At 44.1% G+C, this 57671-nt stretch carries 42 protein-coding genes (1 of these 42 only partly in view); 32 read left to right on the top strand and 10 right to left on the bottom strand.

Annotated features, from left to right (window positions below; translation table 11 throughout):
* The 12 genes from JC525_RS10095 to JC525_RS10150 form a co-directional block, all read left to right on the top strand.
* Window positions 1–640: the 3' portion of a TonB-dependent receptor gene (locus JC525_RS10095; protein WP_198815720.1), read on the top strand. The gene continues 2228 nt to the left of window position 1, outside the view; 640 of the gene's 2868 nt are visible here — the last part of the coding sequence; the start codon falls outside the window, past its left edge; its stop codon occupies window positions 638–640.
* Window positions 641–826: 186 nt separating this feature from the next.
* On the top strand, window positions 827–2317 hold the full coding sequence (locus JC525_RS10100; protein ID WP_198815721.1) for a tryptophan halogenase family protein: 1491 nt from the start codon (window positions 827–829) through the stop codon (window positions 2315–2317).
* Between the two features lie 9 nt (window positions 2318–2326).
* Window positions 2327–3823, top strand: coding sequence for a tryptophan halogenase family protein (locus JC525_RS10105; protein WP_198815722.1), 1497 nt, complete (start codon window positions 2327–2329; stop codon window positions 3821–3823).
* A 272-nt stretch (window positions 3824–4095) separates the two neighbouring features.
* Window positions 4096–7146 (top strand): TonB-dependent receptor, encoded by a 3051-nt coding sequence (locus JC525_RS10110; RefSeq protein ID WP_198815723.1) that lies wholly within the window; start codon window positions 4096–4098, stop codon window positions 7144–7146.
* Between the two features lie 83 nt (window positions 7147–7229).
* Window positions 7230–11561 (top strand): alpha-1,6-glucosidase domain-containing protein, encoded by a 4332-nt coding sequence (locus JC525_RS10115; RefSeq protein ID WP_198815724.1) that lies wholly within the window; start codon window positions 7230–7232, stop codon window positions 11559–11561.
* A 177-nt stretch (window positions 11562–11738) separates the two neighbouring features.
* Window positions 11739–12599: a patatin-like phospholipase family protein gene (locus JC525_RS10120; RefSeq protein WP_198815725.1), complete on the top strand. Its 861-nt coding sequence runs from the start codon at window positions 11739–11741 to the stop codon at window positions 12597–12599.
* A gap of 688 nt (window positions 12600–13287) precedes the next feature.
* A complete protein-coding gene (locus JC525_RS10125) occupies window positions 13288–13797 on the top strand; it encodes an RNA methyltransferase (RefSeq protein ID WP_198815726.1) in 510 nt (169 codons plus the stop codon).
* 78 nt (window positions 13798–13875) lie between these two features.
* Window positions 13876–14799 carry a PEP-CTERM/exosortase system-associated acyltransferase gene (locus JC525_RS10130; protein ID WP_332874099.1) on the top strand — a complete coding sequence of 308 codons (924 nt, stop codon included), beginning with the start codon at window positions 13876–13878 and terminating at the stop codon, window positions 14797–14799.
* A 132-nt stretch (window positions 14800–14931) separates the two neighbouring features.
* Window positions 14932–16875, top strand: a complete 1944-nt coding sequence (locus JC525_RS10135; protein WP_233095111.1) for an alpha-amylase family protein — start codon at window positions 14932–14934, stop codon at window positions 16873–16875.
* Window positions 16876–17056: 181 nt separating this feature from the next.
* A complete protein-coding gene (locus tag JC525_RS10140; protein ID WP_198815727.1) occupies window positions 17057–19009 on the top strand; it encodes a glycoside hydrolase family 13 protein in 1953 nt (650 codons plus the stop codon).
* A gap of 38 nt (window positions 19010–19047) precedes the next feature.
* Window positions 19048–20529, top strand: coding sequence for an MFS transporter (locus JC525_RS10145; RefSeq protein ID WP_198815728.1), 1482 nt, complete (start codon window positions 19048–19050; stop codon window positions 20527–20529).
* A 2-nt stretch (window positions 20530–20531) separates the two neighbouring features.
* The gene (locus tag JC525_RS10150) at window positions 20532–22232 is read left to right on the top strand and encodes an alpha-amylase family glycosyl hydrolase (RefSeq protein ID WP_198815729.1); all 1701 of its coding nucleotides are present in this window, start codon (window positions 20532–20534) and stop codon (window positions 22230–22232) included.
* A 237-nt stretch (window positions 22233–22469) separates the two neighbouring features.
* Here JC525_RS10150 and JC525_RS10155 read toward each other — a convergent pair whose 3' ends face one another.
* Window positions 22470–23492 (bottom strand): LacI family DNA-binding transcriptional regulator, encoded by a 1023-nt coding sequence (locus JC525_RS10155; protein ID WP_198815730.1) that lies wholly within the window; start codon window positions 23490–23492, stop codon window positions 22470–22472.
* Between the two features lie 298 nt (window positions 23493–23790).
* Here JC525_RS10155 and glnS point away from each other — a divergent pair, with 298 nt between their 5' ends.
* Window positions 23791–25458, top strand: coding sequence for a glutamine--tRNA ligase (gene glnS, locus JC525_RS10160; RefSeq protein WP_198815731.1), 1668 nt, complete (start codon window positions 23791–23793; stop codon window positions 25456–25458).
* A 223-nt stretch (window positions 25459–25681) separates the two neighbouring features.
* Here glnS and JC525_RS10165 read toward each other — a convergent pair whose 3' ends face one another.
* Complete coding sequence (locus JC525_RS10165; protein WP_198815732.1) at window positions 25682–26425, bottom strand: YciK family oxidoreductase; 744 nt, start codon at window positions 26423–26425, stop codon at window positions 25682–25684.
* Between the two features lie 320 nt (window positions 26426–26745).
* On the opposite strand from JC525_RS10165, the gene JC525_RS10170 reads away from it, so the two are divergent.
* The 6 genes from JC525_RS10170 to JC525_RS10195 all read left to right on the top strand — a co-directional run bounded on the left by JC525_RS10170 (window position 26746) and on the right by JC525_RS10195 (window position 35759).
* On the top strand, window positions 26746–29343 hold the full coding sequence (locus JC525_RS10170) for a VolA/Pla-1 family phospholipase (protein WP_198815733.1): 2598 nt from the start codon (window positions 26746–26748) through the stop codon (window positions 29341–29343).
* A 242-nt stretch (window positions 29344–29585) separates the two neighbouring features.
* Complete coding sequence (locus JC525_RS10175) at window positions 29586–32111, top strand: acylase (RefSeq protein ID WP_198815734.1); 2526 nt, start codon at window positions 29586–29588, stop codon at window positions 32109–32111.
* Window positions 32112–32228: 117 nt separating this feature from the next.
* A complete protein-coding gene (gene sohB / locus JC525_RS10180) occupies window positions 32229–33251 on the top strand; it encodes a protease SohB (protein ID WP_198815735.1) in 1023 nt (340 codons plus the stop codon).
* Window positions 33252–33356: 105 nt separating this feature from the next.
* A complete protein-coding gene (locus JC525_RS10185) occupies window positions 33357–33980 on the top strand; it encodes a TetR/AcrR family transcriptional regulator (RefSeq protein ID WP_198815736.1) in 624 nt (207 codons plus the stop codon).
* A gap of 258 nt (window positions 33981–34238) precedes the next feature.
* Window positions 34239–35000 (top strand): Nif3-like dinuclear metal center hexameric protein, encoded by a 762-nt coding sequence (locus JC525_RS10190; protein WP_198815737.1) that lies wholly within the window; start codon window positions 34239–34241, stop codon window positions 34998–35000.
* A gap of 15 nt (window positions 35001–35015) precedes the next feature.
* The gene (locus JC525_RS10195; protein ID WP_198815738.1) at window positions 35016–35759 is read left to right on the top strand and encodes a methyltransferase; all 744 of its coding nucleotides are present in this window, start codon (window positions 35016–35018) and stop codon (window positions 35757–35759) included.
* 108 nt (window positions 35760–35867) lie between these two features.
* On the opposite strand, the gene JC525_RS10200 is transcribed toward JC525_RS10195, so the two are convergent.
* Both JC525_RS10200 and JC525_RS10205 read right to left on the bottom strand, forming a co-directional pair.
* Window positions 35868–36893, bottom strand: a complete 1026-nt coding sequence (locus JC525_RS10200; RefSeq protein ID WP_233095112.1) for a 2-hydroxyacid dehydrogenase — start codon at window positions 36891–36893, stop codon at window positions 35868–35870.
* 44 nt (window positions 36894–36937) lie between these two features.
* Window positions 36938–37423, bottom strand: coding sequence for a glutathione peroxidase (locus JC525_RS10205; RefSeq protein ID WP_198815739.1), 486 nt, complete (start codon window positions 37421–37423; stop codon window positions 36938–36940).
* Between the two features lie 87 nt (window positions 37424–37510).
* On the opposite strand from JC525_RS10205, the gene JC525_RS10210 reads away from it, so the two are divergent.
* A complete protein-coding gene (locus JC525_RS10210) occupies window positions 37511–38386 on the top strand; it encodes an NAD(P)-dependent oxidoreductase (RefSeq protein WP_198815740.1) in 876 nt (291 codons plus the stop codon).
* Window positions 38387–38460: 74 nt separating this feature from the next.
* Here the strand turns inward: JC525_RS10210 and JC525_RS10215 are convergent, their stop codons facing one another.
* On the bottom strand, window positions 38461–40044 hold the full coding sequence (locus tag JC525_RS10215; protein ID WP_332874100.1) for a response regulator: 1584 nt from the start codon (window positions 40042–40044) through the stop codon (window positions 38461–38463).
* Between the two features lie 257 nt (window positions 40045–40301).
* Between JC525_RS10215 and JC525_RS10220 the strand changes: the two genes are divergently transcribed.
* From JC525_RS10220 to gmhB, 4 genes are all read left to right on the top strand, one after another.
* Window positions 40302–41456, top strand: coding sequence for an acyl-CoA dehydrogenase family protein (locus JC525_RS10220; protein WP_198815742.1), 1155 nt, complete (start codon window positions 40302–40304; stop codon window positions 41454–41456).
* A gap of 49 nt (window positions 41457–41505) precedes the next feature.
* A complete protein-coding gene (locus JC525_RS10225) occupies window positions 41506–42636 on the top strand; it encodes an enoyl-CoA hydratase/isomerase family protein (protein WP_198815743.1) in 1131 nt (376 codons plus the stop codon).
* Between the two features lie 197 nt (window positions 42637–42833).
* A complete protein-coding gene (locus JC525_RS10230; RefSeq protein WP_442859540.1) occupies window positions 42834–43655 on the top strand; it encodes a putative RNA methyltransferase in 822 nt (273 codons plus the stop codon).
* Window positions 43652–44215: a D-glycero-beta-D-manno-heptose 1,7-bisphosphate 7-phosphatase gene (gene gmhB / locus JC525_RS10235; protein ID WP_198815745.1), complete on the top strand. Its 564-nt coding sequence runs from the start codon at window positions 43652–43654 to the stop codon at window positions 44213–44215. Before JC525_RS10230 ends, gmhB begins: the two co-directional genes overlap by 4 nt.
* Before the next feature lie 108 nt (window positions 44216–44323).
* Here gmhB and JC525_RS10240 read toward each other — a convergent pair whose 3' ends face one another.
* Together JC525_RS10240 and JC525_RS10245 are read right to left on the bottom strand one after the other, a co-directional pair.
* Complete coding sequence (locus tag JC525_RS10240; RefSeq protein WP_198815746.1) at window positions 44324–45850, bottom strand: DUF3413 domain-containing protein; 1527 nt, start codon at window positions 45848–45850, stop codon at window positions 44324–44326.
* 8 nt (window positions 45851–45858) lie between these two features.
* The gene (locus tag JC525_RS10245) at window positions 45859–46077 is read right to left on the bottom strand and encodes a DUF1414 domain-containing protein (protein WP_198815747.1); all 219 of its coding nucleotides are present in this window, start codon (window positions 46075–46077) and stop codon (window positions 45859–45861) included.
* A 157-nt stretch (window positions 46078–46234) separates the two neighbouring features.
* On the opposite strand from JC525_RS10245, the gene yejK reads away from it, so the two are divergent.
* The 3 genes from yejK (at window position 46235) to JC525_RS10260 (ending at window position 49254) form a co-directional block, all read left to right on the top strand.
* On the top strand, window positions 46235–47341 hold the full coding sequence (yejK, locus tag JC525_RS10250; protein WP_198815748.1) for a nucleoid-associated protein YejK: 1107 nt from the start codon (window positions 46235–46237) through the stop codon (window positions 47339–47341).
* 66 nt (window positions 47342–47407) lie between these two features.
* Window positions 47408–48283 (top strand): 6-carboxytetrahydropterin synthase, encoded by an 876-nt coding sequence (locus JC525_RS10255; RefSeq protein WP_198815749.1) that lies wholly within the window; start codon window positions 47408–47410, stop codon window positions 48281–48283.
* 59 nt (window positions 48284–48342) lie between these two features.
* Window positions 48343–49254, top strand: coding sequence for a M23 family metallopeptidase (locus JC525_RS10260; protein WP_198815750.1), 912 nt, complete (start codon window positions 48343–48345; stop codon window positions 49252–49254).
* Window positions 49255–49334: 80 nt separating this feature from the next.
* Here JC525_RS10260 and JC525_RS10265 read toward each other — a convergent pair whose 3' ends face one another.
* Window positions 49335–51152, bottom strand: coding sequence for a M61 family metallopeptidase (locus JC525_RS10265; protein ID WP_198815751.1), 1818 nt, complete (start codon window positions 51150–51152; stop codon window positions 49335–49337).
* Between the two features lie 185 nt (window positions 51153–51337).
* On the opposite strand from JC525_RS10265, the gene JC525_RS10270 reads away from it, so the two are divergent.
* The 4 genes from JC525_RS10270 to JC525_RS10285 all read left to right on the top strand — a co-directional run bounded on the left by JC525_RS10270 (window position 51338) and on the right by JC525_RS10285 (window position 54617).
* On the top strand, window positions 51338–52021 hold the full coding sequence (locus tag JC525_RS10270) for a PilZ domain-containing protein (RefSeq protein ID WP_198815752.1): 684 nt from the start codon (window positions 51338–51340) through the stop codon (window positions 52019–52021).
* Window positions 52022–52090: 69 nt separating this feature from the next.
* On the top strand, window positions 52091–52552 hold the full coding sequence (locus tag JC525_RS10275; protein WP_198815753.1) for an Mpo1 family 2-hydroxy fatty acid dioxygenase: 462 nt from the start codon (window positions 52091–52093) through the stop codon (window positions 52550–52552).
* Between the two features lie 162 nt (window positions 52553–52714).
* Entirely contained in the window at window positions 52715–53788 is a 1074-nt protein-coding gene (locus JC525_RS10280; RefSeq protein ID WP_198815754.1) for a sensor histidine kinase, read from the top strand.
* Window position 53789: 1 nt separating this feature from the next.
* A complete protein-coding gene (locus tag JC525_RS10285; protein ID WP_198815755.1) occupies window positions 53790–54617 on the top strand; it encodes a LytR/AlgR family response regulator transcription factor in 828 nt (275 codons plus the stop codon).
* A gap of 108 nt (window positions 54618–54725) precedes the next feature.
* On the opposite strand, the gene JC525_RS10290 is transcribed toward JC525_RS10285, so the two are convergent.
* Complete coding sequence (locus tag JC525_RS10290; RefSeq protein WP_198815756.1) at window positions 54726–55751, bottom strand: ATP-dependent 6-phosphofructokinase; 1026 nt, start codon at window positions 55749–55751, stop codon at window positions 54726–54728.
* 215 nt (window positions 55752–55966) lie between these two features.
* Here JC525_RS10290 and JC525_RS10295 point away from each other — a divergent pair, with 215 nt between their 5' ends.
* Window positions 55967–56809, top strand: a complete 843-nt coding sequence (locus tag JC525_RS10295; protein ID WP_198815757.1) for a DUF6279 family lipoprotein — start codon at window positions 55967–55969, stop codon at window positions 56807–56809.
* A gap of 29 nt (window positions 56810–56838) precedes the next feature.
* Here the strand turns inward: JC525_RS10295 and JC525_RS10300 are convergent, their stop codons facing one another.
* On the bottom strand, window positions 56839–57633 hold the full coding sequence (locus JC525_RS10300; protein ID WP_198815758.1) for a TIGR03915 family putative DNA repair protein: 795 nt from the start codon (window positions 57631–57633) through the stop codon (window positions 56839–56841).
* Window positions 57634–57671 lie beyond the last annotated feature (38 nt).

Genomic DNA, 57671 nt, shown 5'->3' on the forward strand with positions numbered 1-57671 from the left:
AGCTGGACAAACTGTTGGCGATTTTAGTGAGTCTTACATTGAAGGTTTCCACGAAACGTCTGGTGAAACTGACATCAATAACGATGGTGTACTTGATGAAAACGATATCGTACCACCAGGTACATTTAACGGAATTGTGAGCTTCCGCGAAGATGGACTTGAAGGGTTTGTACGTGGCTGGGAGCTTCAAGGTAGTCTACCGTTTGACATGTTCCACGATTCACTAGAAGGGTTTGGCGTGTTTGCAAGTGCAACGTTCCTTGATGGTGAGTTAGAAAATGGTGAAGCGGTACCAGGTTTATCTGAAGAGACTTACTCACTAACCGCTTTCTATGAAAGCAATGGTTTTGAAATTCGTGTATCTGGAACTAAACGTGATGCGTTTGCTACAGAAACTCGTGCTATCAGCCTTTCTCTAGCACCTATCGAAGATAACGGTGTTAAACAGATAGATGCACAGATTGGCTATGATTTCAGTGAGTCTGGAATTGAGTATCTTGAAGGGCTTCGTGTTACGCTTCAAGGTCAAAACCTGACTGACGAGCCTACTGTTCGTGTTAACCCAGGTGACAGTCGTCAAATTACTGAGTACCAAAGCTACGGACGTAACTTCCTTCTTGGTTTCAACTACACGTTCTAAATAGCTATCCGCCGCTTGTTGTAAACAAGCGGCACATAAAGAATGTTGTAAATGAGACGCTAGTCAATATTATGAAATTTCAAAGCCCCAAAACGGTAATATGTGTTGGGGCTTTTTGTTGTATAGCAATACAGGTCGTGTTATCAAAGTGTGGTAGGTCAGCGGTGTAGAGTGATGGCAGAAAATATGTACGATAAAGCTGTAAAAAAGGTAGTAGTGGTTGGCGGTGGAACTGCAGGATGGATCTCTGCAGCAGTGATCAAGCGTTTAATTGGTACTGACTTAACGGTTACTTTGGTTGAATCTGAAGACATTGGAACAGTCGGAGTAGGCGAGGCGACAATACCTCCTATTATTACGCTGAATAATGTTCTCGGGATAGATGAAAAAGAATTCTTACGAGAAACCAATGCCACAATGAAGCTTGCCATCAAGTTTGAGAATTGGCGGGTTAAAGGCGAGAACTATTTTCATACCTTCGGCGCACCTGGAAAAAGTTACGCTTTCTGTCATTTTCATCATTATTTTAAACGCGCTCAAGAGTTAGGGTTGTCTGACTCAATTTGGGAATACGATTTAAACTACCTTGCTTGTAAAGCTGGTAAGTTTGCCCATATAAAATCTCCCGACCCAATAATCGAAATGCCTTATGCTTACCATTTCGATGCGTCGCTTTATGCGCGCTTTTTACGCAAAAAGTGTGAAGCAATGGGAGTAACTCGTAAAGAGGGCATTATTCATGACGTCAAGCAAGATAGTGAGAGCGGCTTCATCACAGGGGTAACGTTGAAAGACGGTGAACATATTGAAGGCGATTTATTTATAGACTGTTCAGGCTTTAAAGGCCTTCTTACCCAGCAAACGTTGAACACAGGCTATGAGGATTGGTCTCACTGGTTACCTTGCGATCGCGCTGTTGCTATGCCTTCAGAGCGACTAGAAAAAACCTTACCTTACACTCGCTCCATAGCACATTCTGCCGGCTGGCAATGGCGTATTCCACTTCAACACCGTAACGGCAATGGCCTTGTGTATAGCAGTAACTATTATACTGACGAGCAAGCACTGGATATATTGTCGAATAACCTAGACACCGAGCCTCTGGCCGATCCTAATTTTATTCGTTTTAAGACTGGAAGAAGACGCAAGCAGTGGAATAAGAACGTGATCGCCGTTGGGCTTTCAAGCGGTTTTCTTGAACCCCTTGAGTCAACCAGTATTCACCTTATTCAATCTGCCGTGGTTAGGCTTATCCATTTGTTCCCACACGAAGGGTTCAAGCAACGTCAAATTGACGAGTATAATAAGCAATCAAAGACCGAGTACGAACAAATACGTGACTTCATTATTCTGCATTATCACGTGAATGAGAGAACTGACTCGCACTTCTGGAAAGACTTACGAGAAATGGATGTACCCGATAGCTTAACGCATAAAATCGAGCTATTCAGAGAGTCTGGTAATTTATTCAGAGAACAAAATGACTTGTTCCTTGAAAGTTCTTGGCTACAAGTACTGATGGGGCAAGGTATAGCACAAGGTGATTACCATCCTCTGGCAAACGCATTGTCTGAGCAAAAACTGCAAGAGTTGATGCAAAATATCAAACGTATTAAGAATGAGCCGATTGGAAAAATTGCTACTCATGATGACTTCTTGAAGCAGTTTTGTGGTTAGCCGTTTAACATGAATGAACCAATGAACATTGTTATTGCTGGAGGCGGAACTGCCGGCTGGATGGCGGCTAATTATTTTGCGCATAAATGGCCCTCGGACAAGGTTAAAGTAACTCTTGTTGAGTCTCCCGATATAGGAATTATCGGTGTAGGCGAGGGTTCTACACCGACATTAAAACGCTTCTTTGAAGAGCTAAAAATTAAAGAAAGTGATTGGATGCCTAAGTGTAATGCAACCTACAAAGTAAGCATTCAGTTTAATGACTGGAGCCCTAGTTCCGGTGTTAAACAGTATCGCCATCCCTTTATCTCTCAAACAGATACGTTTACTCAGCGTGCTTTTGAAGTGAACTGCCGTACCCGAAGGTTGGGGCTAGATACTCACGTTACACCTGAAGACTTTTTATTAAATGGCGTGTTGGCAAAGCAGAACAAGGCGCCAATTACACCTGATAACTTTCCATTCAGAATGGAATACGGTTACCATTTTGACAGCGCATTGCTAGGTAACTATCTGCGTGATGTTGCGGTTGAAAAAGGCGTTACTCATATTAGTGCGGTAATCAGTGACGTGGCTCTTCATCTTAGCGGAGACATAAGTCACCTTGTAACAGAAAAGGGTAACATTGAGGGAGATTTCTTCGTCGATTGCACCGGATTTTCTTCCCATCTATTGCAGCAAACCCTAGGCGTTAAGTTCAATTCTTACTCCGATAACTTGTTTAATGACTCTGCGGTAGTATTACCTACACACGCTTACGAAACCATTCCGGTAGAGACGCAATCCACAGCACTTTCCAACGGTTGGTGCTGGACAATACCGTTACAAAACCGCACAGGTAATGGTTACGTTTATAGTGCTGCTTATTTATCGAAGGATAAGGCCGAAGAGGAGTTACGACGACATTTAGGTCTAGAAAACAGTGAAGTAGAAGCCAGGCACCTTAAGATGAAAGTGGGGCAAGTTGAGCAGCATTGGCAGAAAAACTGTTTGGCTTTAGGGCTATCCCAAGGGTTCATAGAACCGCTAGAAGCAACGGCACTTCACCTAGTCCAAATTTGTATTGAGTACTTCACGGACATGTTTGAAAAAGGTAATTTCTCGAACAACGAGAGAGCCACGTATAATGCGTTCGCCAAAGCGCGTTTTGACAGGGTGAGAGACTACATTGTCGCGCATTATAAACTTAATACCCGTGATGATAGTGATTATTGGCGAGCGAACAGAAATAACATGGTGCTGTCAGATTCACTTAAGTCAGTTATCAACACATGGTTTCAACGTGAAGAACTTGCCAATGAGATTAAGCGACAAAATATAGGAATGCACTGGGACTCGGTGTCATGGCATTGTTTATTTGCGGGTTATGGTGCCTTTCCCCCGCTGGCACAAAATCAGCCCGGTCGAGGCGACTTATACATAGAGCAAGACATCGAACGTTTTGTACAAGGTTGCGCCTTGAATTTTAAACAACATAATTTCGTGCTTCAAACGCAACAAAATTAAACGTGACAACCTTGAAAGCCAGGGATAGTTTTCAAGGTTGGTATTATTCCTCATATGTGACCACACTAAGCTTTCCAATCTCCCCATGCAAATTCGATAAAAAACAATAACTTTTATTTATTGTTTGAAAAATGTGTATCAATTGTAAATGAATACGTATGCATAGCATTGCTCCCTTTTTATACAAACCAGTAGTATTTGGTATTCCATAAGAGGCATTTTTGGGTGTGGTAGTCCTAAAAATGTCGATAATAAACAAGGATGGGACACCAATGAAAACATTCAAACCCAGCACTATCATGGCGGCCTTGATAAGTAGTGGGGTCGCCTTTAGCGCAGCTCCTCTTTATGCCCAAGAGTCACCAGACACGTCAATAGACGAAGTTGAACGACCACAAGAAGATACCTTAGAGCGTATTGAAGTACGTGGTTTTAGTACCAGCTTGATCCAATCACTAAACCAGAAACGCTTCTCCGATACGGTTTCTGAACAAATATCTGCAGACGATTTGGGAGGGCTTCCCGACGTTTCTATGGCAGATGCACTGACACGTCTCCCGGGTATCTCTGCTGTAAGAACCGGAGGACAAGCTGCCCAGATTAACATTCGTGGTTTATCAGGTGACTTCGTATTTTCTACGCTAAACGGTAGAGAGCAGGTATCCACCAGCGGAAGTCGCGCCATTGAGTTTGACCAATATCCGTCTGAACTAATTAGTGAGGCAGCGGTTTATAAATCACCCAAGGCGTCGCTTATTGAAGGCGGTATTGCGGGTACAGTAGAACTGAAAACAGCATCACCACTTGCTATTGAAGAGCAGCATAAGTTCAGCGCCAACATGCGCGGTATGTACAACGATAGAGCAACAGAAATAAGCGATGCTACTGAATACGGTCACAGACTGAGCTTTTCCTATCAAGGTAAGTTTTTAGACGATACGTTAGGTGTATCTTTAGGGTATGCCCGTTTATTCCAACCAAGCGTTTCTACGCAATTTATTGGTTTGGCGTATAACGGTCAAGTAGATGTTGATGGTCTAGAAGGGGATACGGATGGGCCAGCAGATTGCCCAAATTGTGAACTCATTTCAGAAGGCTTTGAAATGCAGCACAAAGGCGGTGAAGAAACCCGCGATGGCTATGTTGCTGCGTTTGAATGGGCGCCTATCGATACGTTTACCTTAAAAGCTGATGCCTTCATTTCAAAATTTGATTCTGAAGCATTTGCCCGCGGTTTTCGCGTTAAGCTAGGTGGAATTAATGCGGGTATCACAAATCCTGTAGTGGTGAATAACAATGTCATCGGCGGTACTTTTTCACGCACAGATAACAGCTTTACCCGCGTTGAGCTTGTTAACGACGACAATCAAGATTTCGATAGTGTTACAAACTTAGGTGTTAACGCGGCTTGGGAAATCTCTCCGGACTTATCCGTACAGTTTGACGTATCTCGTTCAAGTGCTGAAAGTGACTTTAGAAACGGCTTGTTATGGTCGCTTGTAGGCGAAGATGCGACAGCAACCAACCCAGTGTTTGATGAAAACGTTCAAATATCTTATTTGCTGAATGGGTTAAATCTGCCTGATATTGGCTTTAACCAAACTGATGCCTTTACTGATTTAGACCGGGTCATGGTGAGTAAGTACGGTATCTATCCGTTTGAAAATAAAGATGAGCTAGATGCATATCGTGTTGATTTTCAATATTATGTGGACGTGCCTATCATTTCTGGCTTTGAATTCGGCTATCGTTATTCAGACCGAGAGTACAACAACGATCGCTCTGTCTTTGAATACGGAAACGACAGTGCATTTTCAGTAAGCGAGCCGCCGCTTCGGCTAACGTCTGACATGGTCGAGCAAGTTGACTGGAGTGGTGACTTTGGCTACTTCCCAAGTTATCTTTCTGTTGATCTAGACAGTGCACTTAATGCATGGTTCCCAAGCGGTAGGCCTCAGCCTGTTCAAACATGGGGTCCGGGCGCAGCTGGCGTTATTAACGGGCCTGGTACAGGGCCCGCTACAGCATGGACGCTGCAAGAAAGCGGAGATGTATTTGAAACGGTAAACTCGGCCTACTTAATGGCTAAGATAAATACCGAAATAGGCAGTATTCCTGTTACGGGAAATGTGGGTGTTCGCTACGTTAAAAGTAAACAGAGCTCAACAACGCTGCAGCGTGCTACCCAGCTAATTCAAGACTTAGAAACAGGCACGTCAGTTGAAGTTAGCGACCCTATCGCAGGTGCGCAAAATATTACAGACGATGTTGGGCTTATCAACAACTTCTATCGACCAGCCTTGATAAGTCATGAGTATTCAGACGTACTGCCTTCTATCAATCTAAATTTTAAGCTGACTGATGACACACAGCTTCGCGTGGCAGCAGCAAAAGTAATGGGTAGAGCGCCAATTAACCGTTTTGCGGCAAACGCATCTACCACCATTGAAACGGTTACTGCTTTCCAAGACAGAGATTCAGGTGAAATTACTTTGTCGAATCCTACCGCAAGAGTTAGTGGTAATGCCCGTAATAGCCCGTACTTAGAACCGTTTTACGCCACGCAATACGACGTGTCTTGGGAGTATTACTTTTCAGATACAGAAGGTGCTTTGGTTATCGCTGGTTTCTACAAAGACATTGAGTCGTTTGTAGAAGACATTGAAATAGAGCCTTATGACTTTGAGGCAAACGGCATTGTTATTCCTGACAACGTTAGCGTTCCGGTCTACCTAACCCCAGAGTTTAACGGCCAAGAGGCTGAGCTTGCTCGCGATGAGAACGGCGATCCTATCTTCGTAACCGTTCCTACGGAAAATGGTAGCTACAGTACGGCAGTTAACAACGCAGAAGGCGGTTACATCAGAGGCCTTGAAGTCGCTTACACCCAAATTTACAGTATGCTGCCAGGTTTGTGGTCAGGGTTAGGGGTTAGCGCTAGCTACTCTTACACCGAAAGCGAAATTCAGCGCACTCTCGGCGACGGCGTTTACGCTGCAAATTTACCAGGGCTTTCTGAAAATGTAGCCACATTAACCGTTTTCTGGGAATACGAAGGCTTTGAAACCCGCTTATCTAGTCGATATCGCGATGCGTTTGTTTCGCAGCAGGTAGCGGTAAACGATCAGGTGGTTAACTTTGACGAAGAATTGGTTATTGATTACCAAGCATCCTACGAAATTAACGACAACTGGAGCCTACTGTTTCAGGTTAATAACCTAACCGACGAGCCAACTAAGAGCTATTTCGCGTCAGAAGAGCAAACCGGCACTATTCAGTACTTTGGCACCCAATATTACCTAGGGATGACATACCAACTATGAATAACAACATCCTAGGCAATTTATTTAGCGACTCGAAGGAACACTCGGTTGCCAACAATAGCGAAAATATTCAGGAGAATTTTATGTTTACTAAAAAGAGAGTAGTGCGCGCAGCGTTACTTTTAGTAGGCGCTTATACACTTGCAGGATGCGGAGGTTCGGGCGTTGAGTCTGGAGCAAACGATTTACTTACCTGTGATGTGCCAAATGTTCCAAACGCAGCAGGTACGGCGTGTGAGCCGCCACCTCCTATTCAATGTGATGCACCGCTCGTTCCTAACGAAGCGAACGATGTCTGTGAAGCTGGTGCCGACCCAAGTCTTCCTGCACCTGTATTTACCCCGTCATCTAATCAAGCTGTGCTTTACTATAATCGCGCTGCAGTGGATGCGGATAACTCAAGCAACGACACTGCCTATGAAGGCTGGAGGCTACATACTTGGAACAACGATGAGTGTGATGCTTATGCCGACGCCGATACGGATTGGGCAAACGGTCGTATTCATAGCGGCATCGACCCAAACTACGGCGCTTATTGGATATTAGACCTCAAAGAAGGCTATGGAAGTTGTCATAACTTTATCATTCACAAAGGCACCGATGATGCGGGTAAAGAAATGGGAGGCGGTGACTTCCAAGCTTCGCTGGTTCAAGAGGACAACACCTTTGTTCGCATGAACTTTACGCTTTCTGGTGAACCAACGATTTTCGAATTTCCAATTATGTCCCTTGGTCCACAGCCAGTCGATATAGAAGGCTTTGGTGCACATTGGTTAGACGCTAACACCATTTTATGGGACGTGCCTGAAACCGTTGCTGAAGTTAAGCTGCACTACTCAGCTCAGGCTGACTTAGAGAGCACGCTAGAAGAGGGTATCAACGGGACTGAAGTACCTCTAATGAGTACAACACTTACCGAAGAACAATCTGCTCGTGTACCGCATTTATCTTCTATGCAGGCATGGGAAGGCGAATGGTCGGTAGAAGACGCGAAAACCGTACTCACAACCCAGGCCGTTGTTGGTGGATATGATGCTGACGGTACACTAGTGGCAGCAACAGGTATCCAATTGGCAAATGCCATTGACGCGCTGTATACGATGGGTGAAGACGATGCCGACGAAGCACAACTTGGCGGCATTTACACAGACGCAGGTATTACCGCTGCACTGTGGGCGCCTACTGCTTCGAGTGTCGACCTCTTGATTTACAACGATAACAAAACGTTAAGTCAGCGTATTGATATGACACGCGATGACATGTCAGGTGTATGGCGTTATGAAGGCGATATGTCGCTAGATCGCCAGCTTTATCGCTACGAGGTTACGGTATATCACCCTATCACAGGTAAAGTAGAAACACTGCTTGTAACAGATCCATACTCTGTGTCACTGAGCACGAACGGCCGTTTCTCTCGCTTTGTAAACCTAGCTGATGAAGATTTAAAACCTGAGGGATGGGATACTCATACTATTCCTACAGTTGAAAATTATGAAGACGCGGTAATTTATGAAGGGCACATACGAGACTTTAGTGTCCGCGATATGTCTACGTCTGAAGAAAATCGAGGTAAATACCTTGCTTTCACCGAAGAAGGTACTGCGCCGGTCGAACACCTTAAAAAGCTAGTTGAGGCAGGGCTTACCTATTTTCATATTCTACCGGCAAACGACATAGCAACCATCGATGAAGACCCAACTAACACTGTGGATTTGTACGATACGGTGGGCAAACTTTGTCGCCTAAATAGCAGTGCTGCAGTATGTGAAGAAGAAAACGCGAATACACTGTTAATCGACGTTTACAACTCTTATGACCCGTTATCGCAAGCGGGTAAAGCCCAGCAACTTACTAATGACTTACGCAATGTCGACACCTTTAACTGGGGTTATGACCCACATCACTTCAATTCCCCGGAAGGTAGCTATGCATCAAATGCAGAAGGCGTTGAGCGGATCGTAGAAATGCGCGCCATGATTCAAGCGCTTCATGAAATGGGCCTTAGGGTAGCTTTAGATGTGGTGTACAACCATACCAATGCGTCGGGCGTTTTTAGTAAGTCTGTTCTAGACAAAGCGGTGCCAGGGTATTACCACCGATACGAGGTAGATACGGGCGCTATTGTTCGTGAAACCTGTTGTGACGATACCGAACCGCGTAACGTCATGATGGAAGAGTTCATGAAAGACTCGCTACTAATGTGGACTGAGCATTATAAGTACGACTCTTTTCGCTTCGACATCATGAGCCAAGCGACAAAGGATACGATGGTACGCCTGCGTGATGCGGTTCAAGCTATCGACGAAGACAACTATTTTTATGGTGAAGGCTGGACCAAAATAGACCGCAATTACGAGCAGGCGAGTCAGTTGAATATGGCCGGTACTGAGATAGGAACCTACAACGACCGAATTCGTGAAGCAATTCGCCAGGGCGCCATTTTCAGACCGGAAGATGACGGGCTGTTAAGTGCACAAGACCGTGTGAAAATGGGCATGATTGGTACGCTTAAAGACTATGTTTTAGAAACGTCTTCAGGCAGTGCTGGCGCAACCAGTAACTTAGGCGGCTATGCAGAAGACCCTGCCGATATCATTAACTATGTGTCTAAACATGATAACGAAACTTTGTGGGACCAATTAAATTACACACTTCCACAGGACATCACGCTTGAGCAGCGAGTACGCGCACAAAACGTGGCTATGGGTATCAACCTAGTGTCGCAAGGTATTCCATTTTTACAAATGGGCGGCGACATGCTTCGTTCTAAATCAATGGACAGAAATACTTACGACTCTGGTGACTGGTTTAACTATGTAGATTTTACCTACGAGACCAATAACTGGAACGTAGGCTTACCATTAGCACAAGACAATGAAGCCCGTTGGGAAGAAATGGGGGAGTTCATTTACAATCCGAATCGCGCGGCCTCAATGGCAGATATTATGTTTGCATCAGATGTATTCGCTGAGCTGCTAAACGTTAGGATGACCAGCCCATTGTTTAGATTGACCACTGCTAAAGACATCATCGACCGTATTGGTTTCCACAACATTGGTGCACGGCAACAGCGTGGTCTTATTGCGATGAGTATCGACGATGGTGTTTCAGACAGCAGTGAAGTACCGCGTCAAGACTTAGATATGATGAATGATGCGGTAATGGTACTGGTTAACTCGGGTTACGAAGAGAAATCTATCACGGTTAACACAGCAACTGGCTTTTCCCTTCACGCTACCCAAATGAACTCAGTTGATGCTGCGGTACGCGGAGCAAGCTTTGTTGAGGGTGAAGACGGTAACGGCACCTTTACCGTACCTGCGCTTACCATTGCTGTATTTTTGAAACCGCAGTCTGGAGCCCAAGGTTATGGTCTATCAGCGTATGCCACGTCTGGCGCACCTGTTGTAGTGCCTTACGGCGACACTGTAGCTTACCTTCGTGGAGACATGAACGGCTGGTCAACGGATGATGCATTTACTTATCAAGGTGACGGTGTATATACGGCTACTACTGCGCTTGAAGGCGGAGTAACTTATGGGTTCAAGTTTGCGTCTGAAGATTGGAGTACCGTGAACTTTGGTGCTGCAGATGGTGAAGCAGGTGCGGTAATTGCGGGTGAAGAAAAGGTTCTTGCGCGCACTAATACCAATCTTTCATTTACGCCAGCAACTAGCGCAACATATTTGTTCACTGTTGACGCGTCTGACAGTGAAGCGCCGATCTTAATGATTGAGAACGAGGAGCCCTATGTTGGTACACCTGTGTATCTTCGTGGTGCAATGAACGGGTGGGGGACAGACGAGGAGTTCAATTACCAAGGTGGTCGTATCTATACCTTTGCTCGAGATATTGAGCCTGGCACGTATGAGTTCAAAGTTGCATCTGAAGACTGGAGTACAGTAAATTTTGGTGCTATGTCTGCCGATGATGCCGATCGTACTTTGGCGCCAGGCCAAACTCTTGGTTTGGCTGCGACTAACGACAACCTTGTTTTAAATATTGAAACGGCCGACCGCTATGTTTTTGTGTTCAATGTAACTGACACGGATGCACCGACAATAGGTGTGTTCAAAGAAGCGTTTTGGGGTGACACTCAAGTCTACATCCGTGGCGGCATGAACGGATGGGGTGCGGTCGATATGTTTGAGTATCAAGGAGAAGGTGTCTACACAGCTAACATTGAGTTGAGCGCAGGTAGCATCGAGTTCAAAGTTGCTTCTGAAGATTGGTCGACGGTAAACTTGGGTAATCCTAATGATGCCGCGAGTAACGTTGTCACCCCTGGCGAGCCAAAAATACTTGGAGGAAGCAATAACAATCTTATGATTGAAATTCCAGAATCAGGCCTTTATGAGTTCATGGTCTCAGGGCCAGATGGTAATGCTCCCACGTTAACGGTTACTAAAAAATAATCGTCTAAAGTAACACAACGTCGGTTTTTACTCACCGATTTAATAAAAACCGCGACCTAGTTCGCGGTTTTTTACAGCGCCTAATTTTTTTGGCATATCTCTTGATGTTTTGAAAATGTATGACATATAAAGGTAGCCGTACCAGATGGTTGGCGTATTTCGTAAGGAGATGAAAACATGAAAAAGGCATTAGTAGTAGAAGGTGGCGCGATGCGGGGAATTTTTGCTGCTGGGGTGCTCGATAAGTTCATGGAGCATGATTATCACCCTTTCGATTTTACACTCGGGGTCTCCGCAGGAGCGACTAATCTTTCTACCTATGTATCGAAAATGCATGGGCTAAGTAAAACAATCATCACTCAATACGCAACAAAACGTGAATTCTTTAGTCCGCTTCGTTTCATCAAAGGTGGCCATATGACAGATGTCCATTGGTTGTGGCACCATTCAAAGCAAGCGATGAATATTCCCGCTCCCGGTGAAAAGAGCAGTATGCCGCTTTATGTGGGAATAACAAATGCTGAGACAGGCGAGTGCGAATATGTTCAAGCTACGAAAGATAACGTAGATGACCTTATGGTGGCCTCTTGTGCACTACCTACCGCATACAGAGATGAAATATCAATAAATGGCGTTCGCTATTTAGATGGTGGCGTGGCTGATGCAATTCCCGCAATTCAAGCATACAAGATGGGGGCGAGGGATATTACTGTGATCCTTTCTCAGCCTCTAGGCTTCACCAAACCTGAAGTGAAGTCCGTTTGGTTAATACAGAAAATGTATGGAAACCAGCCTGCCATACTAGACAAGATGCTTCAGCGAGCCGCTATCTACAATGAAACCCTCGATTTTCTGAATAATCCACCTGAAGATTGTACGATTCGCGTCATTGCACCCGATGAAGCGTTCTGTGTAAAGCGCTTAACAATGGATAAGAAAAAACTACTGCGAGGTTATGGTCAGGGAAGGCGAATGGCTAGACGCTATCTAAAATCGGAAGAGGTCGCTATGAACGCAGGTGCGAAGCAGACTGCGTAACGGCAACGCCTAGAAGTCTAACCTGTCCTCAAGTAAATGTATTAGTGTATGTTTTTCGCAACATTTACGCTTATATTTAAAAATAAAAGTGACAGCTCTAACTGGGATTTAGAAAATACAACGATTACAGCAATTTACTGTGTTACAAATAGGCAACACTTCAATTTCTTAGGCCTCTCTATCTTTTCCCTCGTTTTAGGAATTAATAACTGTAAAAACGTTAAGTGTATTGATGATTTTCAAATTGTGAGAAGTCTCATTTCCATTCTCCGTTCTTAACTAGCTGAAATACAGTTACTTTCACCATTTCCTATGATGTGTGTGTAAACTTTGCAGGTAATGTGCAATATTTTCACGGTTTTGGTGCGTAAATTGCTACTATTTATTTGTCGATAGTTATAAAACACCATACACAAAAAGCTAAAGCTCATATCAGAAACGATAAATAAGATTTCACCTATACCACAAAAGATAAAAGTGAAAACGGCCCTTTTTGGCTAAAAGTCTGCGGCTTTTTGAATGCAAAACGTTGATGATTTGATTAAATAAAAAATAGTCGGCAACGATAAACTTCACATTGAAATGTATATTAATTAATACTTAAGGCTATTTTTTGCCTTCGCATATAGCAGCTAGCTGTCGTTCGTGTCAGTATCCGAAAATAGAAAAAAACAAATAAAAATAAAACGTGAATATAGCAAAACAAAAAATTTCAATCGGGCTTGTAAACCCAAAAAATCCGGTAAATGTTGCTTCGATATTGCGCGCGGCGGGTTGCTATGGGGTCTCCAGCGTTTTTTACACTGGTGAGCGTTATCGTTTTGCGAAAGACTTCAATGCGGACACTAAAGCGTTTCATAAGGTCATTCCTACTGTCGGCGTAGATTGCTTGCGCGATGTTGTACCTGAAGGCGCATCAGTAGTAGCGGTTGAATTAGTCGAAGGCGCAACACCTTTACCTTCGTTCAATCACCCAGAAAATGCATTTTACTTGCTCGGTCCAGAAGACGGAAGTATTGGCGAAGACGAGCTGTCATGGTGTGACCATGTTGTATATGTACCAACTTACTCTTGCATGAACTTGGCAGCAACAGCCAATGTCTTGCTGTATGACCGACTTGCAAAGTCTGACTACGTGAGCGGGGATGCGCTTATCAGACAGAGCAGAGATACGAATAATAAAACGAAAATTAGATAGACGTTAACCAAAGGCTGTCGTTGCGACCAGGAAGTTACCCACAGGCCTAATAATAATATCCAATATCAGGGGAGCTTTGTGTTGAAAACAAGAGCAATGGACACGGTTCGTGCTTTAAATAGCACTGTGTCAAATAAACTGAGACAACTGCCACGCCAGTTTACACGACTATTAACTCGTCCAATTTCACTTGAAGAAAGCATTTCTAATTTCTTTTTCAGTCGTTATGAACTCGTGATTGCAAATGAAGAAAGTGAAAAGCAGGTGAGTTATAAAACTCGTCATAAAGTATATTGTGAAGAAATGAAGTTTGAGAAACAAAATGCGACGGCGCTAGAGAAAGATAAATACGATGATCGTGCTATTAATTGTTATATAAAACATAAGTCTACAGGGGAGTGTGCGGGCACGATCAGATTAGTATTACCAACCAACGCTGGGCTTTCACTTCCTCTCGAAGAGAAGTGTGCTGAAGCGTTTGAAAACGGCTCGTTGTTACCCTCTAATCTCGATCCACAGACTGTATGTGAAATATCAAGGCTAGCTATCCCGCGAGAGTTTAGAGTGCGTCAAATGCGTACAAAAATTCTGCCCGCTGAGAAGCTAGAAAAAATTAAACAGAAAAAAAGCACGCCCTTTAACGTAGAGCATTTTCCTTACCTTTCCATCGCGCTGTACTTAATGGCAACGAGTGTTTGTCAACACCTTAACGTAGAGCATGCGTATGTGCTAATGGAGCCAAAGCTTGCAAGACGAATGAAAGCCTTCGGGATTAACTTTCATCCAGTAGGGGATGCCGTTGATTTTAAGGGGAAACGCATGCCTTATAGATTATCATCACAGGTTTTATTAAAAGATTTGGCTAAGCCACTAAAGGGCTTTCACAAAAACATACACACAGAGCTTCACGCAAAGTTACAAGCTATCAGCGATGTATCAACGCCAATCGTTCACACAGTACAACATACACAAAAACCTCAGCGTATAGCGCAAGCTGCCTAGTGCGCTGTTGACCTTAGTCCAAACGGGCCGCCCTTACAGGCGGCTTTTTTATGTTTGAATACGTATGCATGTTTTTTAACATACATTTAACGCGTATCCTGTTGGCATTGCTTATTTTTTACAGTGAATACTATGCCAAATATAAAGTTGGGTTTTTGTCTTAAGCCTTTGTCCGTTGCTATGCTTTCATTAGGTTTAGTTGCGTGTTCTGGGCCATCATCTTCTGTCGGTAGTCAGAAGGTTGAGGTCAAGGAGAATCAGCCTTTAACATCAAGGAAAAGTCGTGATATGTCAACGCTTACAGATAACATTGATAGGCAAGGTAAGCCTGTTGTTTACCAAGTTTTTACTCGATTATTTGGAAACACAAATTCAAATAACGAACCTTGGGGCACGATTGAGAAAAATGGCGTAGGTAAATTTAGTGATTTCACGCCACAGGCACTCAACGCCATAAAGTCTCTGGGTACAAGCCATATTTGGTATACCGGTGTGCCGCACCATGCAGTTATTAATGACTACACAGATTACGGCATATCAAACGATGATCCTGATGTTGTTAAAGGCCGCGCTGGCTCGCCCTATGCAGTCAAAGATTATTACAACGTAAATCCTGACCTTGCCGATAACCCTGAAAAACGATTAGAAGAATTTGAAGCGTTAATTGAAAGGACGCATGCTGCGGGAATGAAAGTGATCATAGACATCGTGCCTAACCATGTTGCCCGTGACTACCGTTCTCTCTCAGCGCCAGAAGGTGTGAGTGACTTTGGCGCTAACGATGACACTAATGTGGAATATGCCCGAGACAACAACTTCTACTATGTGGTTGGTGAGGCTTTTCAGGTGCCCAAAGCTGAAGGTTACCAACCCTTGGGTGGTGAAGTTCATCCATTATCTGATGGGAAGTTCAATGAGTATCCAGCTAAGTGGACGGGCAACGGCGCTCGTGCGGCACAGCCAGATATAAATGACTGGTATGAAACAGTTAAGGTAAATTATGGTGTTAAGCCAGACGGCACTTATGATTTCCCGATTTTGCCTGATGAATACAGCGAAAAAACGTACGAAGAGCACGCAGCGTTTTGGGACGGTAAAGATCTCCCAGACTCGTGGTACAAATTCAGAGATATCGCTCATTATTGGATTGATAAAGGGGTTGACGGCTTCCGTTACGATATGGCGGAAATGGTTCCAGTAGAGTTTTGGTCTTTCCTAAATAGCAGCATTAAGCAGAGGGCGCCTGATGCGTTTTTGCTAGCAGAAGTTTACCAGCCAGGTAAATATCGTGCTTATATCCAAAAAGGAAAAATGGACTACCTTTACGATAAAGTAGGCTTCTACGATACATTAAAAGCTATCATGCAGGGCAAGGGCGAAGTCAGTGAACTGGTTGCTGTGCATAAGGAAATCAGTGATATCGCGCCACATATGCTGCACTTTTTGGAAAACCACGACGAACAACGTATTGCCAGCCCTGACTTTGCTGGAAGTGCTGAAAAAGGCAAGCCAGCGCTTGCAGTGAGTGCACTTATCAGTAGTTCACCTACACTTCTTTATTTTGGTCAGGACGTGGGCGAAGACGGCAGCGAAGAAACAGGGTTTGGCGACCCAACACGCACATCAATTTTTGATTACGTGGGGGTTCCTGCTCATCAGCGTTTTATGAACGATGGTAAATTTGATGGCGGGAAGTCGACCAAAAGTGAAAAAGAACTACATGACTTCTACAAAGACGTGATGGCCATTGCCGCTAATAATCCGGCAATTACAGGCGAATATCATAGCCTTCATGCGCTGAATTTAGACGTGAACAACTCGACGTATTCCGAGAAGCAGTTTGCTTTTGCGCGAATTAAAGATGAGCACGGTTTGTTAGTAATCTCTAATTTCGATGAAAATCCTACCGGTTTAATCAACCTCATCGTTCCCTCAGATTTAATTGGTAGCAGAGATGAAAGTATTGAGGTAAAAGCCTTACTTTCCCATGACGCACTAAACTTAGAAAAAGATGGCGTTAACTATCAAACAACATTGTCATTAGATGGATTAGAAACCAAGGTTTTTGCCTTCTAAATTTTCCTCTATTTACTGACACAGTAACTAACGACTTGCTTAGACTTTGTATACGCGAGGCACCCTATATTTTTCTTTGGTGTCTCGTGAATACGTATGCAGACCATTGGTCAGTTAGCGCTAGCAAGGTAGTATCTCTCCATCACTTTATCTTTAACGTATTTTTAACATCGGTGTTCATGTGTTCAAAACTAACCGCGTAAACAATGCTATTAACCTAAAGCGTAAGAATCCACTTTTACTGTTTGTAGGCTGTGCCGTGTCACTTCACACCGTCTCTGTTTTTGCATCGCAGCAGGACGATATCAACGTTTATCCGCCTAACTGGTGGGTGGGTATGCAGCATCCTGAAGTAGAGTTGATGATTGCAGGAGAGGATGTAGCCGACGACAAGGTTTCTGTTGCCAAAGGTAGTGTCAAAATAAAAAAGACTATGGCACTTGATAGCGATAACTACCTGTTCGTTACATTAGATACTTCAGCTGCACTGGCGCAAGAGCTTGTAATGACGTTGACCGATGATGACGGTAGCAAGCGAGATATTCGTTACTCGTTGAAAGTGCGTAAAGATGCGTCCGCTAAAAGAAAAGGATTTGGCCCAGAAGACGCCATCTACTTAATTACGCCAGACCGCTTTGCCAATGGTAACGTAAACAATGACAACGTAGATGGTTATAAAGACAAGGCTGACAGGTCATTCAAAGGCGGTCGTCATGGTGGCGATATTAAAGGCATCGCAGAAAACCTCGACTATATAAAAGAGATGGGTTTTACCCAGATATGGACGATGCCAATGCTTGAAAATGCCATTGAGAAATACAGTTATCACGGCTATTCGACAACAGATTACTATAATATCGACCCGCGATTCGGCTCTAATCAAGAATTTATAGCGTTTAGTCAGAAAGCCGACGAGCATGGGATTGGCGTGATCATGGACATGGTGCTCAATCATATTGGAAGCAATCATGCTTGGATGGAGGATATGCCCTCATCTGATTGGATTAACAACAATGGCAAGTTCGTAGGTACTACACATAAAAGGGAGTCTCTTCACGACCCGCATGCCATAGAAAGCGATATCAAGGGCTTTAGTGACGGTTGGTTTGTACCCACCATGCCCGACTTGAACCAGCGCAATCCGCACTTGGCAAACTACCTCATTCAAAACGCCATTTGGTGGGTGGAAACAGCAAACCTTAGCGGAATTCGTGTCGATACTTATTCGTACCCTGATAAAGCGTTTTTAAGCCAGTGGACCCGTCGCATCATGGACGAATATCCCAATTTCAATATTGTGGGAGAAGAGTGGTCAGTAAACCCAGCTATTACAGCCTATTGGCAGGCGGGAAGTCAGCGCCACGACAACTATGACAGTGCGCTGCCGTCTGTTATGGATTTCCCTTTGCAGGCCGCAGTGGTCGAGGCACTGAATAACGATGAAAGCTGGAACTCTGGCTTTATCAGCGTGTACGAAACGTTAGCGAGCGATTTCTTATACGGCGACCCAAATAATCTTGTTATTTTTCCAGACAACCATGACATGAGCAGGATCTATACTCAGCTTGGGCATGATAAAGAAAAATGGAATATGGCAATGACGCTTTTGCTCACCACCCGCGGTATTCCGCAAGTATTCTATGGAACCGAAATTTTAATGGGCAACGAGGGAAGCGACGATCACGGCATCATTCGTTCTGATTTCCCGGGCGGGTGGCCATCAGACAGTGAAAAGAATGCCTTTACTGGTAAAGGGTTTTCTGATGACGAACGTTGGGCACAAGCGCGTATTAAAACCCTATTAGGACTTCGTCAATCCCATCCTGAATTATTTAAAGGTGAGTTGAAACACTATGCCCCCGTTAACGGTGTTTATACCTATTTTCGAGTGGCACATCAGGCGCCTGAAGCGTCTATTGTGGCAAGTGGCAACGATGTCTCAGGATCAGGCAATCAAGTTGAAAAACTCATGGTCATCCTTAACAAAAAATCAGTAGATTTGCCGTTAACAAAATATACAGAGATGCTAGAGCCTGATGCGTCATTAATGCGTGTAAGTGACGGTAAAACATTTAAATCATCTGATACCATAAGCCTTCCGGCGATGTCGGCGAATGTTTTCATTGTGCAATAGCCGTATTACTTAAATTAAAACAATAAATAGAGCAACGTATGCAAACAACTCAACCACGCCTTTCTTTTTGGCAAATATGGAACGTCAGCTTTGGCTTTCTGGGTGTTCAATTTGGTTTCGCACTGCAAAATGCAAACGTCAGTCGTATTCTTTCTGACTTAGGAGCAGACCTTCATTCCTTATCCTTGTTTTGGCTTGTAGCGCCTATTATGGGGTTGATAGTACAACCTATTGTAGGGTCAGCATCAGATCGAACATGGAATCGTCTCGGGCGACGCCGTCCCTTTATCTTAGCCGGCGCTATCGCAGCCGTACTCGGCATGATTTTGCTGCCGAACGCGCCCATTTTTGTCGCATTTTTAGCACCTATGCTAATGGGCGCATTAATGGTTGCACTAATGGATGCGTCGTTTAATGTGTGCTTTCAGCCGTTTCGTTCGTTGGTATCGGACATGGTTCCGCCTTCACAACGCAACGTTGGATATTCAATTCAGTCGTTACTTATCAACATTGGTGCTGTGATTGGCTCTATACTGCCATTTGTGCTGACCAATGTCGTTGGTTTAGAAAATACTGCGCAAATGGGCGAGGTCGCGCCTTCTGTCGTGTGGGCATTTTATATCGGTGCCACTGTGCTGCTTGGTACGGTAATTTGGACGGTAGTTCGAACAAAAGAGTACGCACCAGAGGAATACAATCGGTACAAAGGCCTCACCAATGAGGAACCGGTGCACGAAAAAATGCCAAAAGCGCCGTTAGGTCAGCGTTTAAGCGAATTTTTCCGTCTGGTGAAGGATATGCCAAAAACCATGAAGCAGCTTGCAGTTGTGCAGTTTTTCTCTTGGTTTGCACTTTTCATTATGTGGGTTTACACCACGCCTGCCATTACCCAGCACATTTGGAATGTCGATAAGCAGTGGTTTGATCCAGCCTACATCGCTGCTGCCCCTATGGTTCCTGAAACCATAATCATGGCCAAAGGTGCTGCTGGCGACTGGGTCGGAATCTTGTTCGCGGCCTATTCAGTGTTTGCGGCTATCTTCTCTATATTTCTTGCTAAATTAGCTGATAAGTTCGGTCGAAGAACGGTGTATGCAAGTTCATTAGCCCTAGGCGGCCTTAGCTATGTAAGCTTCTTACTATTTCAAGATCTGACTATGGTGAACGTAAACTTATTAATCACAGAAGTAACAGTGCCGCTAGGCGCGGTAAAACTACTTATTCCTATGATAGGTGTGGGTATTGCCTGGGCTGCAATTCTCGCTATGCCTTACGCCATGCTAGCAGGTGCATTGCCTGCCAATAAAACCGGTGTGTATATGGGCATTTTTAACTTTACTGTTGCTGCGCCACAAATTGTGTCGGGTTTAACGGCGGGCTGGATTTTAAGCAGCGTATTTGATAACGATGCTAAATACATCATCGTTGTAGCGGGCGTTTCCATGTTGATTGGCGCTGCCTCAGTATTCTTTGTGAAGGAAGCTGACAAACAAGAACTTGAAGCAGCACAGGGAGCTTAACTATGTCTTTCAATCGCACAGCAATTGCCTTAACCATTGCCGGAATGTTTTGCACGGCATGCACGAGCACATCGGCCCCCACAATTGGCAGTAATGAAAGCACGGAAAACTTCGACGTTGTGGGTACGAGTAACCCGTTCGCGAGTGAAGCGGTTTATTTTGTAGTTACCGATAGATTTGTTGACGGTGACCCTTACAATAACCATGAAAGTCAGGGGGGGGAACACCCTACGTGGCAACTGCCGCTTGAAGGCCCGGATGGCAAAAAAGCCTATGTAGGCTACATGGGCGGAGATTTACAGGGTATCTTGAATAACGCCGATTACATCAAAGATATGGGTTTCACAGCAGTGTGGATGACGCCTGTACACGATAACCCTGACTATGCGTTCAATGGTGATGAACCCATCACTTACGGCGGTGCATTTAAAGACGGTGGGAAAACCGGCTACCACGGCTACTGGGCAACAAACTTTTATAAAGCGGACGAGCATTTGGTTAGCGACAATTTAAGTGTCAGTGACTATACCGCTAAAATGCGTAAACACGGTCTTAAGTCAGTATTTGATATTGTAGCGAATCACGGCACGCCAAGCTTCACAATGGAAAAAGACTTACCGGGCTATGGTGAAATTTATGATAAGAATGGAAACTTAGTTGCTGATCATCAAAATCTTGCGCCTGAAGATTTAGACCCTAAAAACAACCCGCTACATAGCTTTTTTCATGACTATCGAGATTTAGTAAAACTTTCTAATCTAGATGATGAGAACCCGGCGGTACGCGATTATCTGATAAACAGTTATCTTTATTGGATTTCTCAAGGTGCAGATGCGTTTAGAATAGACACAATCAGGCATGTTCCCCATGCGTTTTGGCGAGAGGCTTCTGACCGCATTCGCAAGCAGCACCCTGATTTCTTTATGTTTGGCGAAGCATTCGATTATGAAGCCAACAATATTGCACAGCATACACTACCTAAAAATGGCGGCATCAGCGTTCTCGACTTTCCGATGCAAAAAGCCATGGTAAGTGTTTTTGAAAAGCCGCTAGAGAGCGATTTTGCTGACTTAGAGAAGGTACTTCACCTTACTCACGGCCCTTATAACAACGTATATGAACTAACAACGTTTTATGATAACCACGATATGGCGCGAATGAATGCGACTGATGAAGGCTTTATTAACGCGCATAACTGGCTGTTTACGGTTCGAGGCATTCCGGTGGTTTATATGGGCTCTGAAATAGGCTTTATGCGGGGCACAACTGAACATGCAGGAAACCGTAACTATGTGGGGCAGGAACGCCTAGACCAAGCAAAGGATCATGCTATCCATCAGGCGCTAACAAAAATTGCCAATGTGCGCAAAAACACAGTTGCGCTGCAGCGGGGTGTCCAGGTAAACCTTGAACTTAACGGCCATCGAGCGGCATTTTATCGTGTAATAGATAACGAGGACGCGCAAGAAACAGCTCTAGTGTTACTGAACAAGGGGAATTCAGTACAGTCGTTCGATATTAAAGACTTTATGCAGTCCGGCGATTGGGTAGAGCAACTGTCTGGACAGACGCAGTCTGTAGCTAACGGCACTTCGTTAAAGGCAACCGTCGAGCCAAATGGCGTTCATGTGTGGGTGCGTAAAGGAGAGGTCAGCAGCCGTGATTTAATTACGCAAATTACGTATCAGTTGGCCCGTCAATAGGGGTAAACCTACTACAGCACTGTGTAAACGAGTTGGGCGTTGATGATTAACGATTAACGATTAATGATACAGTGTTATAGACCTTACGCTTACTATTGCGGTCAAGCTACGTCAGAATCGTAATACAAAAGCAGCTTCACAGGCTCGCGTAAAAGTTTGAACCTAAAGAAGCCCCAATTGTTTAGGGGCTTTCTTTATGTGTAATCTACTATTTATGAACGTTTAAATGGCAGACGTTTACTCGCTGCCACAAGATTGACGAATGATAATATCCGCAGGCATTAAATAATCTTGAACGTCTTCGTTGTTTATGGCTTTTATCAGGGTATTCACCAGTAACTCGCCGGCAAGTTTGGTATTCTGCTGAACAGTCGTAAGCGAGGGAGTAGTGTATGCAGACACTGCAATGTTATCGTAGCCAACTACAGCAACATCGTCAGGAACATTCACGTTGGCTTGTCTCAGCGCTCTTAATACACCCATGGCGATGAGGTCCGATGCGCAAACAAATGCATTGGGTAACTCACCGCTTTCAAGTAATGACTTTACGGCTTGAGAGCCTGCATCCTCAGTGGATATAGCGTCTCTTTGCACGCTTGTGCTACTCAGTCCGTGCTTTTTGAGGGCGTCAAAATAGCCGTTAAATCGCGCTTTAAATTCAGGCGCGTGCTCACCATTATCGCCGATAAAAGCAAATGAACGTTTACCTAACTTTATAAGATGTTCAGTTATGCTTTGCCCGCCTTGGTAATTATCGCAACCAATACTGATCCCTGGGTGTGCTTCATCTGGCGCTCCCCAACGAACAAAATGGGTGCCTTGTGATTCTAATTGAGCAACCTTGTTTTGATAATCAGTGTAATCGCCATACCCCAACAAAATAATGCCATCCGCCTTATTCGAGTCCTCATATTCAGCGTGCCAGTCGTCATCTAAATTTTGAAACGAGACTAGCAAATCATAATTCGCATGGGCACAGGCCCTAGTGATACTGCCCAGCATCGCTAAAAAAAACGGATTAATCATCGAATCATCAGACGTGGGATCTTCAAACAAGAGTAGGGCTATTGTGCTGCTCTTTTGCTTTCTCAAATTACTGGCGTTCTTATCAACTTTGTAATTGAGTTCCCGCGCGATACGCTGAACCCGGTCGCGAGTTTCTTGGTTTACTAGCGGACTGTTATTTAACGCGCGCGACACGGTAGATTGGGAAACCCCTGCCAGATGGGCAATATCAAAAGAGGTTGCTTTTTCTTTCATAAACACCATTTTTTGCTGCTACGACAATGTTGTCGCGGTTTTAGATTAACATATTTTTCAACCAAGGCGTGCTTTTTGCTGTGCAGGCGTTCACTTGGCACGCAAAGTGAAACAACCGTGAGCCTTTACCTATGTTTTAGCTGACTTCGTTAACGTGTAAAGCCAACGCTCAACATCTGGATCGCTCTTAATTCGACCACTTGTCAGGCTTCTTTGAAGAAAACATGGTTGAAGTAATTGCGAGAGTGTTATACTCGACGAGATTTTGAAATATTACGTGCATAAGGGGAACAAGCGAATGGCCGAGACTGAAAGCCGTCCGACCAATTTTATCCGCCAGATTATAGATAAAGACCTGGCTAGTGGCCTACACAATGCTATTAAAACTCGGTTTCCGCCCGAGCCAAATGGCTTTTTACATATAGGCCATGCTAAGTCGATTTGCTTGAATTTTGGTATTGCACAAGACTATACAGGAACGTGCAACCTACGCTTTGACGATACTAACCCTGCAAAAGAAGACATCACTTTCGTCAACTCAATAAAAGAAGACGTTCAGTGGCTTGGCTTTACTTGGGATGGCGAAGCGCGCTATTCATCAAATTATTTTGACCAACTGCACGCATATGCCGTTGAGCTTATAGAAAAAGGCTTGGCATACGTAGATTTTTCAGCGCAAGAAGTGATGCGCGAAATGCGCGGTACGCTAAAAGAGCCTGGTCAGAACAGCCCTTATCGCGATACAGACGTTGAAACGAACCTTAGTGAGTTTGCTAAAATGACGGCAGGCGAATATAAAGAAGGTGAGTGCAGCCTGCGTGCAAAGATAGACATGGCATCGCCGTTTATGTGCATGCGTGATCCGGTTATTTATCGCGTTAAACACGCTCACCATCACCAAACTGGTGATAAATGGTGCGTGTACCCGATGTATGACTTTACCCACTGTATTTCAGATGCCATTGAAGGCATTACGCATTCATTGTGTACGCTAGAGTTCCAAGATAACCGTCGTCTCTATGACTGGGTTATCGAGAATATCAGTATTGATTGCACGCCGCGTCAGTATGAGTTTTCTCGTCTAAACCTCGAGTATACGGTATTAAGTAAACGCCGCCTGATTCAGTTAGTGGAAGAGAATCACGTCAATGGTTGGGATGACCCGCGTATGCCAACCATTGCCGGTCTGCGCCGCCGCGGCTACACACCTGGTTCTATCGTTGAGTTTTGTAAGCGCATTGGCGTGACTAAGATGGATAACATGGTTGAAATGTCCATGTTAGAAGCTTGTATTCGCGACGACTTAAACACTAATGCTCCTCGTGCCATGGCCGTTCTAGACCCCATCAAGTTGGTTATCGAAAACTATGAGGAAGGCAAGACGGAAACACTGGTTGCGCCTAATCATCCAAACGATGAGAGTATGGGTACGCGTAACATTGGATTTAGCCGTGAAGTATATATTGAAGCGGAAGATTTTCGCGAATCAGCGAATAAAAAATTCAAACGCCTAGTGCTAGACAAAGAAGTACGCCTTCGCAACGCATATGTGGTGAAAGCTAATCGAGTTGAAAAAGATGAAGCGGGTAACGTAACAACCGTTTACTGCACCTTCGACTCTGAGACGTTGGGTAAGGATCCAACTGACGGACGCAAAGTGAAAGGCGTTATTCACTGGGTGGATGCGGCAACCGCGCAGGCGGCTGAATTTAGGCTTTATGACCGCTTATTTAACGTACCTAACCCTGCTGCGGAAGAAAACTTTACCGATGCTATTAACCCCGAATCGTTGGAAATAAAACAAGGTTGGGTTGAAGCTGGCTTGGCTAATAATGTCCCAGAAGTTAGTGCATGGCAGTTTGAGCGCATGGGATATTTCTGTGTAGACAACGACAGCACAGACCACAAACCTGTTTTCAACCGAACGGTCGGCCTTAGAGACACGTGGGCAAAAATAGGCGAGTAAGCTAAGCGTGTAAGAGAACGCAAACGTCGCAACCAAAAAACCGCTTAAGTGCAAACTTAAGCGGTTTTTTATTTAGCGAGAAATGTATCTATGGCTTTGGTTGAGTCGATGTGTGTTCATTTCATCGCTTTACCATTCATCCCGTCAACAGGAAGTAACATCTCAGCTAAAGTTAACGCTTTGTGTACTTTTCCGTAACCACGCCAATCAGCCTTTTGACCCATTACTTTGGCTGGCAATCAAGGGATTGACCGTTTACCTTTTTGCTTTCATCACCCATTAGGTACAAGTACATAGGCATGATATCCGCTGGCGTTTTGAGTGTTTCAGGGTTTTCCGCTGGAAAAGCCTGCGCGCGCATGTGAGTACGAGTACCACCTGGGTTAATACAATTAAAGCGCAGCGATTTATTTTGATACTCATCTGCTAGGGTTTGCATAACGCCTTCTGTTGCAAATTTTGATACGGCGTAGGTCCCCCAAAACGCGCGGCCTTTTCTACCTACGCTGGATGTTGTGAAAATCACTGAAGCATTATCGGCTTTCTCTAGAGCAGCTATAAGCGCCTGTGTCATATATACCATACCATTGAGGTTTATCTGCATGACGTCTTGCCATTCTTGCGCATCAATGTCTTTAAATGCACTCAAATGACCCAAAATTCCAGCGTTGTGAAGTACACCGTCTAATCGACCAAACTGGTCAATGATAGTTTGTGTCATTTGCTGATAATGCGAGGGTGTTGCACCTTTTATATCAAGTGGAACAATGGCAGGCTCTTGCCCGCCTGCAGCGACAATCTCATCGTACACAGCTTCAAGCTTAGACACGGTGCGGCCCAGTAATATACAAATTGCGCCGTGAGCAGCATAAGTTTTAGCTGCTTGTGCGCCAATTCCATCGCCAGCGCCTGTAATTAGAATAACTTTGTCCCGTAATAAATCAGCCGGTGCGTTGTAGTCGTTCATTGTAATCCTTGAAAAGGTTAATTTTTATCGCAGTGATAAGGGTGTTTGTACCCATCTCAAAAATAGGGGAGAGATCATACCCAGCCTGACTCACAAGTAAATCAATGAATGAAAATTTCTTCAAACGTAAAAAAAGTTAACAAAAGTAGTTAACAAAACTTTGCAAAGTTGCAACAAAGTCAATAAGATTGAGGAAGATACAACTGGTCTAACATGTTTAAAACCATTAATTAAACCTGTAAAGAAAATGCACAGCAGGCTACTTTTAAAAGAATTAGGTTTTAAACACAGAATAACAACAATGCTTGTAGGGAGTAGAGATGAGAAAACTCGTATTAAGTTCCAGTGTGGCCCTTGCGCTGGGTCTGGCAGGCTGTGGTGGCTCCGATGAAACCCTTTCCGACATTCAGGCCGAAACAGAAGTTCAAACCCCATTTTCACGAATCGTTTTTGACCCGGCAACAGGGAACCTAAATATTCCGAACGACCTGCTTATGCTTCCTGGCGATGACGGTTTCTTCGATTACACACTAAATATTCCGGTGGCTGACCCTACCGATTTCGCCGACCCGCAAAACGCACTTAACGTTTTAGACGGTTGGTCTACGCAACACCCGTTTGTTATCAACGTACAAACGCCTCCGGGTGCGTCGCTTGATGAAAGTACACTAGCATCTGGCGTATTGCTATTTGAAGCGACTCTCGGTCTTGACCAAAGCGACCCAGACTGCGCACAAGTGTCTACGCCATCAGCGGGTTGTAAGCTTGGTGATCAACTTACCTTTGGCGTTGATTATGTACTTAGTCTAGCGGACAGCAACACTATTACATTTGTTCCATTAAAACCGCTCAAATCTGCTCAAGGCTACATGCTTGTCATGACCACTGATTTGAAAGATTCCTCTGGCAAGTCTGTACAAGGTTCAACAACCTGGGACTCAGTTAGACAAGACATTAACTCCAACCCTTTATCAAGCGATGCACAGCTTCAATTGCAGGGCCTAGTAAATTCATTAGTTAATCCGGTGCTTGGTGCAGGTTATGACCGTGAAGACATTACTTACGTATCTGCCTTCACAACTCAGTCAATAGCTAACTCACTTGATACGATCAAAAAGGTGATGATTAGTCGATTTGCACAACTTGCTGCTGGTGGTGACCCTTCAGCACCAACAGCACTTCCAGTCATTACGGTTAGCGACGTTTCTGCAGCGCCAAATGCGATGGAAGCGCTTGGATTGGTTAACGAGGCAGTTGTTGCAGGCGCGGTTGAGTTGGGTAAGCAAGGTTTACCAGATAACATTCAAGCTGCCATTGATGCAACTGACTTTAGCGCGTTGGAGACGTGCGCAGGTCTGGGCGGTACGGTGTCTGGTCAGCTCGAATCTCAATGGGGTGCGCTAAATGATTTTGCAGTCGGTGTATCTACGGGTATCTTGGCGCAAGCAGGGCCATTCTGCGCAGCACAGCGCTATGAAGGTAACATCGCATTACCTTATTTCCTAGGTGTACCAAGCGCTGAAAACCCATTAGCACCGGTAAATGACTTCTGGAAAGCAGCGTGTGACAGCGGCATTGTACTAGCCGGCGCACCGCAGGAGCTACTTGCAAATGCAGAGCCTGGTCCAAATGCAGCTATGTGTTCTTCGCTAGGACTTGCTGACGTTCGAATTAATGGCGAAATGCTTGATAACGCAAGAAACATTACTAAATTTAACCCGTATCCACAGCCTACGGGCGGAAACATGGGTACAGAAACGCTAGACGTTCAGGTAACGATCCCAGATCCGGCAATTGCAGGTGCATTAGGCTTCCCGATTAGTATGCCTGAAGCAGGGTGGCCGGTCGTTATTTTGGCGCACGGCATTACTAGTCAAAAAGAAGACATGCTTGCCATAACGGGAACGTTGTCGCTGGCAGGTATTGCGTCTGTAGCCATTGACCAACCCTTACACGGTAGCCGCGGCTTTGATTTAAATGGAGATGGTACTGACGACCTTAACGCTACATCCGTAAGCGCCACGCACTACATGAACCTCGCAAGTCTGCCTACTGCGCGGGATAATTTGCGCCAAAGTGTATCTGATTTACTTGGTCTACGCTTAGGTCTAAACGCCGTTGTAGATACCACTGCTGCACAAAACGTTAAGTTTGATATGTCTCGTGTTTCTATCATGGGTGTATCACTTGGTGCGATTACAGGCGGTAACTTCGCGGCAGTTGCTAACACGTCGATGGGTGGTGACTTAGCGGCGCTTGACGGTATGTTTGCTGTGAGACAAGCTTCGCTCGAATCTCCAGGAGGCGGCGTGGCGCAATTCTTACTAGAATCTGCTGCTTTTGGCCCATTAATTAAAGGCTTATTGTTGTCTCAGGCATCTGAGGACTTTGTAGCACTGCTTAATCAGCTGTATGAAACATCTGACGTGAGCGAAGAGCAACTTCGCGCTGCGGTTGCCGTATTCGAAGACAATTTGACGCCAGAGCAAGCAGCTGCTGTTAATGCAGTGTTCGCTGAATTCGCTTTTGCTGCACAAACAGTCATGGATGCCGGTGATCCAACTAACTACGCTCAGACATTGGGTAGTAATACATCCGTACATATGATGACGGTGGTAGGCGATGGTAGCGAGCAAAACCTACCTGATCAGGTGATTCCTGTATCGACAGCATTGCCGCTCTCAGGTCAGCTTCCACTCGCTTCTACCATTGGTTTAGAGCAAGTGACTACCACCCAAGGTCCGGGCACAGACCCAATCAGCGGTTTGGTACTGTTCAACAGTGGCGCACATGCATCTAGCTTAAGCCCAACAGCAAGTGCAGCAGTAACCACCGAGATGCAAAAAGAAGTGGCGGGCTATATTGCTTCTGATGCATTAGCGCTACCAATTTCGGATGAGAGCGTTATAGCAAACTAAAAAGGTAATTAGTTGTGTAAAATACGATGTAACAACTGCTTACATTTAAAGTAGCAAAAGCCGGCCTTGCAGCCGGCTTTTTCGTATAAAAACTATAATGTTATTTGAATGTCTCATGGTGTTAATGTAGTGTAAAATTTAGGTCGGATCAGTTTGACGATTGCTACTTATTTCACACATAGAAAGGCTATGTATGTAGCAAGAGTGAAGGACCTTTTCATTTATTACAGGGATTCAATGCGATGATTAATAAAAATACGTTTACCGCTAAACGAACGCTTATTGCACTCTCTCTTGCGACGCTGTTGGCGGCTTGTGGAGACAACGACAACGACTTCTCAAACATAGAGCAACCGGCACCAACCCCGCCAACCACGCCAGACCCTACACCAGCACCAATTCCAGCATTTTCGCCTGACGGTTCTCTTTCAGCCGATATTAGATGGACGACTTACGGGGTTCCGCATGTTAAAGCGGATAATTTAGAGAGTATGGCTTACGGCGTTGGTTACGCTTTTGCACGAGATAATCTTTGTGTATTGTCAGATCAAATACTGAAATACAACTCAGAACGCGCCAAATATTATGGACCGGACCTAAACCCCGGTAGTGGTGACTCCGAGCACCTTATTAATGACTTTGGCTTTTTGACACTAGGCATAAGAGAGCTGGCCGAAGAGAATTTGCCGAGACTGTCAGCGAACTCACGAGCTATGTTTCAGGGTTATACCGCGGGCTACAACCGTTATTTAAGCGAAACACCAATTGAAGAGCAAGACCAAAGTTGTGCCGGCCAGCCATGGGTAACTGAAATAGACAGTGTTGATCTTTTAACCTATTCACTGGGTGTAGCGCTTCTTCCTGGAGCGGCTAATTTCCTTGGGCCAATGTTTATTGCTGCACCTGAGGGTGAAAGTTACTTGCCCACACCTGCAGCATCAACAAGCGAGATCGCTGCTTCTGTTAAGATTGCGCCAACTGTGACTTTACCTGAGAGAAACCCTCAGGAAATGGGTTCAAATGGATGGGGTCTAGGCAGTGACAAGACAACCAACGGAAAAGGCATGGTTCTTGGAAACCCACATTTTCCTCATACCGGTAACCTTCGTTTCTGGAATTTTCATGCTCAAGTACCGGGTCATTTAAATGTTACAGGTGGCTCGTTAATGGGTTTGCCAGGTGCAGTTAATATTGGGTTTAATGAGAACGTTGCATGGACACATACATTCTCTACAGCCGAACATTTTGTGGTTTATCAACTCACTCTTGATGAAAACGATGAATCTGGCCTTACCCATGTTGTTGACGGCAATAGACGAACTATTTATGAAAAGCCTCTGCAGATAGATGTTGCTGTAGGTGGTGGGCAGACAATTAAGCTTAATAAAACGGCTTACTACACCAACTACGGGCCTATGATAGAAGTGCCAGGTAACTTTGATTGGACGGGGAATAACGCGTTTGCAATAAAAGATGCCAACTTACCCAATTTCGATATCGTTGATCATTGGCTTGCCATGAACATGGCAACGTCAATGGATGAATTTAAGCAGGCGTTTAAAGATTATGATGGCGTTATTTTTAATAACACTATGGCGGCTTCTTCTGATGGTCAGGTTTTTTATATTGATGACTCAACCGTTCCTAATTTAACTGAAACAGCGATAGAGCAGCTCACAACAAATCCGTTGCTTATCCAAACTAAAGCGGCTGCAGGGTTCACGGTTTTACCTGGAAATATTTCTCAGTTTGATTTCGAAGGGCCTGTGCCTTACGACGAAGCGCCAAAATACGAAGGTACTGACTCGGTACAAAACTCTAATGATAGCTATTGGCTAACTAATCTCGATTCGCCTATTCTGGTCAGTAACCCGCTTTTCGGTAATGTAAACAACCAACAATCACTGCGCTCGCGCATGGGTCAACAGTTTATTGAAAATGAAGCTGGGAGCGACGGTACTTTCACGCCAGAGGAAGTAGAAGGTTTGCTGCTTAATAACAGAAGTTATTTAGCAGAAAATATTTTGCCCTCTTTACTTTCGATATGTGCAGAGCAGGGTGATACTCTAGTAGATGTAGACGGTACCAGTGTGGATGTATCACAAGCTTGCGCTGCACTTGAGGACTGGGATGGCACAATGAACCTGGCAAGCACAGGAGCCCATGTGTTCAGAGAGTTTGCTTTTCAATTTAATCAAGCGCCACAATGGGAAACACCTTTCTCCCTCGATGCGCCTGTCAGCACGCCATCTGGCTTGGTTAAAAACGAAGTTACTCTTCAACATTTAGCTAGAGCAACCCAGGTTATCGAGCAGGCAGGGGTTGCTTTCGATGCGCCCCTTGGTGATGTGCAGTTTGTTGAGCGTAGTCTTCCTGATGGAACGGCTTCAGGCATAAAACTGCCGTGGGCTGGCGCGCATAATATTGAGGGTGGCTTTAACGTTTTTGATGTTAGTAGCAATAGAAATGGAACCCTATTGCCTAGACACAACTACGAGCCTATTAACAATAGAACTGCGATGAGCGCTGAAGCTAAGGGGTATCACATAAACTATGGCACGAGTTGGGCAATGGTCATTAACTTTACTGACAATGGACCAAAAGGACGCGGTATATTGACTTACTCACAATCACGTAAGTATGGCAGTGAGCACTTCTTAGACCAAACTCAACTTTACTCTGAACAACCGACATTGAGAGATATCTTTTTCACAGAAGAGGAAATTGAAGCCAATAAGATAGAGCAGCTTAACCTATCGTCAGACTAGCGTGAGACTGGTATTATAGCGTAATGAAAACAGCGACTTTGCCGTTAATCGGTAAGGTCGCTATTTACGTAGAGGGTGTGACTTAACGTCACCCGCTTATTTTACTAGGAGTAGAGTTTGGAGTTTTTGTACGAATACGGTTTGTTTGTTGCTAAAGCAGTGACGCTAGTAATTGCTTTCGTAGTGGTTGTTTCAACCATAGTTGGTGTCGCAAGCAAGCAAAAGCAGGGAAAAGGGCAGCTTGAAATCGTGTCTATTTCAGAGCAGTTAAATGACATCACTAACTACGCTAAGCAGGTTCTGTTAGACAAAAATGCACTGAAAAAGCTGGCCAAAGAACAGAAAAAAGAAGCGAAAGCCAAGAGTAAAGAAAAAAGCGACGATACCAAAAAATCTCGTATGTATGTAATCGACTTTAAAGGCTCAATGGATGCGCATGAAGTTGAACACTTACGTGAAGAAATCACGGCTATTCTATGTGTTGCTAGCAAAGAAGATGAAGTGCTGGTTCGCCTTGAAAGCGGCGGTGGCGTCGTACATGGCTATGGACTCGCAGCGTCACAGCTTCAACGAATTAAAGAAAAAGAGATAAAGCTAACCATTGCTGTAGATAAAGTTGCCGCAAGCGGTGGCTATATGATGGCGTGCGTAGCCGATAACCTTCTTGCCTCTCAATTCGCATATATCGGGAGCATTGGGGTACTGGCTCAACTCCCCAATTTTAATAAGTTATTAAAGAAGAACGATATTGAATTCGAACAGCATACCGCGGGTGAATTCAAGCGAACGCTAACGGTATTTGGCGAAAACAACGATGAAGGTCGCGCAAAATTCAAAGAAGAGATTGAAGAAATTCATGTGCTGTTTAAAGACTTCGTACAAAGTCAGCGCCCAGATATGGATATAGACAAGGTGGCAACCGGCGAATATTGGCCAGGCATTAAAGCTAAAGCGCTAGGCTTAGTTGACGACATCACTACATCAGATGATTACATCCTTTCTCACTATCCAGCGCGAGAAATCTTTAGCGTTAAATATTCAGTGAAAAAGAATGTTGCAGAGAAGCTTGGCATGTCGGCAGCAAATGTTATTGAGCGTGTTTTTATGAAAACCATGAATAAAGCCCGTCACTGGTTTTAATGTCAAGCTCACGTCTGCGACTGAAAGTTCGGTATCTCGCCGGTTTTTTAATAAGGCAGGCGTGAGTTACGTTTTTCAACCTACAAGAAAGATAATAAGAAGAATATGGCACGGCATACTAAAACCGATATATTGGATGCGGCTGAATATTTGTTTTCTCAAAGCGGGTTTACGCAAACTTCGATGCGAGAAATTACTGCCAGAGCTGAAGTCAATCTTGCATCCGTAAATTACCACTTTGGCAGCAAGAAAAACCTCATTCAAGCGGTTTTTAAGCGCTATTTCGACCAGCTTATGCCAGAAGTGAAATCCTGTCTAGCTTTGCTACCGCACATTGAGGGCGTGAAAGGTGTAGAGCAGCTACTTTATTCACTCATCCCACCTATGATAAATCTTAATACGCTCTCAGAACAGGGCACAGCAACCTTTGTAAAACTATTAGGGCGCGGGTATAACGAAACGCAGGGGCACTTGCGTAAGTTTTTAATGAACGATTATGGTGACTGTATCCGTGCGCTCGTTGACGCTATAAGGCGTTGCCTTCCTGAATTACCGGAGGAAGAGCTATTCTGGCGTTTACATTTTGCGATGGGTAGCTTTGTGTTTTCTATGGCGTCGAGCCAAGCATTAACAGAGATTGCAGAATCAGATTTTCATAAGCACGTTGATATTGAAGAAGTGATTCAGCACCTCGTTCCATTTGTAGCGCAGGGGCTAGCTGGTAAATAGTACGATCTTTCTTTGATGTTTTTTCTGCGGAATTTGCTCTTTAATTTGGTAACATAGCGGACGATTCAAAACCTATAAAAGCGCTGCCTTGAACTAGTTTGATGTAGCGCTTCACGACAAATTACCCAAGCCGACAAGGTGAACATCTGCAAATTCACGAACTACTTGTGTTTGTCTATAAATAGTAATTTTGAGTAACGTTCGCGTCTTTCGATAGCGCTTTTTGGCTTTTTTGTCTAATTTTCAACCGGAGGACTTGTGTCTATTACCAATCTAGAACTACAGAATTATCTTGATGGCATGCTTAGGGTCAAAGAAATAAGTGATTATTGCCCTAACGGTTTACAGGTAGAAGGCGCACGCGATATAGAAACCATCATAACGGGCGTGACTGCATCGCAAGCCTTAGTTGATGCTGCTGTGGAAAAGAATGCTGACGCTATCATTGTCCATCACGGCTATTTTTGGAAAGGTGAATCTCAAGTCATTACCGGCATGAAAAAACGTCGTCTCTCAGTACTGCTCGCTAACGATATTAATCTCTACGCTTATCACCTTCCTTTAGACGTACACCCTGAATTTGGCAATAACCGTCAACTTGCTGCGCTTTTAGGAATAGTAAATGTAAGTGCGGTCAGTAGCGTTAAGCCACTAGGCGTTGTTATGCAGGGAGACCTAGAAGAGTCGGTTGACGGTCAAACCCTACAAACGAAGTTAGCAACGCTATTAGGGCGAGAGGTTCTAATAGAGGGCCCTGTAACTAAACCTATTTCGACCATAGCATGGTGTACCGGGGGCGGCCAGGGGTTTATTGAACAAGCTGTTGACCTTGGTGTTGACGCGTTTATTACCGGCGAGGTGTCTGAGCAGACCGTGCATACCGCGCGAGAAATGGGCATTACATTTTTTGCGGCCGGACACCATGCCACCGAACGCTATGGGGTAAAATCTTTAGGTGAGCACATAGCAGAGCAGTTTGATTTATCTGTTCACTTTATTGATATCAATAATCCTGCTTGATGTAGAGTAAGGTGAATGAATAACGATCGTATTTTCGATGGAATCGCTGAAAAATTTTCAAATAATATCTACGGTACAACAAAAGGTAAGCTAAGACATACCTTACTCTGTGATGTGCTTTCGCCTTATGTTGCAAAACCGCTGCGCGCCCTTGAGATAGGCGGCGGAACAGGGGTGATGACAGCACATTTAGCATCAATGGGACACACGGTTACGCTAACCGATGCGTCTAAAGATGTGCTCGAACAAGCTACTAGCGTTCTTAATGGGTTAGACAACATTACGATAAGACAGCAGTACCTGCAGGCGATAGAAGACTTAGCTGACTATGATTTGGTTGTGTGCCACGCAGTGCTTGAGTGGCTTGACGCGCCTTTTGATGCAATAGACTATATTTTTAACAATATGAAGAGTGGGGCGTGTCTGAGTCTTAGCTTCTTTAATCAAGATGCAAACTTATTTGCGAATGCCATTTACGGTAACTTTGACTATATCGCTAAAGGCATGAAAGTAAAAAAGCAGGTTAGACTTAACCCTAAACAGCCATTAAGTGCGATGCGCGTAGTGGAACACTGCGAGACACTTGGTTTTAAAGTGTTAGAAAAAGCCGGCATTCGATGCTTTCATGATTATATGCGCGATGTAAGCCATCAAAGCAGTAAGTTCGACGAACTACTGGCACTGGAACGTCAATATCACAAAACCGCACCATACATGTGGCTTGGCAAATATTTTCATCTGGTAATGAAAAAACCATAACATCATTTCGTTGCTCCCATTACTGCAGCCTCTTGGTTTTGATATCCCAAATAAGAAAGAAGCGCAATTTTGGGAGCGGTTAGATTAGACGCGAAAGGCGGCTACGCTTTAGAGTCTGTTGCTGCCATATCGTATGTTGTTTAGGGTTATTTCTCCAATTTCACGCAACGCTTCCTGAGTAAAAAAACCTTGATGCCCCGTTATCAGAACATTGGGGAAAGTCGTAAGTCGCTGGAAAACATCATCCTGTATGATTTCCTGAGAATGATCGCTAAAGAAGAGTTCAGACTCGCGTTCGTAAACATCCAAGCCTAGGTAGCCGATTTTCTTCGACTTTAGGCCCCTTATGACCGCTGTATCGTCAAGTAACCCCCCTCGAGACGTGTTAATGAGCATGACCCCGTCTTGCATCTTGGCAATGCTGTCAGCGTTTATTATGTGCTGACTATGCTCATTAAGCGGGCAATGCAACGTAATAATAACGCTTTTTGATAGCAGTTCGTCTAATGAAACATAGTTAGCCCCCATGTTACTAATAGAAGCGTCCGGTGTCGGGTCAAAGCACAATACATTGCACCCAAAGCCGATTAATATTCGAATGACCGCTTTACCAATTTTACCCGTTCCAATAACGCCGACATTTTTTTGATGAAGCGTAAAGCCCATTAAACCTTGTAAGTTAAAATTTCCTTCTCTGACGCGGTTATAGGCTTTGTGTGTCTTTCTGTTTAAGGTTAGGATAAGCGCTAGCGTATGCTCAGCAACAGTTTCAGGACTGTAAGCAGGTACACGACTCACACTGATCCCCATTTTAGCTGCCGCGTCCACATCCACATTGTTGTAGCCAGCACAACGAAGCGCTACGTGGTTTACGTTATTTTGGCTTAACGCCCTAATTGTAGCTTCGCTTACATCGTCATTTACGAATACCACAACGTCAGAGAATCCTTTACAACTTAATGCGGTAGAAGGGTTTAGCGGATGCTCAAAAAATGTTGCCTCTATGGGAGAGGTTAACGTTTCATTACGTACATTGAGCAGTTCAGTAAAGACCTGTTTTTCATAAGGCCGAGTGCTAAAAAACGCAACGTTTATGTTGGAACTGTCGTCTAGTAATAAACCTTTCTGTGCCATATGCTTTATCCCTACGAAGGATGAATGAAGTCCTGTTGAGATGATCAATCAACAGGTAAAAGCTTGACAATATCTGCTTCTATTGCCGAAGGTTTGACGGTGGGTGCGTATCGCTTTAACACCTTGCCATCTGTGCTAACAAGAAATTTCGTGAAATTCCATTTTATACGCTTGGTTCCCAAAAGACCCGGGGCTTCTTTTTTCAAAGACTCAAAAAGCGGATTTGCCTCAGGACCATTCACAATAGTTTTTTGAAATAAAGGGAAAGACACACCAAAATTTAAACTACAAAACGCTGCAATATCTTCATCACTCCCTGGCTCTTGATGACCAAATTGATCACATGGAAAACCCAGTATTTCCAGACCTTTGTCTTTATACTTTTTGTAAAGTGCCTCCAACCCTTCATATTGCGGAGTGAACCCACATTTGCTGGCGGTATTGACAATGATTAACACTTTGCCTTTGTATCGTTCAAGGGTGATTTGTTCGCCGGTATTGCGGGTAATGGGATGCGCGTAGAGTTCCAAAGTAAATTCCTATGTTTTTGTTGTTGTTAAGTCTGTTACTCTTAAGTAATCAAAACATCGATGTTTATCTTCTAGAGTATATTTTGTATGAGTAATTTGAAAGTGAGTTTTTTAGGCTTGGGTGTTATGGGTTTTCCAATGGCCGGCCATCTAAGCAAAGCGGGTTACCCTGTAACGGTTTACAACAGAACGGCGCAAAAGGCCAAAGACTGGGTAACGACCTATCAAGTAGGCGACGCACAAGTTAAGGCATGTGAAACTGTTGCTGAGGCTTGCGAAGATGCATCCATTGTTTTCATGTGTGTAGGGAATGATAACGATGTGAAAGAAGTCGCCTATCAAGCGCTTAAAGTGATGAAGCCGGGCAGTGTACTTGTGGATCACACTACAGCGTCGGCTGATATAGCCAGAGAGCTTTACGCCGCTTGCACAGAAAAAAACATCGGCTTTCTTGATGCACCCGTTTCGGGAGGACAGGCAGGGGCCGAAAATGGTCAACTGACCGTAATGGTTGGTGGCGATCAAGGATCCTATGATAAAGCTGAACCAGTAATGTCTCATTACGCTCGACATAGTCAGCTATTGGGCAAGAGCGGCAGCGGCCAATTAGCAAAAATGATGAATCAAATATGCATCGCGGGTATCGTTCAAGGGCTTTCAGAAGCATTGCATTTTGGCCAAAGAGCCGGATTAGATTGTAATGCTGTAATTGATGTAATAAGCAAAGGGGCTGCGCAATCTTGGCAAATGGAAAACAGAGCCAGCACTATGCTAAGCAATACATTTGATTTTGGATTTGCCGTTGACTGGATGCGAAAAGATTTAGGCATTGCCCTAGATGAAGCCCGCAAAAATGGTTCTACCCTCGCGCTTACTGCACTTGTTGACCAATATTATGCCGATGTTCAAAAGCTAGGGGGTGGGCGTTGGGATACGTCTAGCCTGTTAACACGTCTTAAATAACAACTTACTGATAGATAATTAAAGGTTTACGCCGGTCCTGGCTAAAAGTCAGGGTCGCCGTTTAATTCATTCCGTTACATCGATTGCTCTTGGCCAGATAGAATAAGTTGCTCCAGACGGGCTTTGCTAGTTTCATTTAACTTCAATGTCGTTATCTTATCAATGAGTTGTTTAAGGTTAAACTTTCGATATACGCCCGTGTCTGCCTCAATCATGCATTGAAGTAAGTTTAAGCCAAAGGCAGGAGTTTCTGGAGAGAGATGAAACGCGTCATAGAAATGCTTCATTGCGCTTGTGAAGCTCCCTTCTATAAAGAGCTGCGTGCCAGTTTGATTAATCGCAACGGCTTGTTCGTGATTCAGCCCTAAGCGTTCTCCACCTGAAAAAATGAGTTCATCATTCATGACTTGTTCAGAGATAACCTGTAACTCAGCATTTTTTTGCTTAGCCATGAGAAGCAATTCGCCCGCTTTACGTTCGTCTCCCAAGCCGTGATGGACCTTAGCTGCAATCACTAATATTGAAGGCTCCGTACGCAAATAGTTATCAATGTGGTCGCCTTCAAGCAGATGCGCCGCTTTCTCTAAATCGTTTTCAATCACTGCGCCGAAGGCAAGGAGGTAATCTCGCTTTTGAAGAATTTGAGGATCTCCCTGGCTTCGTCCTGCTATACCTACTAGCTTACGAGCCTGAGATAAACTCTCTGTTCGATTTGTCTCTGGAGATTCTTCCGCTAAAAAAAGATAAAATTCTGCAAGTTCGAAGGTAAAGTCAATAAATCTGTCTTTAGCACTTCTATGCATCGCTCTTTTTTTCTGAAGCAAGTCAATAGCTTCAATGACTTTGTCCTGCTTCTGAAAGGCGATAGTTTTTAATTTTGCAGCGGGAAGACTTAGCTCGCTAAAGTTGATTTCATTAAGATACTTTTCGACATCTTCAAACGCGCTTTGCTCGAAGGAAATCGATGCTAACCATTCAAAGGCTTTATCACGAGCAAGACTGGAATTAACTAATTCACCTAAATGGTTTTTGCAATCTGGCCACTGGCCCGAAGCATATTGGCACTTAATTTTGCCCCATTGGGCCCACAATACCTTTTCCGAACGCGTCAACACGTCTTCATAAATGCTAAGTGCGCGGCTAATTTCTCCGCACTCAACAAGAAGGCGGGCGTAAAGTTTTCTGATGTCTCCAACAAGACGAGGTGGGATGCCTTCTTTTATCTTCGCTCTAATGATATTAACCGCACGGTCTGGCTGTTTATTATCAAGCGAATGCAATGCGTTCTTGATAAAGTCTCGGTACGTCAAGTAGTGGTTAATTTGCCGAGTCAGCGATGCGATTGTGTAAGGTTTGATAAGAAGAACGTCAGGTTGCAGGTCCATAATACGACCGATAATTTGTGGGGAACGGTCTGATGTTAAGAAGATAATACCGGTACTTGGCCGAATAAACCCCGCCTCGCGAAGATTGTGAATCCATTCAACGCCGTTTTTGCCTTCACCGAGGTGGTAATCCATCAGCAACAGCTCAAAGTTCTGTTTTTTGAGAGCGGCCTTAAGTTCAACACCTGTCGCAAAACTACTCACTTCCAAGTTTGCAATAGACATGAGATGCCCTCGAAGCGCCGTTCGAGCAGTGGCATTATCCTCTACAATGGCAATTCTAAATTCCACGGCTACCTAGTGAGTGATTGCAAAGTGCTTAGATTATCAGTAGCTGCGAAAAAGTGCATTAGCAAATAGGCCAAGATTTCATGTCGATGGGAACGAGTCTCTATTTCCACTCTCTGTCTCGTCACAAAATATTTACGTTAATGACGATAAACTTTAAAAGAATATTTACCTTTACGTTTACGTAAGGGGTAGCTATTGGTTATTGTTATGAAAAAGCAAATCAATTGAAGGTATGACTCATGAATTTTGATTTAACAGACGACCAATTAGCCTTTGAAGAGACCGCCCGTCAATTCGCACAACAAGAGTTGGCGCCAAACGCAGCGATGTGGGACAAAGAGCACTACTTCCCCTTAGAGGCGATAAAGAAATCAGGGGAGTTAGGATTCTGTGGTCTGTACGCGCCAGAGAGTGCAGGAGGGCTGGGGCTCTCGCGTCTAGACTCTTCAATTATTTTTGAACAACTTGCGATGGGGTGCACCACGACGACCGCCATGCTTACGATCCACAACATGGCAACGTGGATGATTGCAACTTGGGGAACTGAAGAGGTTAAGAACACATGGTGTGAACAACTGGTCTCTGGCGATAAACTTGCTTCCTACTGCCTTACAGAACCAGGCGCTGGGTCTGACGCGGCGTCGCTTAAAACCAAAGCCGTTAAAGAAGGCGGTGAATACGTGTTAAACGGTTCAAAAGTATTTATCTCTGGCGCGGGTAGTACTGACGTTCTGGTTGTTATGGCTCGCACGGGAGAAGAAGGTCCAAAAGGTGTTTCTGCGTTCGCTGTTCCCGCTGATGCAGCAGGCATAGAGTATGGTAAGGCAGAAGAGAAAATGGGCTGGAACGCACAACCAACCCGAATGATCACTTTTGATAATGTGAAGCTCGACCCAAGTTGGCTATTAGGCGATGAAGGCCAGGGCTTTAAAATGGCAATGCAAGGCTTAGACGGTGGCCGCATTAACATAGCAACGTGCTCAGTTGGCACCGCACAGCAAGCGCTAAATGTGGCTAGAGACTACATGAATGAGCGTGAACAGTTTGGTAAGCCTATTGCTGGTTTTCAGGCGTTACAATTTAAGCTGGCAGACATGGCAACAGAATTAGTTGCCGCAAGACAAATGGTTCGTATGGCCGCATGTAAACTGGATAATGATGACGCTGACAAAACAACGTATTGCGCAATGGCAAAGCGTTTTGCAACAGACGTTGGCTTTAACGTGTGTAACGATGCGTTGCAGTTGCATGGCGGGTATGGCTATATAAAAGAATATCCTTTGGAGCGTCATTTCAGAGACGTCCGGGTTCACCAAATATTGGAAGGTACTAACGAAATAATGCGGGTGATCATCGGTAGGCGTTTACTGTCAGACGAACGAAGCGTACTGTAAAACCCTTTTTTATTCATGTTTATAAACGGATTTCCCGATAGGAGTTGTAATGACAGATGCCGGATCAGTTGTGATCGTTGATGAGATCAGTACGAAAACAAATGGGTTCAAAATAGGCCGGTTGACCTTAAATAAGCCAAAGGCATTGAATGCGCTAGATCTCGAAATGGCAGACCTTATGCTAAAAGCATTACAAAGCTGGCAGGCGAGAACTGATATTGCCGCAGTAATTATTGACTCGGCTGGCGAAAAGGCGTTTTGTGCTGGTGGTGACATCGTTTCCATGTACAATTCAATGGTTGAGGCTCACGGACAAATTCCGGCATTTCTGGAAACGTTTTTCGAAACTGAATACACGTTAGACTACACCATTCACAACTACAATAAGCCCATTATTGTATGGGGAAGTGGAATTGTGATGGGCGGCGGTATGGGTCTTCTCTGCGGTGCGAGCCATCGTGTTGTCACCGAAACATCTCGCCTAGCCATGCCTGAAATCACCATCGGACTTTACCCTGATGTTGGAGGTAGTTACTTTCTCCCTCGGCTTCCTGGAAAATCAGGTTTATTTTTAGGCTTAACGGGTGGGCAGATGAATGGGGCTGACGCTTGCTTCATTGGATTAGCTGATATTATGGTTAATAGCGCTGAAAAGGAAAATTTGCTTGAGCAACTCGTAAATTATTCTTGGAACGCCACCGAAATGGACAGTCTAGCTGAGTCGGTGACCCATGTCTTAAGTGGTCTTGCGACGCCAGAAAATACGCCTCAGAGTAATATCGAACCAAATATGGCGTTGATTAATGAGTTATGTAAAGGCGACAACGTTACTGAGGTTGTGAATGCGGTTCTGTCTTATGACATGCAAGACAACAAGTGGCTATCAAAAGCCCAAGCCACATTAGCGAAGGGTTCTCCAATTACGATGCACCTAGTTTTTGAACAGTGCAAGCGAGGTGGAGATATGTCGTTGGCTGAATGCTTTAGAATGGAAGCTGACATGTCTTGTCGTTGTGGTGAGAGTGGTGAATTTCAAGAAGGTGTTAGAGCACTTTTGATTGACAAAGATATGTCGCCAAAGTGGAAATATAAGCAAGTCGAAGACGTGCCCCTAGGTGAGATTGAACATCATTTTACTTCGCCTTGGACAAAAGAGAACCATCCGCTGGCGTCGCTTTAAGTCTTAAAAGCCTTCAGAGGTGCTTTAGCTCCATCGTGTACCAATGACGATGTGGTAACAAGGCAAGAGAACACTGTGTGTTGCCGTAAAGGTACTGGATTTGATATCCTTTGCGGCAAATTTCCTTCAAGTAAGATCCTGTCATGTGGCACTGCCCACTTTGTAAATCCCCGATTTCTTTAGATACTCAACAAATCATGTGCCCCAACCGCCATAGCTTCGACAAGGCAAAATCAGGCTACGTAAATCTATTACCTGTTCAGTTTAAAAAATCAAAATTGCCAGGGGACGATAAGGACATGGTGAGAGCTCGAAGAGAATTTCACAAGCTAAACGCTTACCTACCTCTGAAAGAGAGAATGATATCTTTACTCCGGGATGCCCTGAGCAAGAAAGATATTCATTCTGAACTTTTGGATGAAGGGCACAAATCTAATCTCATTAATATCTACGATGCTGGCTGCGGAGAAGGTAGCTACTTGGATGCGATTATCGACGGCCTATTATCCAAAGGACTTGCAGTTAATGGCGCGGGTAGTGATATTGCAAAGATAGCGGTTGAACTTGCCGCCAAGGCGTTTAAGCGATCGCAGTTTGTCGTAGCAAGTAGCTTTGACTTACCTCTCGGTGACGACAGCCAAGACGTGATAATCCAAGTTTTTGCACCAGGGAGCAACGATGAATATCTCAGGGCTCTAAGAGACCATGGCCTTTTGCTTACTGTGGACCCTGCTCCAAATCATTTGTTTGAACTAAAAACAATGATTTATGACGACCCGAAACAACACCAGCTTGAAGACGCGCCAAGAGTAGGGTTTACGAGATTACACAATGAGATATTTACGTTTTCTATTGATTTTAAAAGTCATGATCACGTACTTGCGTTGATTAAAATGACGCCGTTTTACTGGAAATTGCCAGAAGGAAAAATTAAGGAGATTGTGAAAACATTAACGTCGGTTTCAGCCGATTTTCATATTCAACTTTGGCAAAAACATAACAGTGAAGATGTTCAATGAAAAGTCATAATCAGAAGCGTGCGCTTTTTCTAGACAGAGACGGAGTTATAAACGTGGACCATGGCTATGTTGGAAAGTATGACGAATTTGATTTTATGGAGGGAATCTTTGATGCGGTCCTTTTCTTCCAAACTAAAGGGTTTCTCCCGGTTGTTGTAACAAATCAAAGCGGCATTGCCCGTGGTTACTATACCGAAAGTGACTTTGAAGTACTTATGGAACGGGTTCAAAAAGATTTTTCTTTCCATGGTATTCATTCGCTACCAATTTATTTTTGCCCGCACCATCTCGATGGAAAAATACCTCAGTACACAACAAAGTGCACATGCAGAAAGCCTGCACCAGGAATGCTTTTATCGGCTGCCCAAGATTTGGACCTAGACTTAGCCAATAGCGTTTTAGTTGGTGATAGCTGGCGGGATATACAAGCAGCGGATGCTGCTGGGCTAAAGCAAAGTTTTTTCCTAAGCAAAGACAATGCTACAAGCGAGCAGGAAGCACAGCTTTCGAAAGACCACACGGTAACAAAAATTGCGAGTTTAAAAGAGTTGATTAAGTAAATAGGTGGTTATGCGTAACCGAGATTGAAATAAAAATCAAGAACTTTCAGTGGGATAGGGTTTAAACTGCTGTGGGTAACGGATATTACCGCACAGCAGCGTTAATCACTAATTTTGCGTTGAAAAGCGTGAGAGGTGCTTTATTGCCTGACTGAGTAAATCGACGTTCAACGGGTCCTTACTGCGTTTACCCGTTGCCATATCACTAATTTCGTAACTCCCATTACTTAATACATCAGTGCGTTTATTATCGTGGAATACGACAATACGTTCGCCTGAAGTACTCACCAACCAAGCTCTGTTTGGGGATAATAGATTTTGTCCCGTTGAATAATAGGTGGTGGGCGCGTTACATCCCAGAGCGCCGAGTATTGTAGGTGCCAAATCTTCGGTACTCGCTAACGTCGCGTTCAACTCAAGGGTACTGTAAAGCGAGCCTTTTCCATCTTCACTTCCGAATCCCGTTGCCACAATAATATCGTGTTTACGTTCAAGCGTACTCTTCACATAACTTCCTATATCTGCGCTATGCATAAAAGCGATATGAAGCCCTTGGTGATTGTTCGTTATTGGCTGTTGGTAGCCCGATAGTTGCGGTAGTGGTAGCGCTTCATCACTATGAATAGAAACTGGCATACCCAAACCCAACGGAAGCGCAAGAAGAACAGGGCGCTTTTGAGACAATGCGTCTTGATATATCTCAGGCACACCAAAGAGGGTTGATATCATCAAACCCTCAATGCTGCTCGCAGTTGAATAGTAATTGGCTACTCTGTTCAAGCTAGTTTGGTCCATTTCTCCTAAATGTAGGATTTGTTCGTTGTCTGTTTGTACCACTACCGTTAGGTTTTTATTTGTCTCTACGGAACAATAGACAGGCTCTGCAGGATAAGTAATGTTATGAATGTCTGGATTGAACTGTAGTTGCTTTCGCTCTTCATAGGCCGCTAAATCGAGAAGACCATATCGAGACATCGTTGTTTTGGCCGTCGCTGGGTAAGACAGGGGAAACATGTTGTCTTGTTTTATGATTGGTTGATAAAGCTTGGCATCAGCCCATACATGAATAGCGTGACTAGTAACAAAGCAACTCACGAAAAAGGTGGTGACGGGTATCCCTATCTTATAGCGAGTAAAACGCTCGACGCGCTTCCAAATTGCGTTAGCTAAAACCAGTTGAAAGCCTAGCCATACCACAAATAGAAGAAGTAGAAATGACCACTGCTGCCAGCTCTCGATAGCCATTGTCGATTGTGCTTCACTGCGCAGCAAATCTGCTGCATGAAAGCTTATATGAAATCCTGTACGGTTAAAAAGCAAGGCATCGAATGCCAGAAGCGCAAGGCCTACTGCAGCAATAATTGATGCACTTAACTTTATTACTCTCTGGTTATTGACCAGATAGCAAAGCGGAAGGATAAAGATAACAAAGCCAAAGAAGGTCATAAATCCTATATGACCAAACCAATTGGCAAGAAGGTACACAGTGCCGACACCTGTGCCAGGCATAGGGGATGAGAACACGAAGATTGAGGCAATAACAATGGCGATGATAATATTCGCCAAGGCAAACCAGTGCCCCCAATTTACCAGTTTTGTAACGCGCTGGCGACGAGGTGATTCGGCAAGTATCATGCTATCCCTTAGCTATTTTTAACGCTTTTCTTTAGAACATCGGCAAACTGGGTTGCCATTTTTTCACGATTTTCTGGGGCTACCTGCGTGTTCAAAATATGCGTAATCACATTTCCTAACACCATAAGAGAAAGGTCACGGTTTGCACCAGCTTGTTCAAGAGTTAGAATAACGTTATTCATTAGCGCTTCGAATTCGTCGTTGTTATAACGGCTTTGTTGGGGCATTGCTACGCCTTTTTTAGGATTTCTTTGATAAAAAGAATGGTTTTACACGTAAAATGATTATAATCGTTGTTTGAGTGAGTACAATCATTCATTCTTAAATCCCGCAATTCTTTGAATAATTCTGACACTTTTTAAGCCACAGGACACCTGATACTCTATGAGTGCACTGATTCATCACTTTGTTGTACATCGTTTGATTGTAAACAAAGAAGAGAAAATTGAAGCTATTCCGCGAGAAAACTGCCTAGCAGTGACGCCCGACATTGAGCTTCTTGCCCATCAAATCAATCACAGTTTTAACGCTAAGCCGGGAAAAGGAGTAGGCCACTTCGTTAGTGAAGTCACCCGCGAAGCCAAAGTTGAGAATGAAGAGGGGGACGCCGAGACGCAGAAAAGCACGGAAAATGTAGCTGAGTTTGCGGAAGGCCTAAGAGAGTATATGGATATTCAAAAAGCGGCGGGCGACAATGTAGAAGATGCATTTCACGCATTTTCAGTGTCAGCGACAAACCGCTTAGTCCGAACGCTGGCTGAAACCGGAACGGTAGAAACGGGTTTTTTAATTTTCTGTCAGTACGAATATTTAGCTACGCAGTATCTTATGATTGCGTTGTTAAATACCCGGTCGCATGTTGAAGTGACAAACTCTCTCGATTTATCAGCCCGCGAGCATTTAGATTTGGCGAAAATGCAGCTCGCCGTTCGGTTCGATTTAACCCAATGGGATATTCAACCAGAGCAACAGCGCTACGTTAGTTTCATCAAAGGCAGAATGGGCCGTAAAGTATCAGACTTTTTCATGCAGTTTGTTGGTTGCGAAGAATTGGTAGACGTTAAGCAGCAAAACAAACAGCTTATTTCTTCTGTGGATGCATATTTAGCCAGTGAATCGCTAGACCCACAAGAGCAGCATCAGCACAGAGAAGAAGTGAAATCTTACTTCAAGGAAAAAATTGATGCGGGTGAAAGCCTGTCAGTAGACGAACTGGCTAACCGACTTCCACAAAACGAAGAAACTAGCAGCAACTTTTCTGTATTTACTCAGTCAATGGAAGTTCCGCTTGAAAAAGAAATTCAGCCAGACCCTGCGGCGTTGAAACAGCTTGCTAAGTTTACTGGGCAGGGGGGAGGTATTTCGCTGAGCTTTGAGCGCAAACTTATGGGTGACAGGGTTTTTTATGATCCAGCAACAGACACGCTGACTATCCGTGGAATTCCACCCAATTTAAAAGATCAGCTTAATCGCCAATCTTCAATGGACTAGTCGCTGCGAAGCCGCGATAAAAAACGTATACTAGTTTTCAGAAAATAGACTCGATTCAAGGATGTTATGCAATTATTTGTAAATGATTTGACAGTGATGGACTTCTCTTACCTTTGCCCAAAGCGCGGCATGGTTGGCGAAAGCTGGATTGTCGATGTGATTTTGGACGGTGAACTTAACGAAGAAAGCATGGTTCAAGACTTCGGTCATGTTAAAAAGAACTTAAAGCGATTGATTGACGAATATGTTGATCATAAGTTGCTTGTGCCGGCTGAGTATGAAGGCTCAGAAGTGATCCATGACGATGACTCAGAACAGGTTGAAACCCGTTTTACCTGCACAGATGGCCGTAGCATCATGCTTCATTGTCCTGCTGAAGCTTATGCGTTTGTGTATTCTGATGAAATTAATATGGATTCAGTGGGTGTTTATCTTAAAGAGGTTTTGGCTACGCATTTGCCGGAAAACGTTGAAAATATAACGCTTCATCTTCGGGAAGAGATCATTACTTCACCTTACTATCACTATACCCACGGGCTAAAAAAGCATGATGGTAATTGCCAACGTATCGCTCATGGCCATCGTTCTCGTATTGATATCCTTCTTGACGGAGAAGTGTGTGTCGACAGCCAGCGATACTGGGCTGAACGCTGGGAAGATATCTACATTGCCACTCGTGAAGACCAGATTGCCTACAGTGACAGAAAATTAAAGGGCAAAGTAGAAAATCAAGAGGATTATCACTGCTTTGCTTATGAGTCTTCGCAGGGCTATTTTGAATTGTTAATTCCCAAATCAGATTGCGAAATTATTGAAACTGACTCTACGGTTGAGTGTTTGGCACAGTATTTACTTGAAGAACAAAAGAAACGGACACCAGATGGCGTTTGTCAGGTTATTGCTTATGAAGGCGTAGGTAAGGGGGCAACCGTTAAAGGGTAGGCGAAACCTTCAAACACCGGCACGACAAGATAGCGACTCAACTGGGAAAGGAATTGGCTATGGAAATTACACGAATGCGAAACGCGAGTTTTAGATTACTTACTCGTGCTTTAATCTGCTCGATTGCGCTAAGTGTAGCGCCGCAGGTGAGTTTTGCTTCAGCAGGGATTGACACTAGCGGCACCACTGCTAAACCTTCGCATCAACCAAACATAGATGTCACGCTCAATGGGAAGTTTACACAAGGCGCATTGTTGCGCGGGCAAGCGCCAATAGGCGCAAGTGTTTTCTTAAATGGGCAGAGCGTGCCGACCAACAAGGATGGCAAGTTTGTTGTGGGGTTTGAAAGAGAAGCCCCGCTAAACCAACTTCTCACTGTGGAATTAGCCAGCGGTCAGAAATGGGAGCGCCACATTACGCTAGAAAAGCGGGAATATAATATTCAGCGCATTGATGGGTTAGAGCAAAAAATGGTTACACCACCTGCTGAAGTCACAGCACGTATTAAGCAAGATAATATCAATGTGGCGAATGCTCGTAGCAGCAATTCTGATTTAGACGCATTGTTTACGGGCTTTAAGTGGCCAGCCAATGGACGTATTTCTGGCGTGTATGGTAGCCAGCGCATTTTAAATGGCGTGCCGAAATGGCCTCATTACGGGCTTGATATAGCAAATGAAACAGGTACACCTGTATATGCGCCGGTAGATGGGGTTGCAACAATGGCTGACGACCTCTACTACTCAGGAAACACTCTCATCATTGATCATGGTATGCGTGTGTTTTCGACGTTTTTACATATGGACACCATCACTGTAGAAGTGGGTGATACGGTAAAGCAAGGTGAGCAAATTGGTACGATTGGAACAACCGGGCGCTCGACGGGACCGCACCTAGATTGGCGTATTAATCTTGGGAAAATACGTTTAGACCCACAGACGGTAGTATCTGGCTCTCCAGAAGAGGATTGAGCACAGTAGCGTGCGCTCGCCAAACGTAAAAAGGCACTGTATGGTGCCTTTTCTCTGAAAATAAAAAATAACTCGGTTCTTTAGCTCTTTCGACCTAACCATTTACTGAGTTTAAGCTCATCGGTAATGGTAAAGTACGCCATGTCAGGGCGGGCTTTAACTACATTAAGGGGCAAGGTTATGAGTCTGCCATCACGAATGAGGGTTATCTCTACCGTTGACGCCTGTGCATTATCTAGAAGACGTTGAAACTTTTGCACATTCACGATGTGCCCATCAAGCGCAATAATCACATCGTTTAGCAGAATTCCTGCATCCATGGCGGCAAGCCCTTCAAAAACCTGTACAACCGTTAAGCCAAAGCTTGCTGGTTTTAGCGTGGCGCCAAGCTGATTGATAATTGCGGGCTGAGACGTTATACCACCTTTGTCGTCACTCGACACGCGAGGGCGAGTGCGGTATTCAACACCCATTTCTCTAACGAGGGAAGCGAGTTCTACGTCATTTGTGCCATAAACCACCTGGTCTAGATATGCTGATACATCAATATCAAAATGTGTTTTACATAAATCCTGAATAACACTATCAGGCGTACCTTTTTCATCTATCCCATAATGCTGCCAAAGTAACTGCATTAGGGTATCTAGGCCTACCTTGTCGTTAGACTCTTTTCTAAGCAATAAATCCAGTCCTAGGGCAATAACACCGCCTTTTGTGTAATAACTTACAATATTGTTAGTGGCGCTTGCATCTTGCTTATAGAACTTTGTCCATGCATCAAAACTACTCTCTGAGGCGGTTTGTTTTAAGCGCCCTGCATTCTGTAAAAGCCGACTCACGTTTTGCGCCACAATATCGAGGTATTTCTGCGGTTCGATCACACCGGTTCTTGCAAGGGTTACATCATCGTAAAAACTCGTAAATCCCTCATAAATCCAAAGCTGATTGGTATAGGTTTCCTGCGACAAGTCTGGATTTACCATAACATTGGGTTTAATTCGCTTTACGTGCCATGTATGGAAAAACTCATGGCTACAGAGGCTTAAAAATGTAATATAGCTATCTGTTTTTTTACTACTTTCGCCAACTTGTGGCAAATCAAAACGGGGATAGAGTAAAGCGGTAGAGTACTTATGTTCAAGACCTCCAAACCCATTATCGGCAAGCAGTGTCATAAACAGATAATTATCGATAGCCCGAGGGGTGCCAAACAAATCAAGGTGATGTTTGCAAATAGGCGTTAAATCTTGAGCGATACGCTCATAGTCGATGTTGTTATTGCCAGAAAACAGCAGGGTGAATGAAACACCATCCACATTAAAACAATGGGTATCGGCAATACCTACATAAATAGGATGGTCAATAAACTCGTCGTAATTTTGTGCGACGAAATGCCACCCAGAAGAAGATGCGCTATCTAGGCGCGTAGGCATTGACGTATAGGCTTTCCAATTAGCGGTTGTTGGATCATTCTCGTTAAGTTTAATATTAAGTTCGCAGCCTGCATTTTCGAACCCAGACACTTTAAGAAAAGCACTGGTACCATTGATAAAAGCGTACTGGTCGTTGATGAATGCTGATCGAATGGACAAATCGTTTGCATAAACTGAATACCGAACAGTACATGGCTTACCTTGCGTTCCTATCTGCCACGTTTGCTTGTCGAGTTTGGTGATAGGGAGAAGTGCCACTTCCTCTTCTGTTGTCGTTTCACTAACGGTTGCGTCGATATCTATTATGCTCTTGGCAAAATCCCTAACCATATAGCTTCCTGGGATCCAGCTTGGCAAAAAGAGTTCTAGCGTGTTTTCGCTGTGTTCAGGGATATGAAGCACAACGATGAATTGATGAGCACGCCAATTTGAAATAGTTAACGTATAGCGGAGAGCTGTAGGCATAAACGTCCGATAGGGTGAAGAACAGGAACTATTAACTATACCAATCTATCGCTCTGAGCCCAACATATTCATATACCGTAATATTTAATGTTTATTAAGGCTCTTTCACCTCACAGTATTGATTAGTTTTTGTTTGATGCGTACATTAACTTCATAAATGTTGGTTCCAGCAATAACAAAGACAAATGGCTGAAAAAATACAGAGCAGTTTATTGAACGAAGAAAGTTTAGATTCTTTGCGAACGTTGGTACCCGGCGATACCGTCGATTTGCAAATTGCTATGCCGGCTGCGCCAAAGCGCGTTAAAACTGACTACATAGGCATGCTTATTGACGAGTGCTTGCTCTTTCACGTTCCAACATCTGCTAAATGGATAACGGTGAGAGATGCTCTTACCGTAGGTAACGATGTCGTCGTTCGCTCTGTGCTTGAAGGCGATACCGGTCAGGTAATTGCGTTTAAAGTAAAAGTGCTTAAGTTACTCTCAAAGCCTTCAGGGTTACTTATTACAACCTTTCCAAAACGAATTGAAAGTATCGGACTTCGGTCGGTTAAGCGTGCACAACTTGGTGTATCAGTAACGCTAGATGCAGGCGTGTACCCAAACGATGAGAATGTGACGGGGATTATCGTTGATTTGAGCGAAAAAGGGGCGAAAGTTGCGTTACAAGCGAAACCGAATTGGCCAATAATGATTGATGAATCAGATGTTAAAATAAATTATTCGTTAGATGGTAAGGAAGTGGTGCTTACAGCTAAAGTAAAAAACCATAAGATAGAAAACGATGTGGTTTACTACGGGCTCGCCTTTACTTGTGAAGAGAAGCTGATAAAGACGCTGTTGGCGCGTCACACACTTTTGGCGTAATAGTGCGATGAAAATGACAAAACGGGTGCGCTTTAAATATTAGTTAAGTAAGCAGTTTAAGGGGGCTACATGAGAAGCATTGAGCGTTTATTAATACAATACGGTGAAAGTCATCAAAATAAAACTAACGTCATTATCCATGCGATAGCGGTGCCGAGCATTTATTTTGTCTCAATTGGTTTGTTATGGAGTATACCTGTACCAAGTTTTATCGCGCAGTTTGATGTAACGTGGGCGCACATCATCGCCTTGCCTGTACTTTATTACTATTTCCTTCTTTCAGGGCCCATTGGGGCGGCAATGACCTTACTCACTATTCTGTGCTTTGGTGCAATTAACATCCTTGAACATTTCAATATTACCGTGTGGTCTTTTTCCCTTGTTTTGTTTGTCGTTATGTGGGCTCTTCAATTTGTCGGTCATCATATCGAAGGAAAGAAACCCTCTTTTTTGGATGATTTACGGTTTCTTTTAGTTGGCCCAGCTTGGTGGTGGGTACACTGGCTGAAAAGAATGAATATTAGCTACTAAAGCCAAGCGGCTTTAATCTGATAACCCCTTTAATTTCGCCAAAAAATGTCTAATTTCAAGATTTTGACCTGCGACCAGAAGCATAAGTGGCACGACCAAGCTGCTTGGGTGATAGCAATGCATGCGTATAATCTTACTATAAGTTTTTAAACTGGTAGTATTGTGAGTCGCTTTCAGCGTGTAATAGAAAGTAATGAACGATTATTTTGGACGTTGCACAGTGCAGGCTGGGCAGGGTTTGCGATAATTTATTACATTGGATCGTTTCTCCACGATGTAAGACCTATATGGGTCTTCATCATCATGCTCAACGCCTATGCGGGATGGTTGCTAACTATCCCCCTTCGATATGTCTACCGATGGGCAAGAAAGCAGTCGCCGCTTCACATGATCATAATCGTGATAGTGTCTTGCTATTTTGTTGCGCTTCTTTGGGCCGTGGTAAAGAACATCAACTATTGGGAAATCTATAAACATGGATATCGCCCAGATGAATGGTATATGTATTTCACCAACACCATTAATTCCTTGATAATGGTCGGCTGTTGGAGCGGCGTATACTTCGGCATCAAGAACTTTCAGATGCTACAAAAAGAAAAGCAAAATGCGCTAAAAGCAAGCACTATGGCGCACCAAGCGCACATAAAAATGCTACGCTATCAGCTTAATCCGCACTTTTTGTTTAATACGCTCAACGCCATATCAACACTCATTCTGCTAAGAGAGAATGATACTGCAGAAGCAATGGTGTCGCGCCTCAGCGACTTCTTGCGGTACTCACTCGATAACGACCCGATAAAGCGAGTGCCATTAGGGCAGGAAATTAAGGCTTTGCGTCTATACTTAGAGATTGAAAAAGTGCGTTTCGATGATCGTTTAGAAGTGCTCTGGGACATTGATGAAGGCTGCGTGAGTGCTCTCGTACCAAGCATGATTTTACAGCCAATTATTGAAAATTCGATAAAGCACGCCATATCTAAGATGGAAAATGGTGGTCGTATTTCAATAACAGCACGTACTTTCGGCAACGACCTATTGATGGACGTTGCCGACAACGGGCCAGGCGCGGACATAAAAGACGGTACGCTTAGTCGAGAGAACGGCGTGGGCTTAGCCAATATTAAAGAGCGTTTACAATCCCTTTATCACCGTAATTTTGCATTCTCAATAGAACACAATCAGCCTTCTGGTGTGCGAGTAAGAATCCGCATTCCGTATGAAGTTAAGGACGTATAACATGACAAAGCAAGTGATCAAAACCATTGTAGTGGACGACGAACCTTTAGCTCGCAAGGGGCTTCGTGCTAGGTTAGAGCGCCACGACGATGTCCAGGTGGTTGCCGAATGTCAAAACGGCCTTGAAGCGGTGAGCAGCATTTCTCAACACCGTCCGGACTTGGTGTTCTTAGATATTCAAATGCCAGGTTTAAATGGTTTTCAAGTCATTCATAAGCTTCGCGAATTAAAGCAGCCCATCCCAATGATTGTGTTTGTAACCGCGTATGATAGCTATGCTATCAAAGCGTTTGACGTTCATGCACTTGATTACCTATTAAAACCTGCAGACGACGAACGTTTAGGCGCTGCGTTAAACAAAGTACGTGAGTATTTTTTAACGCAGCACCAAGACGAGCAGTCGCAAAAGCTTGTAAGTCTGGTAGCTGAATTAACAGGTGACGATTGCGAAGAAATTCTTCGCAAGCTAGCTAATGGTGAACCGGTGGAGACCAATCCGTATCCGGATGTGCTCGCTATAAAAGACGGCTCTGAGGTAACGCGTGTTAATGTTCAAGACATACAGTGGATTGATGCTGCGGGTGACTACATGTGTGTACATGCACTTGATGGCATGCATATTATGCGCAAAACCATGAAAGAGTTAGAACAAGAGCTTAACCCGCAGTTTTTCGTTCGCGTTCACCGTTCAGCGATTGCCAACATTCGATTTGTTAAGAAGTTAGTGAGTCATATTAGCGGTGAATATCACCTTATTCTTCAAAATGACACCGAACTCAAAGTAAGCCGTAGCCATCGTGACAAAGTAAAAGCGGCTATGAAAATGTAAAGCGGATGCTGAATGAGTAACACGTGCCAAAAAGCCTTGTTCTATCCAAAAACAAGGCTTTTTTTGTCTTTCACCGGTAGGCATTGCTAATTGAATCAAAAATCAGATCTAATGGTCATAGGCAATTAGTTGGTGACTAACGTACCTTTCATTCATCAGCGTACGCATCGCCTCTACGCGTGCTTCGTTGAGCGGCTTTGTATTTTTCCACGTCATCGACAAAGGAACGGTGACAGGGCGCTGATTCACTTCACCTACCATAATGTCAGTAAGGTCAGTCCCAACTAAACTAATAGCATGTTCTCCAAGAGTTGTTGCCAGCAAACGGTCTTGAGCCACCGGTGAGCCTCCACGTTGAACATGGCCTAATGTAACCGGCCTGACATCACTTATACCGTGCTGCTGCAAAGCATCAGTTAAACCTTGTAGGCCATTGGGCCAGACGTTTTCTGCTACCACAGCGATAAAGCTTACCGCGCCTTTTAATGCCCGCTGCGCTTTGATTTGCGCTACCATTTTTTGAATCTCGACGTCGGCAGATTCAAAAAATTCTGGCACAACCACGTAATCTGCAGCCGAGGAAAGGGCTGCATTTAATGCTAAAAAACCGGCATTGCGCCCCATAACTTCTACTAGAAAAATCCGCTCAAACGCATCTGCGGTATCTCGGACTTTATCTATTGAACTCATCGCGGTGTCTATGGCGGTAAAATAGCCAATAGTTGCATCTGTCCCGGCAATATCGTTATCTATAGTGCCGGGTATACCTATAATCTGGCCATCCCAATGTTCACTCAATTTGGATGCTCCGCGAAACGAACCATCGCCACCAATTACTATAAGTGTGTCAATCTCTGCTTGCTTTAGGTTTTCAGCTGCTTTCATCAGCCCTTCTCGGTTTTTAAACTCCTTGCAACGGGCGCTGTGCAAAATAGTACCGCCTTGTTGAATAAGATTGTGGGTCGAATCGAGAGAAAGTGAAACATGCTCTTGTTGCAGTAAGCCATTGTAACCATGTTTGTAACCTAGCAAAGTAAATTTAGCTTTTTGACACGCAATAATGGCTGCTCTTATACATGCATTCATACCTGGTGCATCGCCACCAGAGGTTAAAATTGCGACACGTTTTGACACACTAAAATCCTTCTTTTTTCAGGTAATATGGTTAAAGTACCGGTAAGGTTTCGCTACGTAAAGTGAACGTAGATATTGTTTAATATAGTAGAAACCTCACTAAAAATAGTAAATCGGTACGATATAGTGAACTATCCACTATTTACGCTCTTTCATTTTCAAAACTAATAAGCGATTTTACGGCAAAGAACGTAGTCAACATAAAAGGATAAGTTATGCGCCCACTGTTAGTATTGTTTTCTTTAATCTTTCTTGCTTCATGTAGTTCGAAATTGGCCTACAACAACCTCGATTGGTGGGTTTATTGGTATATGGACGACTACATAGAGCTTAAGGATGAGCAGGAAGAAAAATTTGATGATTATTTGCAAAACTGGTTGCGTTGGCACCAAACGTCAGAGCTTGAGCGCTATAAAGCGCACCTCAGCGAGATTAAAAGCCAAATCAAAGAAGGTAGGCTAGATTCTGGCGCAGTGCAGGGCCATCTAGTTCAAGCAAGGGAGCATTGGGAGCGAGTGCGCGACGAAATAAGCCCTGAGTTGGCGTTAATCGCAAAAACCTTAGATGACGAACAAGTCGTTTCTCTTTTTGCTGCACTTGAAAAAGACAATAAAGAGGAAGAAGAAGAGCGTCTTGAATTGCTTGCGAAATCAGAAGAAAAGCGTTTAGAAGAACGGGTTGAGCGTATTGAAGAGACCATTAATGAACGTATTGGAAAGCTTACCGTCGAGCAAAAACAAATTGTGCGTACATACGCTTCACAGTTTATTTCTACAGGTGATGAATGGCTTAAATATCGCAGAAATATACAAAATGCAGCAAGAAAGCTATTTGTAACGCGCACATTTAATAGTGACTTTGAGAGAGACCTTGTCACACTGATGCAAAACCCTGATAGCTATAAAACAGATGTTTATAAGCAGAGCAGTGGGCACAATATGACGGTTACCGCAACACTGATTTCAGAAATCTTCTCCACCCTTACTGATAACCAACGCGAGAGACTGATAGAAAATATTAACGACCTGATTAACACGGTAGAAAACTTTAAGGACTAAGCAGGGGGCTACATCCTCTGCAGAGCCACTTAGTGTTTATTTCCATCAATAATCATTTTATGTGCACGGGCGCCCGACTGCTTAATCATGTCGTCTATCAACGAGGTTTCAGGCATATTTTTCCAATACTTCTTAGGCATCTGATTTAGCATCGCATTCGTCTTAATGCGCGCAGGGTTAAATATATTTGCGTAATAAGTAAGCCAGTACTTTTCAATACGATCATCATCAGGAACGACACTGGGATCCGGGTTATCCTCAAGGAAAAGCGTTTCGGTATCCCAATGAGCGGCGCGGTAAGGAGTTAAGATAGACCACCGCATATTTTTAAAGCGCGTTTGGAAGAAGTCGAGCTTGATTTCTAAACTGTAATGTTCTGGTTCATACCATGCGACGAAGTGCTCGTTACCCTCATTATTGAGTTCCCTAAATCTCAGAAAAGCGCTCATTTTATATGCGTCTCGTTTGACGGCTTTTGCAAGCGCATAAAGCTGCATTATGTCTTCGTCTGTTTTTAATTGAATAAGATTTTTGTTTTCATAAATTATCCGCCACAAAACGCGATAACACAAAGCAAAGCGGTTCGTATCACTATGACACAGTGCATATTTAAATAGCGCCAAAGCAGATTTGGGAATTGTGTACTTTATTTGAAAATTGCTAGTAGCTTGGGTCTGCTCTTCATGGCCAAACAGATCGTCCTGTACCGAGTGAGCGTTTTGCCAGATAACGTGCTCTGGAGGAATGCCGTGTGCTAGGCACTCCCTTGATGCTTCGCGCCATTTATCAAAGCCAGGCACCGATGTGACGGTTATCGTCTTCATTTCGTTACTACCTTTAACGTTAACCTAGGACTATTAGT

Origin of the sequence: Alteromonas sp. IB21, assembly GCF_016405965.1 — a bacterium.
Lineage (GTDB): Bacteria > Pseudomonadota > Gammaproteobacteria > Enterobacterales > Alteromonadaceae > Alteromonas.

Bases quoted from the DNA above. Each gene is read 5' to 3' on its own strand.
- JC525_RS10100 (WP_198815721.1), top strand. From the start codon at position 827: ATGTACGATAAAGCTGTAAAAAAGGTAGTAGTGGTTGGCGGTGGAACT.
- JC525_RS10105 (WP_198815722.1), top strand. From the start codon at position 2,327: ATGAATGAACCAATGAACATTGTTATTGCTGGAGGCGGAACTGCCGGC.
- JC525_RS10110 (WP_198815723.1), top strand. From the start codon at position 4,096: ATGAAAACATTCAAACCCAGCACTATCATGGCGGCCTTGATAAGTAGT.
- JC525_RS10115 (WP_198815724.1), top strand. From the start codon at position 7,230: ATGTTTACTAAAAAGAGAGTAGTGCGCGCAGCGTTACTTTTAGTAGGC.
- JC525_RS10120 (WP_198815725.1), top strand. From the start codon at position 11,739: ATGAAAAAGGCATTAGTAGTAGAAGGTGGCGCGATGCGGGGAATTTTT.
- JC525_RS10135 (WP_233095111.1), top strand. From the start codon at position 14,932: ATGCCAAATATAAAGTTGGGTTTTTGTCTTAAGCCTTTGTCCGTTGCT.
- JC525_RS10145 (WP_198815728.1), top strand. From the start codon at position 19,048: ATGCAAACAACTCAACCACGCCTTTCTTTTTGGCAAATATGGAACGTC.
- JC525_RS10150 (WP_198815729.1), top strand. From the start codon at position 20,532: ATGTCTTTCAATCGCACAGCAATTGCCTTAACCATTGCCGGAATGTTT.
- JC525_RS10155 (WP_198815730.1), bottom strand. From the start codon at position 23,492: ATGAAAGAAAAAGCAACCTCTTTTGATATTGCCCATCTGGCAGGGGTT.
- glnS (WP_198815731.1), top strand. From the start codon at position 23,791: ATGGCCGAGACTGAAAGCCGTCCGACCAATTTTATCCGCCAGATTATA.
- JC525_RS10165 (WP_198815732.1), bottom strand. From the start codon at position 26,425: ATGAACGACTACAACGCACCGGCTGATTTATTACGGGACAAAGTTATT.
- JC525_RS10170 (WP_198815733.1), top strand. From the start codon at position 26,746: ATGAGAAAACTCGTATTAAGTTCCAGTGTGGCCCTTGCGCTGGGTCTG.
- JC525_RS10175 (WP_198815734.1), top strand. From the start codon at position 29,586: ATGATTAATAAAAATACGTTTACCGCTAAACGAACGCTTATTGCACTC.
- JC525_RS10185 (WP_198815736.1), top strand. From the start codon at position 33,357: ATGGCACGGCATACTAAAACCGATATATTGGATGCGGCTGAATATTTG.
- JC525_RS10195 (WP_198815738.1), top strand. From the start codon at position 35,016: ATGAATAACGATCGTATTTTCGATGGAATCGCTGAAAAATTTTCAAAT.
- JC525_RS10200 (WP_233095112.1), bottom strand. From the start codon at position 36,893: ATGGCACAGAAAGGTTTATTACTAGACGACAGTTCCAACATAAACGTT.
- JC525_RS10210 (WP_198815740.1), top strand. From the start codon at position 37,511: ATGAGTAATTTGAAAGTGAGTTTTTTAGGCTTGGGTGTTATGGGTTTT.
- JC525_RS10220 (WP_198815742.1), top strand. From the start codon at position 40,302: ATGAATTTTGATTTAACAGACGACCAATTAGCCTTTGAAGAGACCGCC.
- JC525_RS10225 (WP_198815743.1), top strand. From the start codon at position 41,506: ATGACAGATGCCGGATCAGTTGTGATCGTTGATGAGATCAGTACGAAA.
- JC525_RS10230 (WP_442859540.1), top strand. From the start codon at position 42,834: ATGTGCCCCAACCGCCATAGCTTCGACAAGGCAAAATCAGGCTACGTA.
- gmhB (WP_198815745.1), top strand. From the start codon at position 43,652: ATGAAAAGTCATAATCAGAAGCGTGCGCTTTTTCTAGACAGAGACGGA.
- JC525_RS10240 (WP_198815746.1), bottom strand. From the start codon at position 45,850: ATGATACTTGCCGAATCACCTCGTCGCCAGCGCGTTACAAAACTGGTA.
- JC525_RS10245 (WP_198815747.1), bottom strand. From the start codon at position 46,077: ATGCCCCAACAAAGCCGTTATAACAACGACGAATTCGAAGCGCTAATG.
- yejK (WP_198815748.1), top strand. From the start codon at position 46,235: ATGAGTGCACTGATTCATCACTTTGTTGTACATCGTTTGATTGTAAAC.
- JC525_RS10255 (WP_198815749.1), top strand. From the start codon at position 47,408: ATGCAATTATTTGTAAATGATTTGACAGTGATGGACTTCTCTTACCTT.
- JC525_RS10260 (WP_198815750.1), top strand. From the start codon at position 48,343: ATGGAAATTACACGAATGCGAAACGCGAGTTTTAGATTACTTACTCGT.
- JC525_RS10265 (WP_198815751.1), bottom strand. From the start codon at position 51,152: ATGCCTACAGCTCTCCGCTATACGTTAACTATTTCAAATTGGCGTGCT.
- JC525_RS10270 (WP_198815752.1), top strand. From the start codon at position 51,338: ATGGCTGAAAAAATACAGAGCAGTTTATTGAACGAAGAAAGTTTAGAT.
- JC525_RS10275 (WP_198815753.1), top strand. From the start codon at position 52,091: ATGAGAAGCATTGAGCGTTTATTAATACAATACGGTGAAAGTCATCAA.
- JC525_RS10285 (WP_198815755.1), top strand. From the start codon at position 53,790: ATGACAAAGCAAGTGATCAAAACCATTGTAGTGGACGACGAACCTTTA.
- JC525_RS10295 (WP_198815757.1), top strand. From the start codon at position 55,967: ATGCGCCCACTGTTAGTATTGTTTTCTTTAATCTTTCTTGCTTCATGT.
- JC525_RS10300 (WP_198815758.1), bottom strand. From the start codon at position 57,633: ATGAAGACGATAACCGTCACATCGGTGCCTGGCTTTGATAAATGGCGC.